Genomic DNA, 57,313 nt, shown 5'->3' with positions numbered 1-57,313 from the left:
TGCTCTATGAGTACGATTCCGTTCAGTACCGCAATACCAAAAAGCGCAATAAAACCTACCCCCGCCGATATGCTGAAGGGCATGCCCCGGAGCCAGAGCAAAAGCACACCTCCCACAGCAGATAGCGGGATGGCAGAGAAGATGAGGAGGGCTTCCTTGACTGAACCAAAGGCAAAATAGAGCATGATGAAAATGAGCAACAATGCAATGGGTACGGCTATCATCAACCTGGCTTTTGCATTTTGGAGATTTTCGAACTGGCCACCATAGGTGATAATGTATCCAGGGGGCAATGTTATGTTTTGATCGATCAGTAACTGCACATCGTCCACAACGGACTGGAGGTCACGGTTTCGAACATTGATGCCGACCACGATCCGCCTCTGGGTATTGTCCCTGGAAATCTTGGCTGCCCCTTTTTGATAGCTGATCTCCGCAAGTTCACTCATCGGGATCTTTCCACCGTTGGGAATGTCGACATAGAGGTTTTTCAGGTTGGAGATATCTTTTCGGTTTTCCGAATCCAACCGAACGGCCATATCAAATTGGCGTTCCCCTTCGAACACACTTCCCACTACTTTGCCTGCAAAACCCATGGCGATCATCTCGTTCAGATCGGCGATATTGAGTCCATACCGTGCAATTTTGGCGCGGTCAAAGGATACGTTCATTTGGGGGAGACCTTCCACTTTTTCCACAATGATGTCCGAGGCCCCTTCCACATTTTGGATAAGGTCCTTGATCTCGTTGGCCTTTTTGTTCAGGATTTCCAGGTCCTGCCCAAAAATTTTGATGGCGATGTCGGCCCGTACCCCTGTGATCAATTCATTGAAACGCATTTCAATGGGCTGGGTGAACTCCAACTCGATTCCTGGAATGACCGCCAAGGCCTCCTTGAACTTGTCGGCGAGTTCATCCTTGGTTTCGGCAGAGACCCATTCACTCTTTGGTTTCAGGGAAATGATCACATCGCTTTCTTCCATGGACATTGGGTCTGTGGGCACTTCTGCGGCCCCGATACGACTCACCACCTGTTTTACCTCAGGAAACTCTTCCAATAGGATCTGTTCCATTTTGGTTGTCGTTTCAATGGTCTTTGTCAAAGTGGTGCCTGTTTTCAAAACGGGTTGGATCACAAAATCCCCTTCGTCCAGTGTGGGAACGAATTCGCCTCCCATCGAGGAAAAGAGCAAAATGGCTCCCACCAACAGTGCAGCTGCAGCGGAAAGGACCAGTTTCTTGCTTTTCATGGCCCATTCGATGATCGGTTCATACCTTCGGTTGATCCAGTTGACCAAACGGGTGGAAATGCTCTTGGGCGATTCCTTGGATGGTTTTAGGAACAATGCGGAGGCCACGGGCACATAAGTGAAACACAACAGAATGGCTCCCAACAGGGCAAAACTGAAAGTCAGGGCCATGGGTTTGAACATTTTGCCCTCCACACCGCTCAAGGATAGAATGGGGATGAACACAATGAGAATGATAAGCTGTCCAAAGACGGCGGAGTTCATCATTTTTGTAGCCCCTTTCAAGGTGATATCATCTTTGGCGGACTGTGTTTCTTCCTTGCCCAAATGGGCCAGATCGGCTTTCTTTTGGGTGATTTGGAAGGCAATGTACTCCACGATGATTACCGCCCCATCTATGATGATGCCAAAATCGATGGCCCCAAGGCTCAATAGGTTGGCATCCACCCCAAAAATGTTCATCAGGGTCAAGGCGAACAGCAAACAGAGAGGGATCACCGATGCCACCACAAGCCCGGACCGCCAATTGCCCAAGAGCAGGACCACAACGAAAATGACGATCAGGCAACCGAGGATCAAGTTTTCCGTTACGGTAAAGGTGGTCCGTCCAATGAGTTCGCTACGGTCCAGAAACGGATTGATATAGACCCCTTCGGGCAAGGATTTGGAAATGGTGGAGACCCGTTCCTTTACGGCCTCGATGACCCGTTTGGAATCGGCATCTTTCAGCATCATGATCTGGCCAAGGACTTTTTCGCCCTCACCGTTGCCCGTGATCGCCCCAAACCGGGGGGCACTTCCAAAACCGACCTTGGCCACATCCTTGATATAAATGGGAATGCCATTTCTGGTGGTCACGACAATGTTTTCGATGTCCTGAAGACTACCGACCAAACCTTCCCCGCGGATAAAATAGGCTTGGTTCACTTTTTCGATATAACCACCGCCGGTAACGCTGTTGTTCATTTCCAAGGCGGTGAAGATTTCTTTTGCGGTAATATTGAAGGCGTTCAGTTTTTGGGTCTGGATGGCGACCTCGTATTGTTTGAGGTGTCCGCCCCAGGTATTGACCTCCACTACCCCGGGAATACCGGAGAGTTGACGTTTTACGATCCAGTCCTGTATGGTCCTGAGTTCTGTTGAGCTGTAAAGATTCTTATAGGCAGGTTCCACATCCAACACATATTGGTAGATTTCGCCCAATCCCGTGGTTATGGGGCCCATCTCTGGGTTTCCGAACCCTTCTGGGATCCGGCTGGTCGCGGACTTTATCTTTTCGGCGATGAGTTGCCTAGGGAGATAGGTCCCCATATTGTCCTCAAAAACAATGGTGACCACGGAAAGACCAAACTTGGAAACCGAACGGATTTCCTTGACCCCCGGAAGGTTTGCCATCTCCAGTTCCACCGGATAGGTGACAAACTTTTCCATGTCCTGGGTGGACAGGCTGTTCGAAGTGGTCAAGACCTGTACCTGGTTGTTCGTAACATCAGGAACGGCCCCGATGGGTATTTGTGACAGCGAATAGAGCCCCACCAAGGCAATGCCCGCCGTAAAGAGAAGAACAATGAACTTGTTCCTTATGCTAAAGGATATAATGTTTGAAAACATAATTCATAGGGAAATGTATAGCGTTATAAATTCAATAAGGCTTACGGAAATAGGTCCAGCAAAGCTGGAATACTATGAATTAGGCTTGTCTTGGAGGCTGAAAAGGCCCATCGCCCCAAATGGGGGAATACGATACTTGATAATGGAAATTACTTACAATGTCGATCGGGACCTCAGAGCTGGATTGGAATATGGGCTCCGGTTCAACCACAAAGGCCATGAGTTGTGAGCACTGGGATTGATGCTGAAAGGGCAATTGCTCGTGCTCTTGCTGTTCCTCTTGGTGTTTTTCGCTGTGGGAAGCCTTCAGCTTGCCATAGTGCTTGGACAGGAACACGATAAAATTATCGCCATATTCATCCGAATGGAACTGGTAGTGCTCAAAAAGCTTGTCCATCTCAACCAAATCGTTGAAATGGATGTTGACGCTCTGTAGAAAGATGAGCAAAGCTGTCCCTATGGTGAATATCTTTTTCATGCCAGTTCCACAAAATTACGAATTCTATAAATCAACCGGATACATGGAAACAATTTAGAATGAATCTGGTTTTGTTGGGGTTTCAATTCTCTTCATCATCATCATCATGATTGATTCCTGGGGGATTGAAAAGCCCCCAACGATCAACAATGTAGTTCCACTGATCGAAGGTGTTGACCCATTCCACAAACAAAATCCTGAACTCTTCGATTTCGTTCCGTAACAACTCGAGATATTCGGTATGTTTGAAGCCCCAAATTTCGAGCCCCGAACAACCGGTCTGTATCTCACGTGCAGCTTTTCTGATGATTGTGGCATTTTCCATGCGGATGTCATAAAGGTCGCCCCCTTCGGCTCCGGCAATTTTAGGGCAGATCAATAGGGCATCGTTCCTGAGTTGTTCTGCATGGTGTCTTAGCAAACTTCGTTCACTTTCTTCGAGGGAGACATATTCCTCCTCGTCATTTACCAACGAAGCGATTTTGTCGGCCACATCAAAAATGTGCCAAGCTTTCTGGTAAATGGGCATTTTTTCGAAATCGCTGTGCGATTTTCCAGATTCGTCCTCTTCTTCAAACATGGTTTTTATTCTTTTAATTCTTGCAAGACCAGGCCATAATCATGCTGCAGGTCTTCGTGGAGCAACGGGATTTTTTTCGCGATGTATTCCAACTGCCGTTGGTAGAGGTTGAGGAGGGTGGTGTTGCGGCGGATGGAGGGCCTGAAATCCTTCAATTTTTCGCAGAAGTACAGCAACAGCTCCACTTCAGTGGCCTTATCGCCCGAATAACGAATATATTTTTTGAGGGTCCTCAGGATTTTCCGGACACTTTTCTTGATGTAGAAAAAGCTGTTGACATTGATCTCCGAGAACATTTCGTCGGTTTCTTGTTTTACAACTTCGATATAGCTTTCCTCACTGTCGGCTTCAAAGAGCAGATAGGTGAGCAGTTCCTTGTTTTCCTTTTTGAAACGGGCCAGTCGCAAACAGAGCTGCATCACCTCATCCTGAGATCGGAACTGGAGTTCTTTTTTCAATTGTGCAATGGTGGCGGCTTTCATAGACTTGGACTTGATCCTTCAAATATACTAGGAATGCATCTTCTTGACCCTTAAAATGAATTGCACTACCTTTAAAGTCGGCAATGCCCTTAAGTTTTACCTTGGTATGGCAACAAAAAAAAGACATTGGTTGTGGAACGTGTTGATTGTTCTCACGCTGGCCCTGTGCATATTCGCCTTTGTGGAACACTACAAAAATTGGTGCAAGATAGAAGAGGGGAACCTAAAGGTTCTTTCCGGCATCTATTACCAAAAAATCCCTTTGATGGAAATAGACAGTGTGGTGTTCGTGGACAAGCTCCCCGAAATGGAGCGTTCCAATGGCTTTTCATGGATGGCCAAGGAAAAAGGGGTGTTCAAGGACTCCATCACCCAGGGCAAGGTCTATGTTTTTGTGGACGACCTGAGGCAGCAAAAGATCAAGGTGGTGCACCACGACTCCCTTAAATTATACTTAAACCTTCAGGATAGCATGGAAACCCAGGGAATATATACTATTTTGCACGACGATTTGATGGAACGCACCAAGCGGCCTCAATGATCGAACTGAAACAGTCCCAAGTTTCCCATGAGAAAAATGCTTTTTTTTACTGTGCTGGCACCCTTATGGGTTTTTTCGCAGAACACCATTTCGGTACATATCAACAATGTGCAGTCCAATGAAGGACAGATCAAGGTGGCCATTTATGATTCCGATGATTCTTTTCTGTCATTTGAGCAGGTATATCGGGGCAGTAATGTGAAGGCCCAAAAAGGACAGGTGATTTTGAGAATGGAGGACATCCCCTCAGGTGAATATGCCTTGGCGGTGTTCCACGATGAAAATGGAAATGGAAAGCTGGACACCAACTGGTTGGGCATTCCAAAGGAAAGGGTGGCATTTTCACATGGGAAGATGAAAACTTTTGGCCCCCCGAAATACAAGGAATGTGCCTTTAAGGTGACCGCTGACCACCAAATCAGCATAGATTTCTAAATAAAAAGTATGGGAACAATTTTGATGGCCCAAGTGATGGGCGCGGTCTATGGCCTTTTGGCGGTGGTTTTTGGCGCTTTTGGGGCCCATGCCCTCAAAAAGAAACTGACCCCTGAACTGCTCCATAGTTTTGAGACAGGGGTCAAGTATCAAATGTACCATGCCATTGTGCTGTTGGTACTGGGTTTCAATCTCAGTTTTGATGGACCATTGGATTCGGCCATCGTCAACTGCTTCATTTTTGGCACTCTCTTGTTTTCTTTCAGCATCTACGCACTGTGCCTGGGTGCTGCCAAAGGGGACAAACCCCGTTGGTTGGGTCCTGTCACTCCCATAGGCGGATTGCTGCTGGTCGTGGGATGGGCCTTGTTGCTCTATTCCTTTGTTTCCAATCTCATTTAGAGCCGCAGGGACATGTTCCCGTTGATCATGTTCAGTTTGCAGGTTACACTGTGATGTTTGCCATATCGCCTGTCATTACTTATGCAAAATTATATGTGAACTTTATGAATGCAATTTTTACTGGTAACCCTACATTACCTTCCCTTATTTTGTATTGATAGTTTGTCAAAATGGCGTCTTAAAATACTTCTTGATAAACTGTCTGAATAGTCTGGACAATTGTAATATTTGCGATGCAATCCATATGACCATTTCTCCAATAAATCATAATCAAAGTCAACCATGTCCTCAATGCGGCTTTCAATGAAAACAAGCTTTAAGGCTTTTTCATCCATAACTCCAAGTCCGGCATCAAACAAATTTTTATCTGGCAACCTTACAAGAACATGATTGCAATCTGAACCATCCGGCTTCATCATAAAAACAATATTGACCGAGTCTTTGAACCTGGAATTCCATTCTTCATAGAAGGCATAGGCAAATTCCCCGCATGGTCCCATGTCGACCCTTGACCATCCATCAAGTGTGCCATAAGTTAAGAGAAGTTCATTTCTAAGCTGATTTAAAACTGCAATGCGATTGTTCTCTATCTGGGTAATGCTGTCTTTGCCCAAGTTCTCAATTTTGGACGAAGCATTAAGTTTGCTCGATTTTGACTGTGAGCATGAAAACAAAAGAATTGCTGAAAAAGAGACCAATAATTTTATCATGATGCATCATTTTTTAGCTTACACACAGTTCTTGTATAGTTTTGGGACAGGGGTCAAATGCTATATGAACAGGCTATTGTACTTTGTTTCCAACCTCATCTAGAGCCTTAGGTACATGTTCCCGTTGATGGTGTTCAGCTTGAGGCGATGGGTGGCCTTGTCGAAACTTCCCTCCACTTTTTGGCCCACATAACGATCGGTGACCTTAAGGTTCAGTTTTTCATCGGCATAAATGTTCCCATGAATTGTTTCGGCGACCAATCTGGAGTCTCTCATCACTAGGTCAATTTCCCCGTTGATGGTCTGTAGGTCCATATCCCCATCATATGTTTTGATGTCGATATTGCCATTGATCAATTCTGCGGTGAAGTTCCCTTGGATGACCTCTGCCTTTAGGTCCCCATTGATGCTGCTCACCTTGAAGCGGGCATTTTTTGGGACATAGAGCACATAGTTGAACTCATAGGTGTCGCCCGTGGTATAGTAGCGCTTCTTTTTATCGGGGTTGTTTTTGTTCCATTCGTCATAAAAGGCCTCGAAAACGGGTTTGGCATCGGATGCAATAGTAATGGAACTGCTGCTCTCATTGATATCGAGCTTGTACAGGTCCAGGAACTTTCCATCCTCTGTGGTAATGTCCGCTTTGAAATAGACGGTGGACTTGTCCCAGGTCTTCACTTCGATGTCGGATGCAAATTTTACGTCAAGGTCAATAAATTGACCGGAGTAGTTGATGTTCTTTTCAATGATTTTTTGGGCAGATAGGGACAGGGTGGCCAATCCCACAAATGCGGCTACAATTAATTTTTTCATGACTTTTCGTTTTTTGATTTTAGTATTTGATTGATGTTTTGTCCTCTTGAGCGCAGCCGAAAGATGGACAACACCTCTCGACTACGCTCGATGTGACAAGGGGGGACTTATTTTTTTCTGAGGTACATGTTTCCATTGGTGGATTTCAGTGTGATGTCCACCCCGCCATTGTTGATGGTTGCGCTTATTTTTCGTCCCAAAACCGACTTGAGGCCATCCTTTTCGTTCAACTTTACGTCAAAATCGGTATAGACGTTGCCATTGATGGTGCTCATGGACAAGTTGGCCGGGGTGTTGCCAGGAAGGCCCACGTCCACGGCGCCGTTGGTGGAATACAGGGAAATGGGGGACCCTTGTTTTACGGTGCCAAATTCCACGGTGAGTTCGCCGTTCAAGGTGTTGGCGGTAACGGGACCGTTCACGTTCAGGATCTTGACGCTGCCATTGAGTTGGGCGTCTGCTTCGATCTCACCCGCAAACCCATCGATTTCGATGTCGCCGTTCCAGGTGCTCTTGGCAGAAATGTTCTGGTTTTTGGGAAGGTAGATCTCGGCCCCTTCGGACTTTCTAAGGTTGGTCACGATAAGGGTGTTCCCGTCTTGGATGACGGAGAAGCCGACGCTGGTGTTGTCCGTTCCCCCTTCGCCCACCAATTTTAGGCCTTTTGCCTTTTCGGGCGTTTCTACTGATGGACCTGATTTGATCAGCAGCTCATTGGAACTGTGTGTCCTTAACGTGATGTCGGATTTGGATTCGATCTTGACCCATTGGACCCCATTCAAGGATTTGGTATAATCGGATTGCGCTTGGGCAATGGTGCCCACCAAAAGGGCGGTTAGCAAAAATGTGAATTTTCTCATGATTTTCGTTTTTTGATGTTTATGTTATACTTGGTAATACAGCTTTGATCTGTTCTTTTATAAAAGGTTGGGTATCTTCCTGTTCCAGCAGTTTTTTCATGGGTTCAGCGGCCTTTCTCTCTTGTATCTGTACCAGAACTTGGATAATGGCCACTTGGATGCTCGGGTTCTTTTCTTTTTCGAGCGCTTCGATAAGCAGGGTTTTTACACTTTCCGAAGAAGTGAACTTGGACAGTGCCTCGAAGGCGGTCAAGCGGACGTTGTCGTTTTCATCATGCAAGAGCCTGTTGCCCAAAGCCTCTATGATGGCTTCATCGGGTTGTTCAAATTCCTCGATATAGTTCACCCCTTGGATGCGCTTGCTGGCCGATTGGTTTTCCATAAGGGAAAGCATGGCGGCCTGTTTCATCTGCAAGGTCTCGTCCCGGAGCAGGGCCATGTCCCCATCGACCTTGCGCTGTTGGAACAGGGATCCCATTTGAAAGGATACGGCCAACAGGGCCACACTGGCCGCAATTTTGAGCAGGTTGCCCCCCCAGTTTGTCTTCGTTTCGGGAGAGGATAGGGGAATCACTTTTGCCAGACTTTCCTTTTCGGTTTCCAGGGCCGTTTCAAACGAAATCCTGAGCCTTTCCGAAGGAACTGGGATGTCTTGGTCGTCAAAGGCGTGGAACAGGGCCTTCATTTCTTCGAGCTCTTGTTGGCATTTGTTGCATTTGCCCAGATGCTGTTCCACTTTTCTCCTGGTTTCCATGTCCAAAGTACCGTCCAGATAGTCTGGGATCAGGTCCGAAATGTGTTTGTTTTCCATGGTCATATGCTTTGTAGGTATATTTTTTTCAATTTTTTCAAGACCCGGCATACTTTGGTCTTTACTGCGCCGGGGGTGCTTCCGATCATTTCCGCCAACTCTTCGTAGCGTATTTCCTTGTATCGGCTCAAGATGACCAGTTCCCGGTCGGCCGGGTCCAGTTGGTTCAGGGCATTCTGCAAGTGGGCATTGTTCTCCATTATTTCGTCTTCTTCCTCTACCGCTTTGTAGGCCAACACCTTGATGTCCTCATGGGGCTTGTGGTCCCTGGTAAAATGTGTTTTCAAGTTGTTTCGGGCGATGGTAAAGAGCCATGACTTGAACGATCCGTTCTTGTACGAGCTCCTGTACTTGATCAATTTGTAAAAGACATCCTGTGTCAGATCTTCGCTCAACATACGATCACCGCACATTTTATATAGAAAATGATAGATATGCTTGTGATATCTGTCGAAAAGGATCTTGAGCAGATCAAGGTTGCCCTCAGCAACTTTTTGCATTATGATCTCATCTGAAAGCGCTTCCAAACAATGTTTTTTAGTTGGTGTTCAACTTATATAGTCTGGAAATTAAAAAAGGTTACACAGAGGGAATGAAAAAAGTCAAAAAAAAATCGCTTTGTGGAAAAAGCGATTGGAATTCGAGGCGGTTGTGGTCAAAACCTTATATGGGATTTTAAATGCTAAACCAAATGAAATTGTCACCTCGAGCGCAGTCGAGAGGTCTATCATGAAATAAGGGTCTTCCCGAAAGCTTTCGGGACGCTCGACCTGACATGGTGTGCCATTTATGGAAATTTGTTATAATCTCAGCTACAACCACAATTGTCCTGACCGCAAGATTTGGAGCCTTTTTTTTTTCCGAAGACCGACTTGGGCAAAAGGAACTTCCAGACCAAATAGCCAACTGCCAGGGCCAAAGTGATGTAGACTAAAATCTGTTGTACTTCCATGACTATGCTAGAATTTGATAAGCGGCCAATGCCACAACATAGGCCAGAACACTCATGAAGCCCAGTTGGATCATGGGCCATTTCCAGGAATTCGTCTCCCGTTTCACAATGGCCAAGGTGCTCATACATTGCATGGCCAAGGCATAGAAGAGCATCAGCGAAACGCCCGTTGCCAAATTGAACAGGGGTTTTCCGGATTCGTCAAGTTCGGCGGCCATCCTGTTCTGGATGGTCTCTTCCTCATCGCTGCCCACGCTGTAAATGGTGGCAAGGGTCCCCACAAACACTTCCCGGGCGGCAAAGGAGGTCAATACGGCAATGCCGATCTTCCAGTCGTAGCCCAAGGGCTTCACAATGGGTTCAAAGGCCTTTCCGGCCTGACCGATATAGGAATGTTCCAATTTGTAGCTGGCAATTTCTTGGGCCTTGGCACTTTCGGTGAGGTCGGCGGTCAAGGTTCGGACCGAATCCCGGACAGCGCTTGGGGCAAGTCCTTCCGACTCCACTTCTTCCAAATAGGAGTCGATGTTGGTCTGGATATAGTTTTTGCTGTAGGTGCTCAGGCCTTCGTTGGCGATTCGTTCACTCACGATTTCCTCGGCATTTTGAAAATCGTCCGAATACCCATTGGACCCCAAGAACCAAAGCACGATGGAAAGGGCCAAAATAATCTTCCCTGCCCCGAACACAAAGCTCTTGGTCTTTTCCAGAACGGTATAGCCCACATTTTTGATCAAGGGCATACGGTAGGTGGGCATTTCCACCATGAAAAGTGACCTACTTTTGATTTTCAAGATCTTGTCCAGTACCATGGCGGAAAACAGGGCCATCCCAAAGCCGAGAAGGTACAGCAGCATCAGCGTCAATGCCTGATAGCTAAGACCCAACACGCTTCCTTCGGGAATCACAAGGGCGATCAATATGAGATACACGGGCAGTCTGGCAGAGCAGGTGGTAAAGGGTGTCACCAAGATGGTGATGAGGCGTTCTTTCCAGTTTTCTATGGTACGGGTGGCCATGATGGCGGGAATGGCACATGCATTGCCCGAAATCAAGGGTACCACACTTTTTCCGCTAAGCCCAAAGGGACGCATCAAGCGATCCATCAGGAAAACGACGCGGCTCATATAGCCCGATTCCTCCAAAAGGGAGATGAAGAGGAACAGAAAGGCAATCTGTGGGATAAAGATGACCACCCCTCCGATACCGGCCAGGATCCCTTCGGCCAACAGATCGGTAAACAATCCGGGAGGCAATGTGTTCTTGATCCACTCGCTTGCCGCGGCAAACTGTTCGTCAATAAAATCCATCGGATAGCTGCTCCACTCAAAAATGGTCTGGAAAATAAGAAGCAGGATGGCAAAGAAAATGAGATAGCCAAACACTTTGTGTGTCAGTATTTTGTCGATGGAGGCCCGCAGTCCCTTTGCGGCCATTTGGTCCACTTTGTAGGTCGATTTCAGCGTATCGTTGATGAACTGATAGCGGAGTACTGTTTCGCGGTGTTGTAGTTTTTTCAGCTCTTCCTTTGATTTGGTGAAAAAGGAAGTGGCATCCTGGATCTGTCGTTTCTCAATGGGCATGAAGTTCACATCCTGCGTGATGACCAACCAAAGCTTGTAGGGGTCCTCGTTGGGGAATGCCTTTTGGAGGTTCTTGAAATAATCCGGGGAAATACGCGATGCATCAAGGTTGGGAGCGGTGGACAGCGATCTGTAATCGGCGATCAACTCTTTGATGCGGTCGATGCCCTCACCTTTGCGGGTACTGACCAAGGCAATCTTGGTGTCCAATTGTTTTTCCATGGCCTCGATGTCCAGCGAAATGCCTTTGCGGGACATCCGGTCCGCCATGTTGATGACAAGGATGGCGGGAATCTTCAGATCTTTGATCTGGGTAAACAGGAACAGGTTCCTTTTGAGGTTTTCCACATCGGTGACCACCACGGCCACATCCGGATAGTCCTTGTCATTTTTGTTGAGCAGCAGTTCCACCACCAAACTTTCGTCCAAGGAGGTGGTGTTGAGGCTATAGGTGCCCGGAAGATCCAGGATATGGGCTTTCACGCCCCTTGGGAGCTTGCATATCCCTTCCTTTTTTTCCACGGTGATACCGGGGTAGTTGCCCACTTTTTGCTTGAGGCCCGTAAGTTGGTTGAAAACAGAGGTCTTTCCGGTATTGGGATTACCGATCAGGGCAACATTGATGTTTTTGCTCATGGGGCTTGGGTTTCTTCAACTATATCAAGCTCAATGAGTTGGGCCAAGGAGCGTCGTATGGCGATGTGGCTTCCATTCAGGTTGATGTATATGGGGTCTTTCAAAGGGGCGATCTGGACGAGTTCCACGCTGTTGCCTGGCAAGCACCCAAGTTCCAAGAGCTTTATGGGCAGCACGTGTTCGGAAAAATCTTTGATGATTCCTTTTTGCCCAAATGCCAAATCGATTACGGTAGCCACAATACTTATTTAGATTGAATTTAATTAAGGACAAAAATAAGTAAAAATGTATAAACAGGAACCAAATCCATGGCAAAGGTTTCGGTGCTATTCTCTGTAACTCTCCTTGAGCACTTTGAGGTCTTCGAGCAGTTTGTGGATCTCCTCCCGATTGGTACCGTCATAAAAACCCCGAATGCGGCGTTCCTTGTCCACAAGGATGAAATTTTCGGTATGGATCATGTCATATGGTCCACCATCCCCATCGGTCTTCACGGCGAGATAGGATTTTCGGGCCAGTTCGTAGATCTGTTTTTTTTCACCCGTCACCAGGTTCCATTTGCTGTCCACTACGCCTTTTTCCAAGGCATATTTTTTCAGTTGGGGAACGGAATCGATCACCGGGGTCACCGAATGCGAGAGCAGCATCACCTCAGGGTCGTCCAGGACCGCGTTTTGGATCTCGGCCATGTTCTTGGTCATGATGGGGCAAATGGTGGGGCAGGTGGTGAAGAAGAAATCCGCCACATAGATCTTGTCCTTGTAATTTGCTTGGGTGATGGTTTCCCCGTTTTGGTTGGTCAGGGAAAAGTCGGCAATGGTGTGGTATTTTTTCTTGTAGTGCAATGTGCTGTCCACCAACGAGGGGTCCACCATGGACGGCTGGTACACCGGGAGCATTTTTTTGGGTTGCAGCGCATTATAGAACAGATAGACGATCACAGCGGAAAGTCCCAACAAAACCAAGCCGAAAAACTTGTATTTGGCAAAGAATGAACCCATGCGACAAAATTACGACCCGAAGGATGATTCTTCAAGCCTTGAGGCTGTTTTTGTTACTAAATCTTTCTTAAATCGGAAACTTATCCAAAACTGCTGTTTTTTTATCACTTCGTAAAAGTTTACTTTTGTGCGTTTTAACAAAAGACAATCGATGACCCCTATACTGATAAAGACCATACAATTCTTTCTAAGTCTTTCCCTGCTCATTGTGCTCCACGAGCTTGGACACTTTATCCCGGCGAAGATCTTCAAGACGCGGGTGGAAAAATTCTACCTCTTTTTTGATGTGAAATTCTCGCTCTTCAAAAAGAAAATAGGGGAGACCGTTTATGGTATTGGGTGGCTGCCCTTGGGAGGCTACGTCAAGATTTCGGGCATGATCGATGAGAGCATGGACACCGAACAGATGAAGGAAGAGCCCAAACCTTGGGAATTCCGTAGCAAACCGGCCTGGCAACGTTTGATCATTATGTTGGGCGGGGTCACGGTGAACTTTGTGTTGGCTGTGGTCATATTCATTGGATTGGTTTTTACGTATGGGGAGGAATACATTGCCAATGATAGTTTAAAGGATGGTATCTGGGTGACCGATAAGACCTTGGGTGATGGCTTGGGCATACAGACCGGGGACAAAATCTTGTCAATCGATGGAAAGAAGGTGGAAACATTATCCGAAATCATTCCGGGATTTGCCCTTGGCAATCACTTTACCATGGAGCGAAATGGGCAAGTGATGGAAAAAGAGGTTCCTGTGAACGTGATCGAAACACTTTCGGGGGAAGAGGACAAGGATAAAATAAGGTCCCTTGTATCGTATAGGATACCTTTCATCATCAACAAAGTGCCAGAAAACTCTCCCAATGCCAATAGCGGGCTAAAGCATGGGGACGCCATTGTCCGGATGAATGGCAAACCAGTTGAATATAAAGATCAGGCCATGCCGATCCTAGAGGCCAACAAGGGAAAAATGGTCCCCGTTACCGTGAACCGAAATGGAACTTCGCTGGACATGCAGCTAAAAGTTTCCGACGATGCCGCTCTCGGCGTGCATTTGGGGTTGTCACCTGAAGAATACAAAGAGCTGGGCTATCTGGAAGTAAGAACACTGAAATATTCCTTTTGGGAATCTATTCCCGCAGGTTGGAACAAGGGTGTCAGAACGCTCTCCGACTACATCAAGGGGATGAAAAAGATCTTTAACCCCGACACGGGTGCATACAAGGAAGTAGGGGGATTTGCAGCGATTGGGGGCATGTTCCCCGATACGTGGAACTGGCCAGCATTTTGGGCCACCACGGCCTTTATTTCCATCATCTTGGCCTTTATGAACATTTTGCCCATACCGGCATTGGACGGTGGGCATGTGATGTTCCTGCTCTATGAAATGGTCACTGGCCGCAAGCCCAGCGACAAGTTTTTGGAGTATGCGCAGATGGTCGGCTTTTTCCTATTGATAGGTCTGTTGCTGTTTGCCAACGGAAATGACCTGTACAAATGGCTTTTTAAGTAGAAAAGCGATTTTTTTGTTTGTGGTGTAATAAAGAATCTGCTATATTTGCACCCGCTTACGATAAAATTCCTCCTTAGCTCAGTTGGTTAGAGCATCTGACTGTTAATCAGAGGGTCCTTGGTTCGAGCCCAAGAGGGGGAGCAGATACAGCAAGGCTTCAGAGAAATTCACACTCTGGAGCCTTTTTTATTTGCACTCGGATTGGATAATTTGAAAATCGTCCTAAAGTTTATCCTATATCTACACCTTCACTCCATTGGCGCATTTGTTTTTAAATATGGCTCTGATCAATTTGTAATATCTTTATAATCAATAATGGTAACAAACAGGCAGATGCAAGTTCAATTTCGCACCAAAGACGAAGCCAATAGGGAACAGGAAAGGGATTTCCTGGCACTCTCCCCAACTGAGCGCGTTTACCGTTTCTTGGATCTCATGCAGCGCATCAACCGATTTCCCACAAAGGCCAAGCAGGATAAGAATACATTTACCCTTCATATCACTAGAAAGTAGATGGAAAACACGATCATTTAAATAGATCACATTTGGGGCTTGCAGCACTTCACTTCGCTTCGTTCACTTTTTTGATTTCGATTTGTCAAGCCCATGGTTGCGGAAAAGCTGGAGAACAAGTTTTTTATAAATTGCACATATTCAGCTAGATGTTCATGGCAGAGCTCAAATCCTTCATCATGGCTATTCCTTCCTTCATTTTGATGGGAGCCTATTTTTTTTGTGCCCAAGCCCAAGGCCAGCTAGGGGATTCCACCTCGGTTCGATCTTATGTGGATAAGTTGTCGTTCGGCATCGACCTGGGTACGGATTTCGATGAGTTTCTGGTGGACAACCCTGATGTGGGTTACTTTCATTTGGTGACCAACAACAATGTAAAACTGACTCTTGGGCTTGACTATGATTTTTTAAGCTTAAGCGTCGGTCTTGCCCCTAAATTTTTACCTGGGAACGATGATGATGAGTTGAAAGGAAAGAGTTCTTTTCAGAACTACCAGGTCAATGTGTTCCCTGGACGCCTTGTGCAAAATGTGTTCTTTAGAAGGATGAAAGGCTTTTATGTGGAGAACACTTCGGATTTTCTGCCGACATGGAGCGAGGGCGACCCTCATCTGCAGTTTCCCGATCTGAAAAGCATCACTTGGGGAGGTAGTACGGGTTTAGTATTGAACAAGGATTTTTCCCTCAGGGCATTGTTGAACCGACAGGAATGGCAATTGGAAAGCAGGGGGAGCCTTGTGCCGATGATACAGTATGAATTCACCAAAATGACCAACAATTTTGAGGACAATACCTACGGGAAGGAAAACATCGTTGACCTAAGGGTAGGTGTGGGCTATTATTACAATTGGGTAGTGGCGTCCAAGTTCAATATGGCCCCATCGCTACGTGTGGGTATAGGCCCCAAGTTTTCCAAATATACCTTGTCAGGCGAGGTGGAAAAGAATGATTATTTGGTAGCGGAATATGGTGCCGGTATCCAGTTGGGGTATAATACAGACCATTTTTACATGGGCATTATCGGGGAATTGGACGGTACATCCTACCGGGATTCCGACTCCAATGCTATTTCCAATAACCTGTGGCGTGCCGTGTTTTATGTGGGCTATCGATTGGAGCCGCCAAAAAAGCTAAATGACTTTTTTGACAGAAATAAACCTGTGATCGGAAAACCCAGATAAGAATGGCTCTCCTTTAAACCAATAACAATACAACCGTCAATAGAAATCCTGCTACGGCAAAATAGAGTCCCTTTTTGTAGATCGGGGCACTGGGCCGGAACATAAAAAAGGCAGAAACCGCAAAGAACAATAAGGCGATCCCAAAGAATATCCCCAGCCAGAACAAGGGATGTCCCGAATGCATTTTGTGCAGCTTGTTCATGTTGTCCAGGATCTTTGGCAAACGTTTTTCGGTATAGGAAGCCTCCCCTGTCTCTAAATTGTATGTCCCTCCATCAAAATATAGGACATTGCCCTCTGTTCTGTCCACTTTGAAGCCGCGTTTCCGCAATGCGGTGCCCAAGGCCTCTTCGTTGAGGTTGGTTTCCAAAGTGGTGATCACCTGCACCTCACTTTTCATATAATCCGTATTTCGGAACGTCAGTACAATGCCGCTGATGGCATATACGGCCATGATTCCTGCCAAAAAGAACCCCAGATAGCGATGGAACTCCCTAAAAGTGTTTTCGGATTTTCTTCCCATAAGTATTAAAATAAATGAAGAAAGGTGGCCATGGGCCAACCTCTCTCCATGATAGTATTGTGTTTTATTATTGTTGCGCCATTTCCAGGTTGATGGTCAGGTCAACCTCGTTGCCCAAGGAAGCGGTTTCGCCTCCGACTCCAAAATCCAATCGGTTGATGGTGCCGGTCAGTTTGAGCCCCGCTTTTAGTTTTTGGCTACGCTGATCGGTGATGATACCGTTCACCTTACCTTCGAGGGTAATCGGTTTGGTGACCCCGTGCATGGTGAGGTCCCCAGTCAATTTGAAGGTTTTGTCCCCTGTTTTTTCATAACCGGTACTCTTGAAGGTGATGGAAGGATATTTTTCGGCGTCAAAAAAGTCCGCGCTCCTCAGGTGATCGTCCCTTCTGCCATTGTCGGTGTCGATGCTAGTGGTCTTGATGTCCACTGTAAATTCGGCATCCCCAAACGTATCGGATGCGGTTGCCGTGATGTCAAAATCGCTGAAATGGCCCTCCACTTCGGAGATCATCAAGTGGGTGATGGCAAAGCCGACCTTGGAATGTGCCCTGTCGGATTTCCACGAGGATTGTGCAGTGGCAAATAGGCCTGTCAAAAGAGCAAGAGCAATGATCGTTTTCTTCATAGTTGTAAAATTAAGTGTTAGTAGTGTCGTCAAAATGTTCCGAAAAATAGTGATATTTAGAGTATGCCCTATTTGGCATCAAAAAACCATATCCAATTTGGGCATTTTTTTGATGGTCAGGAACTATTTTCCACAAACAACAGGGCGGGCCCCGTGACCGACGGATTCCTTGTGAAAAACACCCCCAAATTGTCGTTGGGGGGAATAATAGTGCTGTTCATAAACCTGCTTTTTTTTTAAATGGGTTTAATCCATAGATTTGATTTTGAATTAATTGAAAGGTATTGATTTCCAAAAAGGAACTTCTTTTTCAGATAGTGCTCCATGTTCTTGTCCTGCTGTTTTTTTCTTTTGACAGGGTCGAGGGGGGCATCGTTGTGCACAAGGCCATTTTTCTACTGTTCTATAGTGCGGCCACTATTGTGGTCACCTATTTTCTAATGCCCAAGTATCTTTATAAAAAGAAATATTGGCAATTTTTTTTAGGTTTCATCCTTGTGGTTGTGGTGGTCATTGCCATCGAGGAATTGGTGTTGGAGCCACTCATGTTTCCCGGGACCAAACGTGCCGGGACTTTTCCGGGAATCTACATATCACTGTTGGGTGTGCTTCCGGTCATGTTCATCCTGTCCGGGTGTAAATTTGGCTGGGATGCCCTGCAGAAACAAGACCAGATAGATGAGCTGCAAAGTACGATACAGGAAAGTGAACTGCAGTTTTTGAGGTCACAGATCAATCCCCATTTTTTGTTCAACAACCTGAACAATCTCTATTCCTACGCATTGCAGAATTCACCCAAGACGCCGGAGATCATCTTGGAGATGAGCGGTGTTTTGCGCTACATGCTATACGAATCCAAAGAACAGTTCGTACCTTTAAAAAAGGAACTGGAACAACTGGGCAATTTTATCCGGTTGTACCGATTGCAGATAGAGGATAGGGGTATTGTCCGATTCGAAGTGGGCGAGATGGAAGGGGAGCACCGAATAGCCCCACTGATACTGATTGTTTTTATCGAGAACGCTTTCAAACATAGCCAATCAGGGCAATCTTCCAATATAGAGATCGATATTTCGGTGCAGATGGAGGGATCTGTTTTGGAGTTTCACTGTAAGAACAATTTTGAAACGGTGCCCAGTCTGGATACCATCGCCAAAGGGATAGGCTTGAAAAATGTGCAGAAGCGTTTAGAGCTTTTATACCCCAAGAAACATCAATTGGAGATCAAAGAGAAGGACAACAGTTACCAAGTGTACCTGAGACTGGAACTGGAAAAAATATAGCCGTATGAGATGTATCATTGTTGAGGACCAACCACCAGCGCAACGGATCCTCAAGAAATTCATTGATGAAGTACCTGCCCTGGAACTTGTAGGCGTGTTTTCCGATGGTATCCAGGCCATGGAGTTCTTGAATGCAGAACCTGTCCATCTTATGTTTTTGGATATCCATTTGCCCAAGATCAATGGATTGGACTTTTTGAAGAGCATCCCAGAGCCGCCACAGGTGATATTGACCACCGCATTTTCCGAATATGCACTGGAAGGATATGACCTCAATGTAGTGGACTATTTGTTGAAACCCTTTTCTTTCCAGCGGTTTTTGCAAGCAGTGAACAAAGTAGGGGTGAAACAAGAGAACGGCCCATCTGTAAATGCGAACATGCCCATTAGTGAAATCTATGTCAAGTCCAGTCATGAACACATCAAGGTATTGGTCAAGGACATCTACACCATTTCTTCGGATTCCGATTATACCGAGATCCATCTAAAGAACAAAAAAATCCTTTCCAATGAACCACTGCGGCATTGGTTGGACATTCTGGGGGCCGGCCAGTTTTACCAAGTACACAAATCCCACATCATCAACACCCAAAAGATAGATCGGATATCCGGCAATATGGTATTGTTGACAGACGGGTCAAAAATTCCGTTGGGTCGGGCATACAAGGACCACTTTCTGAAGAGCATCCTACAGCAATAAAAAAGCCCTGACGAAAGTTCAGGGCTTTTTTAAATCTTTTCATTGTTCTTCTACTTGGCGAAGTACACGTAGATGGCAATCACGACCACACAAATGAAGGCACTGGCCAATTTGACGTGCTTCCAAGGTTCTATGGACACTTGTTTGGTGTATTCCAGTTCGAAAGGTTCCTTTCTTGGATATATCTTGCCAATGATCAGCATGATGATGATGTTGGTGATGAACAAAATGGCCATTACGTGCAGGTAATGCGGATAGGCATCCGCTTCCACCATATGTAAGGCCTCGGGATCGGTAATACCATTTGCCTTGGCCTCTGCCAAGGCATTGGCCACCATTCTTGGGCCTACGATGAACTGGCTGATGATGTATAAAATGGAGCCTGAAAGAATCCCGATTTTGGCCGCAATCGCAGGGACCCTTTTGGTCAAATAACCGATTACGATGATGGTAAAGATGGGAATACTGTAGATACCATTGATTTCCTGTAAATAATTGAAAAGACTTCCCGCGTTGGCAATTAGCGGCGCAATGAACATGGCGGCCAGTGCCAAACAGATCCCGAAGATTTTTCCATATTTCACAATGGTCATTTCGGAAGCTTCCTTATTGATGTGCTGTTTATAGATGTCGATGCCGAAAAGCGTCACCGAACTGTTGAGCACACTGTTGAACGAGCTCAGGATGGCCCCAAAAAGTACGGCGGCAAAAAAGCCCATCAAGGGTTTTGGCAATACGGCCCTTACCAGTTCGGGGTAGGCCAGGTCACTGCTGGACAATCCGCCTTCAAAATAGTAGTAGGCAATCATTCCGGGCAAGACCAGAATGATGGGCCCCAAGATTTTCAAGAAGGCAGCCAATAACAGACCTTTTTGTCCCTCGGCCAAGTTTTTGGCACCCAACCCCCTTTGAATGATCTGCTGGTTGGTTCCCCAATAAAACAATTGGACCAGCATCATACCCGTAAAAATGGTCGAGAAAGGGACTTCCTGCCCTGGATTTCCCGTGGAATCGAAACGTTCAGGATTTGCTGCCATCAACGTATCCAAGCCGTTCAAGACACTGCCATCACCAATGGCCATCAATCCAAATACGGGAATGAGCAGACCTCCTATAATGAGTCCAATCGCATTGATACTATCGGAAACGGCCACGGCCTTCAGTCCTCCAAAAACCGCATAAATGGAACCCACGATACCGATGCCCCAAATGCAGATGAGCAATGCCGTGGAATCCGAGACACCAAGCAATTGGGGCACATCGAACATTCCACTGATGGCCACGGACCCTGAATACAAGATCACAGGGAGAAGCACCACAACATAACCCGTCAGGAACAGTCCCGAAGTGATGGTCTTGGTAGTGGTGTCGAACCTTTTGGCCAAGAATTGCGGCACAGTGGTCAAGCCACCCTTCAAATAACGGGGCAACAGGAACATGGCCGTCACCACGATAGCCAATGCGGCCAAGGTTTCCCAGGCCATTACCGACAGTCCATCCTTGTAGGCACTGCCGTTGAGGCCCACAATTTGTTCGGTCGAAAGGTTGGTCAAGAGCAATGAGCCGGCAATGACGCCAGCAGTAAGGCTCCTCCCGCCCAAGAAATAGCCGTCAGATGATGTTTCATCCGTTTTCCGGACGGACCACCAGGAAATGAACGCTACCAGGAGCGTAAAACCCAAAAAAGATATGAGTGCCATGTGTTACATTTTGATTGTTCGGCCCAAGGTAAAGGACCAAATGGATTAGTTTGTTCTGTTAAATAAATTGGTCATTGGTATTTTTCCGATAACCGTCATCCTCTTTTTAGGTGCAATCCGATTCAAAATTCAAAAGGGGGATGACGGTCTCTTGCCCTGCTAATATAATCGGAATTTTCCAAAATATGGTTGACCGTCAGTAATCAGGTGTTGAAGGGTTTCCATTATAGGATTGGATAAACCTTTTAGGGCTATGGGCCATTTTTATAAAAAATGGGGGTGGGGAGCCCATCTGTTTTTTGCTAACCTTTTTTTAATCTTAAGGAGAAGATGGGTTTATACTAATTTGAGTTATTTGAAAAATAAATTTAGTATTTGTAAACTTTTTTCAACTAAAACATGCCCAAAAAACACTCCAGCTTGGTCTTTGTGCTACATGCGTCACTCGCAGCTTTTGGAGCCTATTTCTGCATGTACGCCTTCAGGAAGCCGTTTTCGGTCGCCACTTTTGAGGGTATGGCCTTCATGGGGGTAAACTACAAAATTTTGTTGGTCATAGCACAGGTTTTGGGATATGCCCTCTCCAAGTTCGTAGGAATAAAGATCATATCAGAACTCAAGTCCAACAAAAGACTGCTTTTTTTCATCGCATTGATCCTATTGGCCGAACTGTCGCTCATTTTGTTCGCCCTTGTCCCGGCCCCCTACAACATTGTCTTTATGTTCCTGAACGGCCTTCCCTTGGGGATGATCTGGGGCATTGTGTTCTCCTATATCGAAGGAAGAAAGTTTACCGACATCTTGGGCGTTGTGCTATGTGCCAGTTTTATTGTGTCCAGCGGGGTGGTCAAGTCGGTAGGGCTTTCTGTGATGGATTTTTGGGGTGTGAGCGAGTTTTGGATGCCCTCCGTCACGGGTGCCCTGTTCTTTCTGCCTTTGTTGTTGTGCGCTTATCTGTTGCAAAACGTACCACCGCCTACGGCAGAGGACATTGAATCACGTACAGAGCGTGTGCCCATGACAGGGGCGGATAGGAAACGGTTGGTCAAACAATTCTTCTTTCCCCTGCTGTTGGTGGTGGTGTTTTATACCTTTCTTACCGCTTTCAGGGACTTTAGGGACAACTTTGCCCGAGAACTTTGGGACAGCATCGGATACCAAGGCGACATTTCGGTATTTTCCACATCGGAGATCATCATAGCCATAGTAGTGCTCGTGATCATAGGGTCCATTTTTTACATCAAGGACAATTATCGGGCTTTGTTGACCTACCATTTGCTGCTCCTGTTGGGGGCATTGGTCCTTGGCATCTCCACGCTGATGTTCCAAATGGGGGTTTTGGATTCTTTTCTCTGGATGGTCTGCACGGGTTTTGGGTTATACATCTGTTATGTTCCCTTCAACTGTCTCTTTTTTGACCGATTCATCGCCACGTTTAAAATCAAGGGAAACTCAGGTTTTCTGATCTATATTGCCGATGCCTTCGGATATGTGGGCAGTGTATTGGTGCTCTTGTACAAAAACTTTGGACAGGCCAAGCTGTCCTGGCTGAATTTCTTCGTGTATGGCACGTATGCCGTAGCAGTTATCGGTATAGGGATCACCATCGTACTGTTCCTTCATTTTGGGGCAAGACGGAAATCCGAACAGACGAACAAACAATTGGATTATGGACAATAGATATGATGTTGCGATAGTGGGCGGTGGCATTTTGGGCACTTTTCATGCTTATCACGCACTGGAACTGGGCCTTAAGGTCTGTTTGCTTGAAAAAGATGCCTATCCGCAAGGGGCGACCACCCAAAATTTTGGGCAGGTGGTGCCGTCCGGGATGAACTCCAAATGGCAAAAGTTGGGTAGGGAGAGCCTCCGTATCTATACGGACATCCAATCCCAATTTGACATCAGCATTCGCCAAAACGGAACGGTATATCTGGCATCCAACGAAGAAGAGGAGCAACTTTTGGTGGAGCTCAGGGCCATAAACAACAACAATGACTATGCTTCCCGAATGCTCACCAAAGGTGAATGTCTGGACCGGTACCCGGGACTGCGAAAAGAATATGTGAAAGCAGGGCTCTTTTTTCCCGATGAAGTCACTGTGGAGCCAAGGACCATGATCCATAGACTGCAAGAGTATTTGACCACCCAAAAGGGGTTGACCATGAAAACACATTTCACTGCGGTGTCCTGTGAAAGAAATGGGGATTGGACAAGGGTGAGGAGCACCGGAAATGAGGCCGTGTTGGCTAAAAAAATCATCATCTGCAATGGTAGTGATTTCAAGAACCTTTATCCTGAAGTATTTGCCCAGAGCGATCTGGAAGTGTCCAAATTGCAGATGATGCAGACCAAGCCGCAGAAAAACTATTCCCTAAAAGGTTCTATCTTGACCGGGTGGTCCATCAGAAGGTACGAGGCGTTCCATGAATGTCCGTCATTTGCCCAAGTCAAACAGAATGAGTCGGCGGACAGCCTTCAAAAAAAATGGGGGGTACACATCCTTTTCAAGCAGGCGATGGATGGTTCGGTGATTTTGGGTGATTCGCACCAATACGCCGATGTGGATAAAATAGAAGACCTTGGGTATGACCTGGACATGGACATTGATCATTTTATGCTGGAAGAGGCCAAAAAAATAATGGAACTCCCCACTTACGAGATACACAGAAGATGGTATGGGATGTATTCGCAATGCAAAACAAAAGATATTTTTCAAACGACCATTGACGAGCATATCCACATTGTCACCGGAATTGGCGGAAAGGGCATGACCGGAAGTGCGGGTTTTTCAAAAAAGAACATTGCAACCATTTTTAATAAACAGAGAATCAATTTATGAAGGAAATAAAGCTTGCGGTTTTTGATATGGCCGGCACCACGGTGAACGAGGATAATGTAGTGTACAAAACCGTCAGGAAGGCATTGGCCCGATCAGGAGTGGAGGTCACGCTGAAAACCGTGTTGGAATTTGGTGCCGGAAAGGAAAAGTTCAAGGCCATATCCGATATTTTGGAAGAGACGCAAACCAATGGAGTGGATGCCAAGGCCGTGTTCGAAGATTTCAAAGTGATGTTAAAGGAAGCCTATGCACACCTTGAAGTGACTTCTTACGACGGAGTGGAGGAATTGTTCGGGGTTTTAAAGGCCCATGGTGTGAAGGTCGTGCTCAACACGGGCTACGATAGGAAAACAGCACAGTCCCTTTTGGATAAATTGGAATGGGTCGTTGGGCTTCAGATTGATGGCCTCATCACCGCCGATGATGTGGAGCAGGGAAGGCCTTCTTCGGAAATGATAGACAAGGCCATGGAAATGTTCCGCATAACGGATTCCGCGCAGGTGTTGAAGGCCGGGGATTCCGTGATCGATATTGAAGAGGGCAAGAACGCCAACTGCGGCATCACCGTGGGAGTGCTGACGGGAGCACAGACCCGTGAGCAGTTGGGGACCGCTGGCCCGACCATGATCCTCGATTCCTTGAGCGAACTGGCCAAGGTTTTGTTCCCTTGATCAAATAAAGAAATAGACCACCAACATCTTGGAGGCCACTTTGCCACGATTTACTGGAACATGGGGGATTCTGCCGTCAAAGAAAATGGAATCCCCTTCTTGGAGCAGCACCTCTTGGTCCCCGATCTCATAATAGCATTCCCCGCTCAGCACATATTTGAACTCAAAGGCATCCGTGACCACCTTGTCGCGTTCGGAATTGGGCTTTACCTCCAGCAATACACTTTCAAACCCAACCGAGTTCAATTGCTTGCCAAAAATGTAACTGTAGCTAAACCCTATCGCCTCGTCCTCCTTTTCAATAAGGGTGTGGTCGTCCTTTCGGGAAACCAGGAAATTTTGGCCGTTCACCTTGGGCATCCCATCAAAAAAAACGGTCATTTCTGTCCCTAGCGCACCAACAATTTTCAGGAATACGGGCAAGGATGGAATGGTCCTTCCATTTTCGATGCGGGAAATGAGCCCAGCGGTCACCCCGGCATCGATTGCAACTTCACTGATGGTCTTTTTATTGTCCTTTCGGATTTCCTTGATGCGTTTGCCTATACCGATAAGATAGTCTTCCATATGATGGGGTCAATGCCAATGGCCATTTTGATTTTTCATAAATACTAAAAAAACTCCATAAACCCTATGATAGGGCTTGTGAACATTGAAAAATACTGCTTTTGAGGGAGTTTAAAAAGTGAATATTTGTAAATAATATTTACCTAACATTCAACGGATTCTTTTAACCATTCCATATCCTTTTTTTAATCTGTACAAAGGCATGCCTTAACTCTTGTGTTGGATATTTGTTGATAAATAATTAACCAATTTTTACAAATATTCAACAAATGAAAAAATCAATCGTAGCGTTTTTACTTGCCTTTACCGTAAGTATCATAGGCTATTCGCAAGGCACCTTTTCAGGAAAGGTGGTGGATGAGAACAACGTGCCGCTGCCAGGGGCATCGGTGGTTGTAAAAGGTGGCGGCACAGGTGTGGCCACTGATTTTGATGGGAATTTCCAGATTGAACTTTCACAGGGAGGGGAAATATTGGAGGTATCCTATATAGGATATGTGTCCCAAGATTTTGACACAACGGGAAAGACGACGGCAACCATAGTGCTACAGCCCGATTCACAACAATTGGACGAAGTGGTGGTAACGGCCCTGGGCATCCAAAGGGAGACCAAGAAGTTGGCCTACGCCGTTCAGAAAGTTTCCGGGGAGGAAATATCCGAGGCAAAGGAGACCAACGTAGTGAACTCGCTGGCCGGTAAAATGGCCGGGGTACAGGTCACAGGAGGAAACTCGGGCGTTGGGTCCACTTCGCAGATCATCATCAGAGGTGAAAACTCATTGAACCCTAGTCCCAATGCCAACTCTCCTCTATTTGTAGTGGATGGTATCCCCGTGAACAACAATGTGAACAATACCGGAAGCGAGGGCAACATGGGTGTTGATTATGGTAACGGTGCGATGGACATCAACCCGGACGATGTGGAAACCATGACCGTGCTGAAAGGGCCCAATGCAACCGCACTTTACGGTTCCAGAGGTGCCAATGGCGTCATCCTGATTACTACCAAATCGGGTAAGGGAGCCAAGGGAATCGGGGTTTCATACACCAACAACACCACGTTTGAAGATTTGCTGACCTTGCCCAAATACCAGAACCGCTATGGACAGGGGTCTAGCGGCCAGTTCGCCTTCAATGATGGTGGCCAGAACCGTTCCTTGACGGGTGGGATCAACGACCATGTGGATGAGAGCTGGGGTCCTGCCTTGAACGGACAGTTGATCCCACAGCACGATAGTCCCACCACAAGTGGTCTGCGTGCAGGAGATGTGCATGTAAGGCCAAGGAATGCCGATGGTACTTTTGCCGATGAGATCATCGCCACGCCATTTTCACCGCAGCCAAGCAATATTGACGATTTCTTCAGGACGGGTTTCACCTTGAGCAATAATATTGCGCTGACCGGAGGCAATGAGGATGGGAACTTTAGGGTATCCTTCACCGATCTTCAGAGCGAGAGCGTGATCCCAAACTCCAACTTTAAAAGAAGGGCCTATCAGGTGAACGGATCCTATAACCTAACGGATTGGTTAAAGGTGACCGGTTCCATGAACTATATCAATTCCAATTCACGCAACCGTCCGAATAACTCCTACGGTACCGAGAACGTAATGTACCTCTGGATATGGTTTGGCCGTCACATCAACATGAACAATTTAAGGGATTACTGGCAGCCCGGACTGGAAGGGGTGCAGCAATTCAACTACAACTACAACTATCACGACAACCCGTTCTTCACGGTTTTCGAGAATACCAACGCCTTCAACAAGGACCGTTTGATCACGAACCTGAGGGCGGATATCCAGTTGGCCAAGGGCCTTAGTTTCATGTTTCGCTCCGGATTCGATTATTCCAACGAGTTGGACAAGCGCAAAAGGGCGTATTCCACCCAGCGTTTCCCCAACGGACAGTATCGGGAGGATTTCATCTATGCCTATGAGCAGAACACAGATTTCTTGTTGGCCTACAACACGGAAATCAATCAAGATTTTGATTTCGGTGTTTCGTTTGGTGGGAACCACCGCTCTGCAAAGAACAGGTATCAGCGGATCAGTGCCAACTCACTGTCCATTCCGGGCATCTATAATTTCGGAAATGCTGCCGAACCATTGACGCAGAGCGATTATGACGGCAAGTTTACCGTGAACAGTCTCTATGCCTTTTCGAACGTTTCCTATAAAGATTATGCATTTTTGGATGTAACCGCACGTAACGATTGGTCCTCCACATTGCCCGATGGGAACAACAGCTACTTCTACCCATCAGTGGGATTGAGTTTTATCCTTTCCGATATGTTCACCATGCCCCAAGCCATCAGCTTTGCGAAACTTAGGGGAGGTTGGGCCAGCGTGGGTAACGATACCAACCCATACAATTTGGCTGCCACCTACGGTTTTGGAAATACGTTTAACGGTTTCTCAAGGGTATATTCACCTTCTGAATTGAAGCTGGCCGACCTGAAACCTGAGCGTACCAACTCCTTTGAGGTGGGAGCCGATGTAAGGTTCTTTGGCAGCAGATTGGGCTTGGACGTAGCAGCCTATACATCGGTGACCAACAACCAGATCCTTTCCCTTCCCGTTTCCAATACATCGGGCTACAGTACCCGGGTCATCAATGCCGGGGAAGTGGAGAACAAAGGTTTGGAGATCACCCTGACAGCCACTCCGATCCGGACCGACAGCTTTAGCTGGAACACCAATATCAATTTCACCGCTAACCGCGGAGAGGTGAAGGAACTTACCGATGGACTCGATAGCTATTTGGTGAAATCCAACTACCTGCAAGTGGTGGCGGAAGTAGGTGGCCGTATGGGAGATCTGTACGGAACAGGTTTCGAACAGGTCACTGACAAAAGCAGCCCTTATTACGGGCAATGGATCATAAATGATAAAGGACTGCCAATTACTGATGACAAACTTAGAAACTTAGGTAATTATAACCCTGATTTTATGGTCGGTTTCCAGAACAGCTTTAGTTACAAGAACTTCAAGTTTGGATTCCTGTTCGATTGGAGACAGGGAGGTGTTTACCATTCCAGGACAGTGGCCATTGGAGGAACAACAGGGATGTTGGACTTTACCGTTCCCGATCGTGAAACAGGGATTGTTGCCCAAGGTGTGGTAGTTGATGAAAACGGATCCTACACTCCGAACACAATCAGTGTTGACGCCTCTAACTATTATTCCCATGTGTACAATAGGAGCAATGAGCAAAGCTCTATGTTCGATGCAAGCTATGTAAAATTGAGAGAGGTAAAACTGGGATATAGCTTCCCAAGAAAATTATTGGAAAAGACCCCGTTGAGATCCGCATCGGTCGCATTGGTCGGTCGTAACCTGGCCTTGTGGACGGAGAACGACCACGTAGATCCCGAGACCATTTCCCTATCCGGTGGTACCATCGTACCCGGGGTTGAGGATATGGCCCTGCCAAGCACCAGAAGCTTCGGTCTGAATCTAAACGTAGAATTTTAAAAAAATAAGATCAAGAATGATGAAAACATCAAACTTCATAACATCTATTCTATGTGCAGGAACCTTACTGGTTTCGTGTACGGAAAATTTTGAGGAAATCAACTCCAACCCCAACGCCCCCGAACAAGTAAGCGCCAACCTATTGGTGTCCACGGTCACCTCCGAAATCACACGACAGTTGACCCAAGAGGGCTATAGCGACGGAAACACCATCACCCAGTTGATGGCCAAGAACAACTTCCCCGGTTTCAGCCAGTTTGACTGGGGAGATCAAGGGATGTGGAACCTGTTTTACAGCTATTTGCCCGAGATCAATGATATTTTGGAAATTTCAAGGGCCGAAGACACACAGAATGCCACCTATGAAGGCATTGCCCTGACCATGCGTGCCTTGAGTTTTGCCAACCTGACAGATCTTTATGGCTATGTGCCCTACACGGAGGCCATGTCCGGGGAGAGTTCAGGCATTTTTACCCCAAAATACGACGATCAGGAAACCGTGTATAACGGCGTGCTCCAGGATTTGGCAGATGCCGATGCCGCATTGGCCAAAGGAGAGACCATTGCGGGATCAACAGGGGATGTCATTTATGACGGGGATGCTGCACAATGGAGAAAATTGGCCAACTCACTGCGTCTTCGCTATTTGATGCGAATATCGAAAAGAAGGGATGTTTCCGCAGAGATGCAGGCCATCGTGAACGCTGGCAACTACATCAGCACCAATGATGACAATGCCATATTGGTGTATAGCGGTACGTCCAATACCGACTCTTGGCCCGAAAGTACAGGTCGTATCGGTGGGTTCGATGAAAAGAGCTTGTGTACCACATTGTTGGGCTATTTTGAGGAATTCGATGATCCAAGATTGGATGTATGGTTCGACCGTAACAGTGATGGAAATTGGGTGGGGATACCCATCGGGCTCAATCAGGCCAACGCCCGTGCCTATGATGACCAATACAGCCCAAGCCGTTTGGATGTGGAACTGTTCTACTTTTCAAGAACAACGGCCCAGGCCTACATCATGAAAAATTCAGAAGTACAGTTCATTTTGGCCGAAGCTGCGGAAAGAGGTTTTATCACAGGGAATGCCGAAACCTATTACAATGAAGGCATAAGGGCCAGTCTGTCCTATTGGGGAGTTTCGGATACGGACATCGAGACCTATTTGGCAGGGCCAACGGTACAATACGATGGTTCCTTGGAATTGCTCTTGACCCAAAAGACCATTGCCCTTTGGAATGTGGATTATCAAGGCTGGATGGACTACAGAAGGACCGGACTACCTGCTTTGGAAACCGGCCCGGATGACCTGAACGGAGGGCGCTATCCCGTCCGCTTCCTGTACCCTTCCTCGGAACAGACCCTGAACAAGGCCAATTATGATGCAGCAGTGCAGGCCATGGGCGGTGAAGGTGATAACATCAACACACCTGGTTGGTGGGAAACTGGGAACAGATATTAAAACGATTTGACCATTAAATAACCGACAAATGGTTGCCCTGGAAACGGGGCAGCCATTGTTGTTAAAATAAAATCACATGATAAAGAATGTATTTTTTGCGATCGGTTTGGTAATGGTGTTTTTATTGGCCTGTTCTCGAACTACCGATAATCGACCTGATATACAACACATTGTGATCATTGGTGTGGATGGGATGAGTCCCAATGGCATTCAAAGGGCACATACACCCATGATGGATTCCATGATCCAAAACGGAGCGGCCACCATGCATGCCCGTTCGGTGTTGCCCTCAAGCTCCAGTCCCAATTGGGCCAGTATGATCATGGGGGCCGATACCGAACAGCATGGCATCACCTCGAATGGTTGGGAAAAGTTCGACCACCAGTTGCCCCCCGTAGTGGCAACAAAAAATGGAACCTTTCCCACCATTTTCACCTTGTTCCATGACCAACAGCCCGAAGCCCATGTAGGGGCCATTTACGATTGGGATGGATTTGGGCGTTTGTTTGAAAAAGAAGATGTGGATTTTGACATTGATGGGGACCACGAGGACAATACCACACAACAGGCGGTAAAGTATATCAAAGAACACACCCCAAAATTCACTTTTGTGCATTTGGACCATGTGGATCATGCAGGTCACGCCCTGGGCCATGGCAGCCCTGAATATTACAGATCTGTGGAAAAGGCAGACTCCTTGATTGCCGAGATTGTCAATGCCACGAAACAAGCAGGTATTTTTGAAAAGACCCTATTCATCGTTTCTGCGGATCACGGTGGAATCGGTTTTGGACATGGGGGCGAAAGTCTGGCCGAAATGGAGATTCCCTTCATTCTTTTTGGGGCAGGCATCAAAAAGGGGTACGAAATTGAGGAAACCGTGTACCAATTTGACAATGCACCGACTGTGGCCTATGCCATGGGACTGCAAACACCACAATCTTGGATAGGGAGGCCCGTAAAAGGAGCTTTTATTGGCAATGAAAAGCCCAATTTGATCTATAAACGAAAAGAACTGATTGCCCAACCCAAGATCCTTCCCGATGCAGGCCATTTTGAACCTGCAGGAGGTGTTTTCAAGGCAGATTCGGTTGCCGTGGTGATGCAAAACCCCAACAATTTGGGTGAAATCAGGTACACGATGGGCAACGCCGTTCCGACCCTAGAAAGCAGCAAAACATATCAAGATACCTTCTATTTGAAGCAAACCGAGATTGTCAAAGCCGGGATTTTTCAAGAAGGGCAATTGGTGAGCACCATTGCGGAGGCCAATTTCAGGCTGGTCCCAGAAACCAAAGAAGACCCCGTTGCCTATACCATGTATTATGGCGAAAGGATGGACAAATTACCCGATTTCTCTACCTTGAAACCTGTAAAAGAAGGATTTGTGACAGAATTCTCCCCCAAAGCGATATTGACGGAAGATGTGCAACAAGAGCAGGTGGCCTTGGTGCTGGAAAGTTATTTGGACATCCCCGAAGAAGGGAAATATGGGTTTTTCACCAACAGCGATGACGGTAGCAAACTCTATGTGGATGGAAAATTAGTGGTGGACAACGACGGCGACCATGGTGTTATGGAGCGTGGAGAGGGTGTGGAATTGACCAAAGGCAAACATTTGATCAGGATTGAATATTTTAACGGTGGGGGAGGCTACCATTTGGATGTGAAATACCAAGGTGCCACTATTCCCAAGCAGATCATTCCCGCTAATCATTTGTACAGGGAAAAATAGCATAAATCAACCATATGAAGCACGATAGGCACAACGCAGAATCTGTTGTGGAAGGCGACATCAACCTTACCTCTGCAAGGGGAGAATGGTTAAAGGAAGAAGTGAACGACCAGACCAAGGAACTGTTGGAAAAGGATGCGAAGTACTTTTTGCACCAATCCATGTCCACCCCATGTTTGGATGTTTTAAAAAATTGCGAAGGCTCCTATTTGGAGAGTATTTCGGGGAAGCGTTACCTGGATTTTCATGGCAACAACGTGCATCAAGTAGGGTTTTCCCATCCCAAAATGGTAAGTGCGCTCATGGGACAACTTCAGGAACTCACGTTTTCCACCCGAAGATACACCAATGAAAAAGCCATTCAGTTTGCGGAGAAACTGACTTCCTACACTCCAAAAGGCCTGAACCGTATTTTGCTTACCCCAAATGGCAGCTCGTCTATCAGCATTGCGTTGAAACTGGCCCGTGCAGTGACTGGAAAACACAAGGTGGTTTCTTTTTGGGATTCGTTCCATGGGGCCAATTTGGATGCCATCAGCGTGGGCGGGGAATCCATTTTTCAAGAACACATGGGGCCGTTGATGCCCGGTGTGGAACGCATTCCGCCCCCCATAACCTATCGCGGTATTTTTGAAGGGAACGAGGAGAAAGCCTTGGAATATTTGGAGCATGTATTGTCCAAAGACGATGAGATCGGTGCCTTTTTGGCCGAGACCATTCGCAACACCGATGTGCAGATCCCATCCGCAACCTATTGGCAAGGAGCCCGCGAACTTTGTGACAAGTATGGGGTGCTGTTGATTTTGGATGAAATTCCGATTGCCTTCGGGCGTACCGGAAAAATGTTCGCTTACGAACTTTTCGGTATTGAACCGGACATTCTCTGTTTGGGCAAAGGCCTTGGCGGGGGTATTGTTCCCCAAGCAGCCATTGTCACCCGTGAAGAGTACAATCGGTTCGGACACATTTCCTTGGGGCACTACACCCATGAAAAAAGCCCGTTGGGCTCAGTGGCCGGATTGACCCTTTTGGAAATCATCGAAGAAGAAAATTTATTGCAAAAAGTAAAGGCAGACGAGGAATTCATGAAAAAGGCCCTTTACAAAATGCATCGAAAATACTCCCTAATTGGAGATGTTCGTGGAGTCGGGCTTTTATGGGGCATCGAGTTGGTGACCAATCGGACCACCAAGGAAAAAGCGACCGCCGAAGCCGAGGAAATCATGTACGAATGCCTTAAGAACGGGTTGAGCTTCAAGGTTTCCAAAGGAAACGTACTGCAACTTTCCCCGCCCTTGACCATTTCCAGGGAAGAACTGGAAAAAGCTCTGGAGATATTGAACGAAGCCTTTTTAAAAACAAACGCCATAGCCTGATGAAAAAAATCAACCAACTACTGATCTACCTATTTGTGGGCATTGCCCCAATCATGGCCCAAACGGAGCCAAAGATGTTGATTCAGCCCTATCTGCAGGATGCCGAGCCCCATTCCATCACCATCATGTGGGAGACCACCCAGGGCGAAGAAAGCATCGTGGAATACGGAACTTCGCCAAAATTGGGTAAAAAGGCCCAAGGCAAGGCCGAGGGGGTCAACTTTTCGGATTCTAGGGTCCATACCGTTAAGTTGACAGGTTTGGAACGCTTTACGGAATACTTCTATCGGGTGAGAACGGGAAAGGCCCAATCGGATATTTATCAATTCAAAACACCACCGTTTGCCAGTGATGAGGAATCGTTCAACATTGTCGCCATGAGCGATATGCAATACGATGGCCAAAACCCGAACAAATTTTCAGAAGTGGTCAATCAAGGCGTGCTCCACTATTTGGAAAAGGAATATGGCGGCAAATTGCCCGATAATTTGGCCATGGTGATGATTCCGGGGGATTTGGTGTCCAGCGGAAGCGAATACTACCAGTGGAAGGAACACTTTTTTGACCCGGCCCAAAAATTGTTTGCCGAAGTGCCCGTATATCCCGTATTGGGCAACCACGAACGCAACTCCATTTTTTACTTCAAATATTTCAGCCTGCCCGAAAACGGCACCCCTGCCTTTGCGGAACATTGGTGGTACAAGGATTACGGCAATACCCGTGTGATCGGACTCAACTCCAACGAAGGGTATCGGGATTTGAAAGATCAATACCAGTGGCTGGAAAAGGTCCTGGCCGAAACGGAAACGAACGACAACATCGATTTTGTGTTTGCCCAACTCCACCATCCCCACAAATCGGAGCTTTGGATTCCAGGGGAAGAAGAATCCACGGGAAAAGTGGTCAAAATGCTGGAGGAATTCTCCACAAAGACCGGAAAACCGAGTGTTCACTTTTTTGGCCATACACACGGATATTCCCGTGGACAATCCAAGGACCATAAACATTTATGGATCAATGTGGCCTCCGCAGGTGGAGCCATCGACAACTGGGGCGAATTCGAAGGCAGGGATTACGATGAGTTCACCGTCACCCAAGACGAATATGGTTTCGTGATGGTGGAAGTGGACGGCAACCGAAACGACCCCAAATTTACCATCAAACGGATCAGTCGTGGCAATGAATCCAAGTTTAGGGACAATGAGCTTCGCGATAGCATTACCATTTGGAAATTGGAAAAGAAACCCGAAACCCCCAAAGTGATTTCGCCTGCAATCGGTGCAGAGGTTGAAGGTGAATTTACGATGCTGAAAGCTGGGGAATTTTCAAGTCCGACCAATGGGGCTTTCCACGCTGCCGCCCATTGGCAGGTTTCCGAAACCAAGGGTTTTGAAAAATTGGCCTTGGACAGTTGGAAGCAACATGAAAACTGGTATTATGAAGAAGACCGTCAAAAAAATGACGATCTTACCGATGAAAGGACGAAACGCTTGAAACCCGGAACCACCTATTATTGGAGGGTCCGTTACCGTGACCAAAACCTCAATTGGAGCGATTGGTCCGAAACAGCATCATTTAAAACCAAATAAAAATGAAAAACAAGATTTTACTTTTGATGGCTACCTTGACAGCTTTTCTAAAGATCAATGCACAAGATTCCGATACCAAGGTCATTCTGATCACTTTGGACGGTTACCGTTGGCAGGAACTCTTCACGGGTGCCGATCCGTTATTGATTGGCAACAAGGAGTACGTTCATGAAGTAGATGCGCTAAAGGAGGCTTTTTGGGAAGAAACTCCCCAAGAACGAAGAGAGGTCCTGATGCCTTTTTTCTGGACCCAAGTGTCCAAAATGGGCCAGTTGCATGGCAACAGGAACTTGGGCAGCAAAGTGGACCTGACCAACAAGATGTGGTTTTCCTATCCGGGCTACAACGAAATCCTGACCGGGGCTGCCGATGACAAGAACATCCGCAGCAATGATAAGGTGCCCAATCCCAATACCACCATTTTGGAACGCTACAATAACACCCCGAAGGGCAAGGATAAAGTGGCCGCCTTTGGCAGTTGGGATGTGTTTCCGTCCATCATCAACGAGGAGCGTTCCGGTGTTCCTGTGAATGCCGGTTTTGAAACGGCCACCGAAAATCTCACCGAAAGGGAAAAATTCCTGAACCAACTTCAGGTTCAAATTCCAAGTCCTTGGGGCAGCGTTCGTTTGGATGCCTTCACCCATCACTATGCCTTGGAGCACATGAAAAAAGCGCATCCGAAGCTGGTATTTGTCTCTTATGGGGAAACGGATGACTTCGCCCACGATGGCGATTATCAAGCGTATCTGAAATCGGCCCACAACACAGATGCTTTGATCAAGGAGCTATGGGACTTTACCCAACAGGATGATTTTTATAAAGGGCAAACGGTTTTTATCATCACTACCGACCACGGCAGGGGAACCGAGCCTTTGGATACCTGGAGAAGCCATGGGAGTGATATCAAAGGGGCCAATGAGGTCTGGGTGGTCACTTTTGGAAAGGGGGTCAAAGCCTTGGGCGAGGTAAAACAAGAAGAACAGTTGCATTCCAACCAGATTGCACCCACCATATTGAACTTATTGGACGTTCCTGTTCCCAAAGAAATGGAAGGGTCGCCCCTAAAGCTATAGTTTAAGTAGGTTTTATTTCAGTTAATTAGTATGTTCAAGGCCCATACCTTAAGGTATGGGCCTTACAATTGATGGGAATGCGAAAACAGCCGATCTTTTTTTCAAAATGGTTACCTTAGGAGGGCGATTTCTACACCATGAAAGAAGAACTTTTAGAAACTTTTCGGGGACATTTTGAACAACCACTGTTGGAGGAGATTTTGGAAGTAGGAAAACTAGTGGAAGTGCCAGCGGGCGAGACCATCATGGATATTGGCCAGTACATCAGGAGCATACCCCTATTGTTGTCCGGGGCCATAAAGGTCCTTAGGGAAGATGAGGAAGGGGACGAACTGCTTTTGTACTATCTGGAACAAGGGGAGACCTGTTCGGTCACCATGGCCTGCTGTATGGGACAGACCAAGAGCGAGATCAGGGCCATTGCCGAGATCGATACCAGCATTGTGATGGTTCCTGTGCAGAAAATGGAAGAATGGATGGGCAAGTACAAAGGATGGCGCAACTACGTTTTCGAAAGCTACCACAACCGTCTGAACGAGTTGTTGCAGACCGTGGACAGCATTGCCTTCAAGAACTTGGACCAACGTTTGGTGGACTACCTCAAAAAAAAGGTGGAGGTGACCAACGACAACAAGATACACAGCACCCATCAGGAGATTGCCTATGACCTGCACACCTCAAGGGTCGTGGTTTCCAGATTGTTGAAAAAGCTCGAAAAAATGAAAAAACTGGTGCTGCACAGAAGCTACATCCAGGTCATAGATCTCTAACTTTGTTCCTTAAGTTACCAAGGGTTGTCCCGAGACAACCTATTTTTGTATAAAATCCACCGCATGATCAAACGGTTCTTCCCATTTTTATCTTGGATGGCCACCTATAACAAGGCATTGCTACGCGGGGACATCGCTGCGGGCATTACCGTGGGGATCATGTTGGTGCCCCAGGGGATGGCCTATGCCATGATAGCGGGAATGCCTCCTATTTATGGACTCTATGCGGCTTTGGTGCCACAATTGGTATACGGTTTGATGGGAACTTCCCGACAGTTGGCCGTGGGCCCTGTGGCCATGGATTCCTTATTGGTCGCAACGGGCGTCGGTGCCTTGCGGTTGCTCAATGAGGAAGATTATATTGCAGCGGTACTTTTTTTGACGCTGCTCATCGGGGGGTTGCAACTCTTGATGGGAATCTTCAGGATGGGGTTCTTTGTCAACTTTTTGTCCAAACCGGTCATCAGTGGGTTTACATCGGCCGCAGCCATTTTGATCAGCTTGGGACAATTGAACCATATCTTGGGCACCAACTTTGCGCAGTCCAGTAGGGTACATGAACTTGTTCCCAATATCATCGGAAGCCTGGGATACATTCACTGGCTTACCTTTGGGTTGGGTGTGGGGTCCATCGTATTGATATTTCTGTTGAACAAGTTCAATAAAAAACTGCCGGTTCCCTTGTTGATGGTAGTCCTTGGCATCTTGGCCGTGGTAATTTTCGGATTGGAAACCAAGGGGATCCACATTGTTGGCAATATTCCAAAAGGTCTTCCCGGTTTTCAGGCCCCTGAGTTCCAATGGGACAAACTAGGACAGCTTATGCCCATTGCCATTACCGTGGCACTTTTCGGCTTCATGGAATCCGTTTCCATCGCCAAGACGGTCGAAGAAAAACATCCGGAGTACGAACTGGATGCCGATCAAGAACTTCGGGCATTGGGCCTTTCCAATGTTTTGGGTTCGTTTTTCCAGTCTTTTTCGGTATCGGGAAGTTTCTCAAGGACCGCCGTGAACGATCAGGCCGGTGCCAAAACGGGAATGTCCCTGATTTTTAGCACCCTGATCATTGCAGGGGTGCTGCTCTTCCTGACCCCTTTGTTCTATAACCTACCCGCGGTGATCTTGGGTGCCATAATCATCGTTTCCGTGATGGGCCTCATCGATATCCAATACCCTTTGGCCCTCTGGAAAAACAGAAAGGACGAGTTCCTGCTACTGGCCGCCACCTTCTTGATGACGCTCTTCATCGGGTTGATGGAGGGAATCCTGTTCGGGGTATTGCTGTCCCTGATGCTGGTGGTGTATCGAATATCCAAACCGCACATGGCGGTCTTGGGAAGGATCAAGGGCACCAACTATTTCAAGAATATTGACCGTTTCTCGGGAGATGTGGAAGTGGATGCCGACAAACTGGTCATACGGTTCGATGCCCAATTGTATTTTGGGAACAAGGATTACTTCAAAAAGCAACTCTATCGGCAAATGGCCAAAAAGGGTCCTGTCCTGAAATACATTGTCCTGAATGCGGAACCCATCAACTATATAGACAGCAGTGCAGCGGCCATGTTGGAACGCCTGATATTGGACTTTAGGCAAAGGGGTATCCATTTCATGATTGCAGCGGCCATAGGCCCCACAAGGGATATATTGTACAGCAGTGGAATCGTTGATATCCTCGGCGAGGAAAACCTGTTTGTCCAGACCTTTGATGCCGTGGACTCCTGTTCCGAAAAGAAGGAGAGGAGTGTCATGCAGAAAAAGATAACATTACAGTCCAAGACAAAGAGTTTGTAACTTTGGTGACTGCGCAGTATGCTGCATAATAGTAATTTTGATGAAAAATCAGAGGAGATGAAAATAGAACAGATATATACCGGATGTTTGGCGCAAGGAGCCTATTATATTGAAAGTGAAGGAGAAGCTGCCATCATAGACCCGCTTCGGGAAGTGGAACCCTATCTCAAAAGGGCCAAGGACGAAGGTGCCGTCATCAAGTACATTTTTGAGACCCATTTCCATGCCGATTTTGTGAGCGGACACGTCACCCTTTCCAAGGAAACGGGCGCACCGATCATTTATGGCCCGACGGCCCAACCTGCTTTTGAGGCCATTATTGCCAAGGATGGACAGGAGTTCCCTTTGGGAAAATTGACCATCAAGGTGCTGCACACTCCAGGGCACACCATGGAAAGCACCACTTTTTTGCTGAAGGACGAATCAGGAAAAGACCATGCCATTTTTAGTGGGGACACTTTGTTCCTTGGCGATGTTGGTCGTCCAGATCTGGCCCAGAAAGCGGCACATATGACCCAGGAAGAGTTGGCCGGGACCCTGTTCGACAGCCTACGCAGCAAGATCATGCCCTTGGCCGATGATGTGATCGTTTATCCGGCCCACGGAGCCGGTTCCGCCTGCGGAAAGAACATGATGAAGGAAACGGTGGATACCTTGGGCAACCAGAAAAAGATGAACTATGCCCTTCGGGCGGATATGACCCGGGAAGAATTCATCAAGGAAGTGACGGATGGCCTTTTGCCGCCCCCACAATACTTCCCCCTGAACGTGAAAATGAACAAGGAGGGCTACGAAGATATCGACACCGTTCTGGAAAGAGGTACGCAGGCCCTGACACCAGAGGCCTTTGAAACTGCCGCCAACGAAACAGGAGCCGTTGTTCTTGATGTGCGCCATCAGGATGATTTTGCCAAAGGCCATGTGCCCCGCTCCATATTCGTCGGTCTGGATGGAAGCTTCGCCCCTTGGGTAGGCGCATTGATCGCCGATGTGAAGCAACCCATACTCCTCGTGACCCCGGAAGGCAGGGAAGAAGAGACCGTTACCCGACTGTCAAGGGTCGGTTTTGACCATACCTTGGGCTATCTGAAAGGAGGCATTGCAGCTTGGAAAGAAGCGGGCAAGGAAATCGATACGGTGGACAGTGTAAGTGCCGAGCAATTGAAAACCCTCATGGAAAAAGGGGTGCCCGTGTACGATGTGAGAAAGGAATCCGAGTTCATTGCGGAGCATGTGGAAGAGGCCCATCTGACCCCGTTGGACTTCATCAACGACCATTTGGCGGAATTTCCAGAGAAGGACACCTTTTATGTGCATTGCGCAGGGGGCTATAGGAGCATGATTGCTTCTTCCATCCTCAAGAGTAGGGGCATCCATAACCTGGTCGATGTGGCAGGAGGTTTTGCCGACATCAAAAAGGTCGGTATTCCCGTAACGGACTATGTGTGTCCCACTACGCTAAAATAAGGCCCGGACAACTCCTTAAAAAATTCTAGAAAAGTTGGTTTTGTGTAACCATCGTTACTGACTCCCATAGGTTGGGTTGGGTATTTTTGACCCTCAAAACAACGATACGATGTCAATATTCAGCTTTTTGTTCAAAGGACAAACCCTTCCCGATGAAATTCAGATCATGGATAGGGAATCATACAAAGAAGCCATTTCCAAGGGCAAGGTCCAATTGGTGGATGTGAGGACCAAGGGAGAGTTCATGTCGGGCCACATCAAAGGCGCCAAAAACATTGATTTTTTTCAAGGGTCAGCATTTGAGAACGCCTTTTCCACATTTAAAAAAGATGCTCCCGTGTACATTTATTGTCAATCGGGGAATAGGAGCCAAAGGGCTGCCAAGAGACTTGTGGATCTTGGATTTACAAAAGTCTACGACCTTAGGGGCGGATACAGGGCCTGGGGCTATTAAAAGACAAAACGTACACATTATGAAAACTACTTTCCAAGTACAAAACCTTAAATGTGGTGGTTGTGCCAATACCATTTCCAGCAAACTTTCGGAATTGGAAGGGATACAGAGCGTGATTGTGGAAAAGGAAAACTCTTCGGTCAGCTTTGAACACCAATATCCTGATGATATTTCTTTGGTTAAAAAGGCCCTTCGGAAAATGGGCTACCCAACTGTTGATGATGAAAACGGGATACTTCTGAAGGCAAAATCTTATATGAGTTGTGCCAGTGGAAAATTAGCCTGAAAACTGCAAGAAAAGCTCTAAGGCTTACCTCTTTTTTTGAAGCCATAGATCAATTGGCTCCAAAACCCTTTCGGTAGTTGATCATCGCCCGGAAAACCAAGTTCAATTTTTCCACCGCTCTCTGGAATGTAATTTGTTTTGAAAAGATAGTCCCAAATACTCAGGCTGATGCCAAAATTCACACCATATGAACCTTCGGGGATGGTGTAGGCATGGTGGTACAGGTGCATCACGGGATTGTTCAGGATATATTTCAAGGGACCATAGGTCAGTTTGATGTTGGAGTGGTTGAAATGTCCGATGGCAATAGCGGCAAAGTGCACAATATAGGCCTGCTCAGGTTCAAACCCTCCCAAAACCATCACACCCAATGTCTTTAATGGTTTGTAGAGGATGTTTTCCATCCAGTGGTACCTCAAATGTGCCGCAAAACCCATTTCCTTGACACTGTGGTGTACTTTATGGAACTCCCAGAGCACGGGATATTTGTGCAGCAATATATGGGTGAACCATTGCACAAAATCCAATAGGATAAAAAACACCAAGAGCTGTACCCATTGCGGCCAATGGCCCATTTCCATGATCGCCAACGTTTTGGAAGAAATGCCCACATCCAAAAAAAGGACCCCAAGCATCTTGTACACCCCATTGATGACGATGGCGAATAGGAAAAAATTGAAGAACATATAAAAGGCATCCAGCCAAAAGTCCTTTCGGAAAACGGATTGGTCCTTACGCCAAGGGAACAGGATTTCCAAGCCCCAGACCAGTAGGGAAATCAAGATCAGGCCCCAAAAATAGTTGGTATACCAAGGCACATCTAACCAAATGGATTTCCAGGTCCAGTTGATGGTACCCCAAAAGCCGTTCATAAAGGCATCTACATAAGCTTCCATAAATCACTTTAGTTCATACCAATCAATATCTTCCAAGTTTTGTCTTCTTCCCTGCTCTTTTGGGGCATAGTTTTTTGACAAATAGGACAAAATCAGTGTTTCGTTCGCCCCCAAGTCCCATAGGTTTTGGGTTTCCTGCATCCATTTAATAGTGGCTTTCCAACCCTCCAGGTCCATTCTGTTCTGGGTCACCAATTTGGCGGAATGGCAGCCGGTACAGTTCTGGATGGTCACCTCCATCCCTTCATCCACCACAAAACCAGTGGCCACATGGACACCGTTTTCAATTTGGTCGAAATCGGTAACGGTTTCTTTCATCGGGATTTCTTCATAGGTAGGGGGTGGGGTATAATTTGCCCAATAAAAAAGTCCTGCGAAAAGCACGACGATCAATCCCAAAAATGCCCAAAGTGCTTTGGACAGTGCACCGACCTGTTTTCGAAAGTCCTCCATCACCTTAAACGATTTTGACCGCTATGCGATGACAGGCATTGTTGAGGTAGCCTTTGGGGTTCCAGCCGGGCAAAACCATAGGTTGTCCCTTTCCATGGGAGTCCGTGGCCTTGGCCCAAATTTCGTAATATCCCTTTTGTGGGAAGGAAATTGTGGTCTTAAAATGTTGCCAGGCCAATCGGTTTGCTGGTTTTTCGAGCGAGCAGGTATGCCAAGTGCTTCCAAAATCAATGGAATATTCCATTTTTGAGACCTCAAGTTCGCCGGCCCATGCATGTCCGTTGATGGTCAAGGATTTTCCATTTTTGATCAATGCACCGCTTTTGGGGGATGTGATCAACGATTTTACGGGCATGGATTCGATGATGCACATGTCGGCATCGTCCACTTCACTGCCTGGTGCCACGTTCTCGCAGGGTACCCGGTACGAACTGCCGCCCATTTTTTCACCATCGTGTTCCTTGTTCCGGACGCTGATGCGGGTGAGCCATTTGCCCGATGTGGAAGCGGGCCAACCACCACAGACCAATCGCAATGGATGACCGTGCGCCAGAGGGATGTCCTCACCGTTCATGGCAAAGGCGAGCAGGGTTTCATCCTGTAATGCCTTGGCAATGGGGACGCCCCGGGAGATGGGTTCTTTTTTGGGGTCTCCGCTCAAATGCGTGTCCGCAGCATGGTAGCCAATGTAAACGGCATCGGATGTGATCCCGACATCTTCCAACACATCACGCAAACGAACCCCGGTCCATTCGGCACACGAAATTGCCCCAACGGTCCATTGGTTTCCCTTGGCCGGTGGATTGAATTCGCTTCGGCCATTTCCGCCACATTCCAAGGCCAATTGATAGGTATGGTGCCCAAACTTGGATTTTAATTCGGAAAGTGAGTAGGTTTTTTTGTTTTTAACGGATTCTCCATCGATGGTGAGGGTCCATTTGGACACATCAATGCCTTCTGGGATGTTTCCGTTGTTTCGAATGAACATGTATTGGTTCGGCGTCACCCTATCGTTCAATAGATGGGCCTTCGCCTCCATGTTCCAGGGACGATCGTTCAAAACGACCATTTCCTTGTCCTTATGGAACATTTTAAAAGGGTCAGGGTCCTGAAGGCCCAAAGGGCTGTATCCTTCCGGCATGAGACCTCCATATACAATCTCAACACCCAAGATACTGGCCATGCCGGCCAATGACATTCCCAAAGTGAATTCCCTTCTGTTCATAAAGTATGAGAATTAAATGTACCGTAAAAATAAGGAAAGCTATGTAACCAATGTTACCAATTGCTTTTGGATGAATCCCTACATTTGGAGTAATGTTGTGATAATCAAAAAGTGGGGAGAAAATCTGTCCCAATTTTGGTACCTTGTAGGGAAGAACCATAAACTGAAGATCATGAAAAAAAACATGGGCGGTGCGGACCGCACGATTCGGATTATCCTGGCACTTGCAGTAGTGGCACTGTACTACTTCAATATGATCACGGGAACGTTGGCATATGTGCTGCTGGCCTTGGCGGCAATATTTGTCCTGACAAGCTTTGTGAGCTTTTGCCCTTTGTACACCCTTTTGGGGATCAATACGTGCAAGGTCAAAAACTAGTTTTTTGGTTGGTTGATAAAAGGCCGCTCTCTTCGGGGCGGTCTTGTTTTTTGCCCAAGTATCATTGGTCTTTCCGAAGGACATGAGTTCATCAAAAGGTTCCAAATATGAGAATTGTCATGATTTGGAAATCAGATTACCTTTACTTTTAGCCCTGTAAAACCATACTTATGAAAACTTTTCTATCCTTTTCCTTGGTCTCATGGGACAATGGCATCGTGATGATCGCCGTTTTTGGAGCTGTCTCCGTTGCTTTGGTCCTTGCCGTTCTTCTCATGATGAACAGCGGCAAAAAATAGGATATTATTCATTCTACTATTTACATTTCCTTTTCCTCTTGATGGTTCACCGACCATAGGGGAGCACGATGCTATTTTAGGCGTGGCCCACTTTTGTCCCATTTGATTTTTAAGGTAACCAATGTTACTGTGGAGGTGGTTTTGCGCCTTTAATTTTGTCTCAAATTCTATGATTTATGAGGCAATTTTTAGTTTTGATAGCATTCATTTTACTTAAGGGAACCTTACGGGCACAAGACCATGTAAAGGTTTCCCTGGAGGATGTCCTGGCCAGGGTGCAGGAATCCAATGCAAGTATCAAGGTATCCGAACAGGAAGCCAAGATGGCCAAATACGATTACCAGTTTTCAAGTTCCATCTTTTCGCCGCAGATATCGGTCTCCCATACAGGGATAACGACCACGAACCCTTTGATGGCCTTTGGTTCCAAATTGAACCAAGAGATATTGACCCAAGCGGATTTTAACCCAGCTTTGTTGAACGATCCCGATCAAATAGAAAACTTCGCCACCAAGATTTCCGTGGAGCAGCCTTTGATCAATTTGGATGGATTCTACCAACGCAAGGCAGCTAAAACCACTATGGAAGCCAAGGACCTGCAGGCCATGCGTACCCGAGATTATCTGGATTTTGAGGCACAAAAGGCATTTGGACAGTTACAGTTGGCCCACAGGGCGGTACAGGTATTGGAAAAAGCGTATGAAGCAGCCCATGCGAACCTGAACACAGCCCAGAACAGTTTCAATCAAGGATTGCTGCAAAAAGCAGACCTGTTGGAGGTGCAGGTAAGGGTCACCGAGGTGGAGAACCAACTGAACTCGGCCAAAAGCAATGTAAGCAATGCATCTGATTATTTGGCTTTTTTGATGAACGAACAAGGCAACGTGGTATATGAACCTAACGAAGAATTGATGCCCAATGATTTAGGCGAGACTACCGAGGCAACATTGGAAAACCGTGCTGACGTACGGGCCATGGATTTGGTCTCCGAAGCGTACAGGGCAAACATGAGGGCAGAGAACATGACCTTTTTGCCAAGGTTGAATGCCTTTGCCAGCTACGAAATGTATGATGACCAAGTTTTTAGGGCAGATGCCAAGGGATATATCATTGGGGCCAGTTTAAGCTGGGATGTTTTTAAAGGAGCCCAACGCTTTGCAAAAGTGGGCAAGAGCAAAACAAATTATGAGAAAGCGAAGCAGGAATACGAACAGTACGTTGCCAAAAGTTCTATGGAGCTACAACGCACCAGAAGGATGGTCGAAGATGCGCAAAACAGGCTCCAGACCTCAAAATTGGCTATGGACCAATCCGAGGAATCCTTGAGAATACGTACAAACCGATTTAAGGAAGGCTTGGAAAGAACAAACGATCTATTGATGGCAGAGGCCATGTACGCCGAAAAACAATTGGCCTATTACCAAACCATTTTCGAATACAATCAAGCACAATCCCTACTAACATTTTTAACCAAAGAATAATTGCAACATGAAAAACACTACGATATATAGAAATGCTTTAATCGCCCTGACCTTGGGAATCACCTTGGCAAGCTGTGGAAGTGACAAGGAGCAAAAGAAGGACAGTGGACCTGCCGTTCCTGTGACCGTTGCTGAAGTGGAAACGGGGGATAGCAACACCATTTTGGCAGGAAGCGGACAGATAACCGCTTTGAACAATGCCACACTAAGCACTAGAATGATGGGCTATGTGGAATCGTTGCCCGTGAAAATTGGCCAAAAAGTAAACAAGGGAGATTTGTTGATTTCCATCAACAATGTGGACCTACGTGCCCAAAAAGCACAAGTGGAAGCCTCTATTGCCGAAGCAACGGTGGCCTTCAACAATGCCAAGAAGGATTACGCAAGGTTCCAGAACCTTTTCAGGGAAAGCAGTGCTTCCCAAAAGGAACTGGATGATATGACCGCCCGTTACGAAATGGCCAAGGCCCGATTGGAATCGGCCAACCAAATGAAGAACGAAGTCAACTCCCAATTTGCCTATGCCAACATTCGAGCCCCGTTCAGTGGGGTGGTGACCAATACCTACATTGACGAAGGTGATATGGCCAACCCAGGCGTTCCCTTGGTTTCCGTGGAATCTCCCGGCGGATTTGAAGTAGTGGCCAAAGTGGCCGAGAACAATATCACTGGGATTCAAGTGGGGGCCAAAGCCTTGGTCCAGGTCAAAGCTTTGGATACCATCGTTACCGGAAAAGTAACCGAATTGAGCGCTTCTGCCCAAAACACAGGTGGGCAGTATTTGATGAAAGTACAACTGGATAAAACGGATGCCAAGATATTGTCAGGTATGTATGCAACCGTGAGGCTGGAGACGGACAATGCCAACAATGAAAAAACCATGGTTACGGTTCCGTCCAAAGCCTTGATCCAAAAAGGGCAGTTGAGCGGAATCTATACCTTGGGTCAAGACAATGTGGCCCTATTGCGTTGGCTGCGATTGGGAGAGACCTATGGAGATGAGGTGGAAATATTGTCCGGCCTTTCCAAAGGGGAAACTTACATCGTTTCTGCCGAAGGCAAGCTGTATAATGGAGCTAAAGTAACCATTCAATAACCTAAAAAAGGAACAATGAAAGACGGACTTGCAGGAAAAATAGCGAGAGGGTTCATCAGCTCTAAATTAACGGTACTCTTGATGGTCGTGTTCATGGTCATTGGGGTGTACAGTTCCTTCCTGATCCCAAGGGAAGAGGAGCCACAGATCGATGTGCCCATGGCGGACATATTTGTGGGATATCCCGGAGCCAGCCCAACCGAGGTGGAATCCAGGATCACCAAACCGCTCGAAAAGATCATATCCAACATCAAAGGGGTGGAGTACGCGTACACCACCTCCATGCAGGAGCAGGGAATGGCCATTGTGCAATTTTATGTGGGTGAGGATATTGAACGTTCCTTGGTACGCTTGTACGACGAGATCAACAAGCACATGGACCAAATGCCTGCTGGAGTGACCATGCCCTTGGTGAAGACCCGTGCCATTGACGATGTGCCCATGTTGGCATTGACCCTTTGGAGCGATGAGTATAACGATTTCCAACTGCGTGAAATCTCTGGGGAATTGATCAACGAGATCGAGAAAGTAAACGGCGTTTCCATCACCAAAAAGATCGGGGGCCGTAGCCGCCAACTTCGCATTGTGATAGACAAGGATAAAATGGCTGAATCAGGGATTGACCTTTTAGCGGTTGCCCAAATGATCAAGGCCAATAACCAACAGATGGATTCCGGCAACTTTTTATCCAATGACACCGAGTTCCATATTGCCACAGGAAGGTTCTTGGAGACCAAAGAGGATTTGGAAAACTTGATCGTGGGCACCAAACAAGGTCAACCTATCTACTTGAAGCAAGTCGCCACCGTTTTGGATGGACCGGAATTGCCCAAAAACTATGTTTCCCTTGGATTTGGAGCTGCCAGTGAGAAATCATCGGAATACAAATCCGAATATCCAGCAGTTACCCTTTCCATTGCCAAGCGAAAAGGTGCCGATGCCATGAAGATTTCCGATGTGGTATTGGAGAAAGTGGAACATTTGAAAAAGAATTTGATTCCTGATGATGTTCATGTGGAAGTGACCCGTAACTATGGGGAGACGGCTTCGCAAAAAGTATCCGAACTGTTGATGCACTTGATCGGTGCCATCATTGCGGTGACTTTTGTGGTGATGTTGGCCATGGGATGGAGAGGCGGATTGGTGGTGTTCCTTTCCGTGCCAATAACCTTCGCCTTGACGTTGCTGAGCTACTACATGCTGGACTATACCTTGAACCGTATCACCTTGTTTGCCTTGGTGTTTGTAACGGGTATTGTGGTGGATGATTCCATCATTATTGCAGAGAACATGCACCGCCACTTTAAGATGAAACGATTGCCGTTCAAGGATGCGGCATTATACGCCATCAATGAAGTGGGTAACCCGACCATTTTGGCCACCTTCACGGTAATTGCATCCGTGTTGCCAATGGCGTTTGTATCTGGTTTGATGGGGCCTTACATGTCCCCAATGCCTATCGGTGCGTCCATTGCCATGTTGTTGTCCTTGTTCGTGGCGTTGACCATCACCCCGTATTTGGGTTATATCTTCCTAAGGGAAAAGGACAAGAAAAAAGAAAAGGAAAAAGAACCCGTTGAAATTCAGGATACCTTTATCTACAAAGCTTACGAGCGATTTGAAAAACCCTTGATCGAAAGCCGCAAGAAAAGATGGTTGTTTATCGGAATCACGGTGGTATTGTTGTTTGGTTCCGTAGCCATGTTCTTTACCAAATCAGTGGCCGTAAAAATGCTTCCTTTTGATAACAAGAACGAGTTTCAGGTGGTCATCGACCTTCCTGAAGGTTCCACTCTGGAACGTACTTCGGCCGTGGCCAAGGAAATAGGAGCTTATTTGTCAACCCGTTCAGAAGTGATGAACTATCAGAGTTATGTAGGCACTTCGGCACCGATCACCTTTAACGGACTGGTAAGGCACTATGATCTGCGCGGAGGCAGCAACATGGCCGATATTCAGGTGAACCTTATCGACAAACACGATCGTAGCGAGCAGAGTCACGATATTGCCAAATTGCTCAGACCAAAAATCCAAGAATTGGGCAAAAAGTACAACGCTAACATCAAGATTGTTGAGGTGCCACCAGGCCCTCCCGTGTTGTCCACCATTGTGGCAGAAGTATATGGCCCGGATTATAAAGAACAGATTGTGGTTGCGGATAAGGTAAAAGGCATTTTGAACAACTCTACCGATGTGGTGGATGTGGATTGGATGGTCGAGGACGACCAAGTGGAATATGATTTTGTTGTGGATAAGGAAAAGGCAATGCTCTACGGGGTCACTCCCCAACAGATCGTTCAGGTAATGGGCATGGCTTTCCGGGAAATGCCGGTGTCCCACGTGTATGATGAAAATTCCGTTGATCAAATTGGGATTGTGCTTTCCATCAGTGAAAAGGATAAATCCACTTTGGATGAAATCAAGCAATTGAAAGTGGCCTCCCAACAGGGCAATATGATTTCTGTTGGGGATTTGGTGAACATTAACGAGGGCACCAAGGCAAAAAGCATCTACCGAAAAAATCAAAAACGAGTGGTATATGTGATGTCCGATATGGCGGGTGAACTGGAAAGCCCTGTATATGCCATTTTAGGCATGACGGACAAATTGAACCAGTTGCAATTGCCTAAGGGCTACACCATGAACGAACTCTATATGGAACAGCCCCAGTTTGAGGACGACTATACCGTGAAATGGGACGGGGAATGGCAGATTACCTTGGAGGTGTTCCGTGATTTGGGCATTGCCTTTTTGGGGGTCATCGTGATCATTTATATGTTGATCGTGGGGTGGTTCCAAAACTTCAGGGCACCCATGGTGATGATGGTGGCCATACCACTCTCTCTGATCGGGATTGTTTTGGGCCACTGGATGTTGGGTGCTTTTTTCACAGCCACTTCTTTTATCGGTATGATTGCCTTGGCAGGGATCATGGTGAGGAATTCGGTGTTGCTGATTGACTTCATCAACCTAAGGTTGAATGAGGGCATTCCGTTGAAACAAGCGGTGATCGAGGCCGGAGCGGTCCGTACCACACCTATTTTGTTGACAGCAGGAACTGTTGTGATTGGAGCTTTTGTGATCTTGTTCGACCCTATTTTTCAGGGATTGGCCATTTCACTTATGGGCGGAACCATAGTGTCGACCATATTGACCCTATTGGTAGTGCCATTGGTGTATTATATGATTGAACGTAAAAATTATGATTGATATGAAAATGATCATTGTGACCACGGTCGAAGAGTTCGAGAAAGAAGTGTTCAAACTCTTCAAAAAGGCCGGGATAGAAAATTTTAGCGGTTCGGACATAGATGGGTACAAAAACACCCCTCCGATGTTCTATACCAACAGCTGGTTTCCAAGTGAGAAGGGAGGGGCGGCATCCAACCTATTTTTTTCCTTCACCGAAGAAGGGAAAGTCACCGAATTTTTCAATTTGTTGAAAGAGTTCAATGCAAAGACTGGGACCACCAACCCCATCAGGGCCGTTGAAGTTCCCATTGAAAGAACCGTTTAAAAATGTCAAAAATGAGAAATAGAATCGTAAGGGGTGTGGCAGGCACCTTTATCTTGATAAGTTTGGCGTTGGCCATATATGTGAACATCAATTGGTTGTGGTTTACAGCCTTTGTGGGTGCCAATTTGTTGCAATCTTCCTTGACCAAATGGTGCCTGTTGGAAGACATCCTGAAAAAATTCGGGGTTTCCGACTCCGATAAAAACTGTTGTTAACTCCCACATCGTTTGATATGTAAGGCATTTTCGTGACCTTTACCAAAAACTTCACGAAAATGCTATATCAACCTTGGCCCTGGTACATAGCTGGGCCACTCATTGCCTTGGTCATGTCGGTTTTGATCCTGATGGGCAAACGCTTTGGCATGTCGTCCAATCTGGAGACTTTTTGTACCATTGGCGGTGCTGGAAAGTTCACCGACTATTTTAAAGTCGATATCAAATCCAAACGTTGGAACCTTTTGGTCGTATTGGGCTCTGTGATTGGTGGATTTTTGGGAGCCAATGTGCTTTCGCCCAATCCTGGGGTCCAGATTTCGGAGAAGACTGTGACCAAACTGAACGAACTTGGTTTTGAAAGTGCAGGGACTGCCTATTTGCCAACTGAATTGTTCAGTTTGGAAGCTTTGACCAAACCTTCGGTTTTGATCCTACTTTTGGTGGCCGGTTTTTTGGTCGGCTTCGGTACAAGATATGCAGGAGGCTGTACTTCGGGCCATGCCATTTCAGGGTTGAGCAATTTGCAACGACCTTCGTTGATTGCCGTAATCGGGTTTTTTATCGGTGGGCTGATCATGGTCCATCTGTTGTTCCCCTTAATCTTTGGATCATGAAAAGTGTATTGTACATCATCGTAGGTACCTTTTTAGGGGTAATCCTATACAAGTCGGAAGCCGCCTCTTGGTTCCGCATTTATGAAATGTTCCAGTTCGATTCGTTCCACATGTACGGCATTATTGGCTCCGCATTGGCTGTCGGGATTGTTTTGGTCCAATGGATCAAAAGATCTCAAGTGAGGTCGTTCTTTGGGGAACCCATTCGAATAGAGGAGAAAGAAAGGTCTTTTGCCCGTTACATTATCGGCGGCACGCTATTTGGATTGGGCTGGGCCTTGGGCGGTGCTTGTCCTGGGCCCATCTATATTTTGGTTGGGGCAGGATATTGGCCTATTCTCATCGTTCTTTTTGGTGCGGTATTGGGAGCCTTTGTGTACGGGTTTTTGAGGGATAAATTGCCACATTAAGGTTTTCTCAACGGGATTTTGGGCAAAACAACGATTTTGGATGGCTCGGGGCGGGCAAGAGTTTAGCTTTGTTGGCAACCCAAATCGACATTTTAACCGGAATGAAGCTTACCGCCTGTATCATAGACGATGATCTGGTGTCGCAATTTGCGACACGCTACTGCATTCAACAATCCAATGGGGATTTTGATATCATTACTTGCTCCAGTGGGGAAGAAGGGCTAAAATCCTGTTTTGAGCTATTGGGGAACAGCAATAAACTACCGGACATTATTTTTTTGGACCTTGTGATGGATGGAATGAGCGGTTGGGATTTCCTGCACAATCTCCAAAACCTGTTCACAGGTCATGAGTTGCCCAGTGTGTATGTGCTCTCTGCCTTTGTAAATTCCAGTGACCGCACCATTGCCAAGGACCACAAGCTCATATCGGGCTATATCGACAAACCATTGTCCCGATCCTTTTTGGACAAGATCTTGAAGGAAGAGGGGAAAAAGCGCAATGCCTTTTAGTGGGAGTACCTTTTTGGGCTGTTTTTTTCAAATTTCTGGTTGAAGGAGTCATTGTTTGATGGAAAGTTTTCCAAAAAAACATATTTTTGCACTCCATTATGGAAACGGCCTCGTAGTTCAATGGATAGAATAGAAGTTTCCTAAACTTTAGATGCAAGTTCGATTCTTGCCGAGGCTACTTTTCTACAATCCATCGAAAGCAATAAAATACTGTTTTCGGAATCGGTGACCAGTATCCTAAGTTTCATATAGTAAAAGGAATTTCTGTTCTGATTTTCATTGGCTTATTGGTCATGGGGTGCACAAATTCTACCTCTCGTGAATGCAAAAAAAGTCGTTCTGACGGGGTGCCATATAAATTGTCCCCAACAATTGGCGCATGTAGCCCCAATTGATGCGCACAGTGCACCCGCAATTGATGCGAACGTCCCGTTATTGGATTTAATTTGATCAAAGTTTGGTTGGCTGTCTTTTGTATTACTTCATATAGTGTCAATGCCGGTCTGCCATGCTCATAATGTACCATTTGCATCGGTCTATTGTGAATGTCCAAAACAAGGGGGAGCTCAATTTTTCCCGATGTTTCCTCAATGGGTTTTTCCAGTATCGCAAAATAGGTTTTGTGAATGGTCCGATCCAAGAATTGTTGTTGGAGCAGCTTGTGCGCTTTTTTGGAAAGGGCGACGATCATTATCCCCGAGGTATCTTGATCCAGCCGATGTACGATCATTGGGCCATTGGCATTGGGATATTTTTCCAGGATACGGGCCTTGACCGAATCCTTTATGTGCCTTCCCGGAACGGACAACATGCCGGCAGGTTTGTTAACGACCACCAAATGTTCGTCCTCAAAGAGAACTTCCAGTTTCTTCCCTGCCCCAAAATTTTCCAACAAGGGGTTTGGTTTTACAGAAACTCCTTTGAGCATATGCGCCAAAATAGGTCGGCATTTCCCTTTACAGGCTGGGTAAAACTTGCCATGTTCCCGTATCTCCGAATTGGGAGGAGGCCCCCACCAAAACTCAGCTAGAGCCATAGGCTTCATTCCCTGTTGAAAGGCATATTGAAACAGTTTTGGAGCAGCACATTCCCCTGCCCCGGCAGGTGGTTCATTTACTCCAAAATCGGTAAAGACCGTTTTAACATTTTTGCCTTCTCCCTCCCCGTTCAAAAAAATAAAGGATTTAAAAATGGCTTCCTGCAGCTCAATGGACTTGGTTTTACGCTGGGTTTTCAGCATTTCAATCCGTTCATGGAACTTCCCGTATACGTTTATTGCCTTTTCTAGTCGCAAGTTCTCTGAACGGGTAAAACGTCTCAGGTCCATTCCTTCATTGGCACCTTGATTTGACAAGTCTTCCAAGAGTTTCTGGCGTTCTTTTTCAGGAAGGTGAATGGACTCTTTTCTAAGTCTGTCACGTTCAAATTTGCTCTTTTTTGCTGCTTTCTTGGCGGCCAATATATTTTCTTTGGTCTCTTCTGCGATCTTTTTTAATTGCTGCTCGGCACTGATGAACGCATCACTTTCTTCCAACGCTATAACTTCTTTGTTAATGGCGTTGATAGCGGCCATTTCTGGAAAATCCTCCCCTTTTGGTAACTTATGGACAGGAGGTACAAAGGGCAGGATTTCCAGTTCCGGTTGTAGCTCCCCCGAATAGGCACTAAGATATCCAAGTCCACCGCCTTTGGGTTGTACCACAAGCACGCCGAACATACGTCCGGTTGGTTGATCCACTAATTCCGGTAGATTTTGTTTCAATCTATTTTGAAGGTCTAGCGCCGCTTTTTTGGCAATGGCAATCGGCGTATAAAAATGGGGATATTCAAATGAATCAGGTAGCAGGTCCTGCTCGTTCGTTGTCAAATAAACCATTTTGGATTCTTTAAAAGGTGAACCAGTTGCCAATACCCGTTAATTTTCTAGTTGATTACTTGTCCTGTACAGACTTGATCCTTCTTGCAAATTTACTGCTCTTATGTTAATTGGCTATTGTAGGGTTTAGAAGAAAGGGTTGCGTTAGCGGTACTTCATTTCCACTATAAACCAGTTAGGTGAATCAAACTGATTTCGGATATGCATAGAAATGGCAAGATCCAGCCCCAATAACATTTTCTGATGTGAATTGAATATTTTCACTACACCGAACCCTACTCAAAACGTGATTGCTATGAAACTTTTGTATAGAATCGTACTATTCCTTCTTGATCCTATTCCACTTTTCTGATGTCAAAAAAGTTGTTTGCTATTCTATAGATCATTGGTAATGGAACTATCCAATGACTAAATTTCGGGGTTTTCAATACTTTCTCTATGGGTTTGACCAAATTTCGAATGATTTGCTCCCCATCAGGATCAACCAAGGCCACTAGGATATACCTTCGGTTGGATTCTTTGCGCCAGACAAGGAAGGAATCTGAATGGTAGGTTTTCCAAGATCTAGATTTGCGAAAGAGACGTGCCTTTGGTGCGATGACGTCCAAGATGTTCACAAATTTGTGATGGAGTTCCAGGGTTTCCATAATGCTCAACATCTGCTTGGATCTCTTTTCATTGACCAGTCTGCCATTGGCGAGCAAGTAATAAAAGCGGCACACCGGGGTCACAGAAGCGGCATTGTCCGATTTGCTGATCATCAGCCGCATGTCCTTTTTTACCTTTGGCGTCTACACAGGTTCCCCTCTTTCCAGGGCATCCATGGCGGATAGCAGAATCGCGACTTTAGGAGACTGGCGGCATACATCATGTAGTTTCCATTGATTCGGGCAAACCTGACATTTTCAGGATAGCTCAGATCTACAATACCAATGGCATTTTCTTTTGGGAAATCAATTGGGACCATACTTCGTTGCCCATGATTTACTCTTCCAAGGTTACCTGAAGGGAATTGTCCACCAATTTTGTGAGGGCTTAATGTTTTCATCCCCAAGTTTCAACGGCAGGGTTTGCTGTCTTGATATTGACGCACATAGGGTGAAAAGGAAAATGGTAAGCAGGATGTTCCTTTGTTAAATTATGCCTAATTAAAAACTTGTCAAAAGTATATGATCCAATAACGCACAACATGTTAAAATTATTTTTTAGATGAAATGATAGGCATTGGCGCGGTTTGCCAAATGACACCGATGTGAAATATGTTAAAAATAGGTTTATTGGCAATGATTCAGAGATTGCAATAATGTCATTTCCTTTTTTTTGCCCCATAGCTTTTTAAAGTGCAAACGAGTTAAGATACTATTGATAGTTGTATTATGATTAAATTGGGACGTATTTGAAAAGCATTAAAACAACAATGACTGACGGATTGATGATAACAAAGCAAAATTTCAAATTTTTATTACTGGCGACTTTTTTGCAGGCTTTCACCAATTGTAAAGATAAAGGCCACGAGAATACCCAAAGTGTTGGGACGGAAAGGGAGGCTGCGCCAGTGAGGCAAAAGGCGGACCCACCACCGACCCAAGCGCCAGAGGGCATGGTATGGATACCGAGTGGGGAGTTTGTACAGGGGGCCGTACCTCAGGACAAAATGGCGATGATGCATGAAAAACCGGCCCACAAAATAGCTTTGGATGGTTTTTTTATGGATATCCATGAAGTGACCAATGGTCAATTTACAAGATTCGTTGAAGAGACAGGATATGTGACGGTTGCAGAGCGGGAAATCGATTGGGAAGAAATGAAAAAGCAATTGCCACAAGGCACACCAAAACCACATGACTCCATTTTGCAACCCGGTTCGTTAGTGTTCAAAAAGACCAAGTCGAGTGTCCCGAACCTGTATGATTATTCGCAATGGTGGGAATGGAAGATCGGGGCCAGCTGGAAACACCCTAATGGCCCGGGAACCGACATCGAAGGAAAGGAGAATGAACCTGTCGTGCACATCGCATTTGAGGATGCCGAGGCCTATTGTAAATGGGCAGGAAGGAGATTGCCGACCGAGGCCGAATGGGAATATGCGGCCCGGGCAGATCAAAGCAATGAACTGTTTTTTTGGGGCAGTGATCTGGACCAATTGAGCTCCCATGCCAATACATGGGAAGGAGAGTTTCCCGTGAACAATACCAAGACGGATGGTTTTGAACGTAGGGCCCCGGTGATGAGCTACCCCAAAAATGGTTTTGGGCTGTACGATATGGCAGGCAATGTATGGGAGTGGACCAGCGATTGGTATAACACGGATTACTACAAGGAATTGGCGCTGAAACAAGCTGTTACAAAAAATCCAAAAGGGGCATCAAGGGCATTCAATGCTTCAAATCCATACGTGCAAGAAAAAGTGATCAAAGGAGGTTCGTTCCTTTGCAGTGCATCGTATTGTGCAAGCTATCGAATCAGTGCCCGAATGGCCACCAGTCCCGATTCTGGGATGGAACATTTGGGTTTCAGGACGGTATATGTTCCTGGCTCGAATTGAAAAATGAGATATCCGATAAAGATTGGCCCAAATGAGCATTGACTTTAAATAGTGGACTTTTTCATGATTTGATCTTAAAAATTAATATCAAAAGTTCACAAGCGTCCACATTTGGAAATCATAAAAAAAGCCTCGGTAAAACCTTGGGGTCAGAGGAAAATTTCGATTCTTTTAGAGGCTCGGCTTCCAACATACACCAATTTTCTTCTAGACCCATTTCCTTGCCAAAAGGGAGCCGCCAATATAAGTTATCCGAGAGAAACCCTAAATTTGTGGTATTGCAAATGATGGGCCATGGACAAAAAAAGCAGGATCATAGATGCAGGCCTTCGTCTCATTGAGGAAAGGGGCCTCCATAGGACGCCAATGGCCATGATTGCCGAAAGGGCAGATGTGGGGATGGGTACCGTATACAAATACTTCAAGGACAAGGAAGACATCATCAACGCCATCTACGTTAGGATAAAGCAAGAAGAGGCTGCCATTGTTTTTGTGAACCAGGCCGCCCACAAGGATGTGAAACTGGCTTTTTTTGACTATTATTCCCGAATGATCGACTACTTTGTGAACAATCCGGTCCGGTTTAATTTTATCAGTCAGTATGCCTTTTCCCCAATCATCAATGAAACTACGCAAAAGGAAGCCATGTCCAATTTTTATCCGTTTGATGAAATGTACCAAATGGGGCTAGACCAAGACCTTTTTAAAGAAGTGGATGCGCAGCATCTCACCTATTTTGTGTTCAGTGCCATTGCTGGATGGTTAAAATCAGCATTTGAGCTGAACATTGAGCTGACCAAAAACTATAGGGAGGTACTTGTGCAAATGGCATGGGACGCCGCAATAAAAAACCGTTGATTTTTTTTAACAGATACTGAATGAATATTCAGTCACAACCTGATAGATTTGGCTCATTAACTATAAAACATACATGATGAGTAAAATCGATCTAAAGAACAAAGTTGTACTGATCGCAGGTGGAGGAAAGAATCTCGGAGGCTTGCTGAGCAGGGATTTTGCCCTGATGGGGGCCAA

At 46.4% G+C, this 57,313-nt stretch carries 57 protein-coding genes and 2 tRNA genes (2 of these 59 running past the window's edge); 37 read left to right on the top strand and 22 right to left on the bottom strand.

Going from position 1 to position 57,313, the window contains the following annotated elements; all coding sequences use genetic code 11:
* The 4 genes from FOT42_RS05910 to FOT42_RS05895 form a co-directional block, all read right to left on the bottom strand.
* Positions 1–2,861, bottom strand: partial view of a CusA/CzcA family heavy metal efflux RND transporter gene (locus tag FOT42_RS05910; protein ID WP_151889653.1) — the 5' portion only. 1,486 nt of this gene lie to the left of the window's left edge; the window shows 2,861 of its 4,347 coding nt (coding positions 1–2,861); it begins with the start codon at positions 2,859–2,861; the stop codon falls past the left edge of the window.
* Between the two features lie 79 nt (positions 2,862–2,940).
* On the bottom strand, positions 2,941–3,339 hold the full coding sequence (locus FOT42_RS05905) for a hypothetical protein (protein WP_151889652.1): 399 nt from the start codon (positions 3,337–3,339) through the stop codon (positions 2,941–2,943).
* Between the two features lie 82 nt (positions 3,340–3,421).
* Positions 3,422–3,919, bottom strand: a complete 498-nt coding sequence (locus FOT42_RS05900) for a hypothetical protein (RefSeq protein ID WP_151889651.1) — start codon at positions 3,917–3,919, stop codon at positions 3,422–3,424.
* Positions 3,920–3,924: 5 nt separating this feature from the next.
* Positions 3,925–4,401: a hypothetical protein gene (locus tag FOT42_RS05895; RefSeq protein WP_151889650.1), complete on the bottom strand. Its 477-nt coding sequence runs from the start codon at positions 4,399–4,401 to the stop codon at positions 3,925–3,927.
* Between the two features lie 106 nt (positions 4,402–4,507).
* Between FOT42_RS05895 and FOT42_RS05890 the strand changes: the two genes are divergently transcribed.
* The 3 genes from FOT42_RS05890 to FOT42_RS05880 are packed head-to-tail and all read left to right on the top strand — an operon-like array spanning position 4,508 to position 5,779.
* Positions 4,508–4,942: a hypothetical protein gene (locus tag FOT42_RS05890; protein WP_151889649.1), complete on the top strand. Its 435-nt coding sequence runs from the start codon at positions 4,508–4,510 to the stop codon at positions 4,940–4,942.
* A gap of 27 nt (positions 4,943–4,969) precedes the next feature.
* The gene (locus FOT42_RS05885) at positions 4,970–5,377 is read left to right on the top strand and encodes a DUF2141 domain-containing protein (protein ID WP_151889648.1); all 408 of its coding nucleotides are present in this window, start codon (positions 4,970–4,972) and stop codon (positions 5,375–5,377) included.
* 9 nt (positions 5,378–5,386) lie between these two features.
* Positions 5,387–5,779 carry a DUF423 domain-containing protein gene (locus tag FOT42_RS05880; protein ID WP_151889647.1) on the top strand — a complete coding sequence of 131 codons (393 nt, stop codon included), beginning with the start codon at positions 5,387–5,389 and terminating at the stop codon, positions 5,777–5,779.
* Between the two features lie 134 nt (positions 5,780–5,913).
* On the opposite strand, the gene FOT42_RS05875 is transcribed toward FOT42_RS05880, so the two are convergent.
* The 8 genes from FOT42_RS05875 to FOT42_RS05840 form a co-directional block, all read right to left on the bottom strand.
* A complete protein-coding gene (locus FOT42_RS05875) occupies positions 5,914–6,489 on the bottom strand; it encodes a hypothetical protein (protein ID WP_192938333.1) in 576 nt (191 codons plus the stop codon).
* Between the two features lie 99 nt (positions 6,490–6,588).
* A complete protein-coding gene (locus tag FOT42_RS05870; RefSeq protein WP_151889645.1) occupies positions 6,589–7,302 on the bottom strand; it encodes a DUF4097 family beta strand repeat-containing protein in 714 nt (237 codons plus the stop codon).
* A gap of 107 nt (positions 7,303–7,409) precedes the next feature.
* Positions 7,410–8,162 (bottom strand): DUF4097 family beta strand repeat-containing protein, encoded by a 753-nt coding sequence (locus FOT42_RS05865; protein WP_151889644.1) that lies wholly within the window; start codon positions 8,160–8,162, stop codon positions 7,410–7,412.
* Between the two features lie 19 nt (positions 8,163–8,181).
* The gene (locus FOT42_RS05860; protein WP_192938332.1) at positions 8,182–8,973 is read right to left on the bottom strand and encodes a zf-HC2 domain-containing protein; all 792 of its coding nucleotides are present in this window, start codon (positions 8,971–8,973) and stop codon (positions 8,182–8,184) included.
* A 2-nt stretch (positions 8,974–8,975) separates the two neighbouring features.
* Complete coding sequence (locus FOT42_RS05855; protein WP_151889642.1) at positions 8,976–9,500, bottom strand: RNA polymerase sigma factor; 525 nt, start codon at positions 9,498–9,500, stop codon at positions 8,976–8,978.
* A 427-nt stretch (positions 9,501–9,927) separates the two neighbouring features.
* Positions 9,928–12,144, bottom strand: coding sequence for a ferrous iron transport protein B (gene feoB, locus FOT42_RS05850; RefSeq protein WP_151889641.1), 2,217 nt, complete (start codon positions 12,142–12,144; stop codon positions 9,928–9,930).
* A complete protein-coding gene (locus tag FOT42_RS05845) occupies positions 12,141–12,386 on the bottom strand; it encodes a FeoA family protein (protein ID WP_151889640.1) in 246 nt (81 codons plus the stop codon). Before FOT42_RS05845 ends, feoB begins: the two co-directional genes overlap by 4 nt.
* Positions 12,387–12,470: 84 nt before the next feature.
* On the bottom strand, positions 12,471–13,145 hold the full coding sequence (locus tag FOT42_RS05840) for an SCO family protein (protein WP_151889639.1): 675 nt from the start codon (positions 13,143–13,145) through the stop codon (positions 12,471–12,473).
* A gap of 151 nt (positions 13,146–13,296) precedes the next feature.
* Between FOT42_RS05840 and rseP the strand changes: the two genes are divergently transcribed.
* The 4 genes from rseP to FOT42_RS05820 all read left to right on the top strand — a co-directional run bounded on the left by rseP (position 13,297) and on the right by FOT42_RS05820 (position 16,349).
* A complete protein-coding gene (gene rseP / locus FOT42_RS05835; RefSeq protein ID WP_151889638.1) occupies positions 13,297–14,655 on the top strand; it encodes an RIP metalloprotease RseP in 1,359 nt (452 codons plus the stop codon).
* A gap of 67 nt (positions 14,656–14,722) precedes the next feature.
* Positions 14,723–14,796 (top strand) — tRNA-Asn (locus FOT42_RS05830).
* A gap of 192 nt (positions 14,797–14,988) precedes the next feature.
* Positions 14,989–15,168 carry a hypothetical protein gene (locus FOT42_RS05825; protein WP_151889637.1) on the top strand — a complete coding sequence of 60 codons (180 nt, stop codon included), beginning with the start codon at positions 14,989–14,991 and terminating at the stop codon, positions 15,166–15,168.
* 155 nt (positions 15,169–15,323) lie between these two features.
* Positions 15,324–16,349, top strand: coding sequence for a DUF4421 family protein (locus FOT42_RS05820; protein ID WP_226789811.1), 1,026 nt, complete (start codon positions 15,324–15,326; stop codon positions 16,347–16,349).
* Between the two features lie 13 nt (positions 16,350–16,362).
* On the opposite strand, the gene FOT42_RS05815 is transcribed toward FOT42_RS05820, so the two are convergent.
* Positions 16,363–16,872, bottom strand: coding sequence for a PepSY domain-containing protein (locus tag FOT42_RS05815; RefSeq protein WP_151889635.1), 510 nt, complete (start codon positions 16,870–16,872; stop codon positions 16,363–16,365).
* A gap of 67 nt (positions 16,873–16,939) precedes the next feature.
* Positions 16,940–17,500, bottom strand: coding sequence for a YceI family protein (locus tag FOT42_RS05810; protein WP_151889634.1), 561 nt, complete (start codon positions 17,498–17,500; stop codon positions 16,940–16,942).
* A 284-nt stretch (positions 17,501–17,784) separates the two neighbouring features.
* Between FOT42_RS05810 and FOT42_RS05805 the strand changes: the two genes are divergently transcribed.
* Together FOT42_RS05805 and FOT42_RS05800 are read left to right on the top strand one after the other, a co-directional pair.
* Complete coding sequence (locus FOT42_RS05805) at positions 17,785–18,783, top strand: sensor histidine kinase (protein ID WP_151889633.1); 999 nt, start codon at positions 17,785–17,787, stop codon at positions 18,781–18,783.
* A 4-nt stretch (positions 18,784–18,787) separates the two neighbouring features.
* Positions 18,788–19,483, top strand: a complete 696-nt coding sequence (locus FOT42_RS05800) for a LytR/AlgR family response regulator transcription factor (protein ID WP_151889632.1) — start codon at positions 18,788–18,790, stop codon at positions 19,481–19,483.
* A gap of 50 nt (positions 19,484–19,533) precedes the next feature.
* Here FOT42_RS05800 and FOT42_RS05795 read toward each other — a convergent pair whose 3' ends face one another.
* On the bottom strand, positions 19,534–21,183 hold the full coding sequence (locus FOT42_RS05795) for a solute:sodium symporter family transporter (RefSeq protein ID WP_151889631.1): 1,650 nt from the start codon (positions 21,181–21,183) through the stop codon (positions 19,534–19,536).
* Positions 21,184–21,582: 399 nt separating this feature from the next.
* Here FOT42_RS05795 and FOT42_RS05790 point away from each other — a divergent pair, with 399 nt between their 5' ends.
* The 3 genes from FOT42_RS05790 to FOT42_RS05780 are packed head-to-tail and all read left to right on the top strand — an operon-like array spanning position 21,583 to position 24,696.
* A complete protein-coding gene (locus tag FOT42_RS05790) occupies positions 21,583–22,863 on the top strand; it encodes a DUF5690 family protein (protein ID WP_151889630.1) in 1,281 nt (426 codons plus the stop codon).
* The gene (locus FOT42_RS05785; protein WP_151889629.1) at positions 22,853–24,025 is read left to right on the top strand and encodes a TIGR03364 family FAD-dependent oxidoreductase; all 1,173 of its coding nucleotides are present in this window, start codon (positions 22,853–22,855) and stop codon (positions 24,023–24,025) included. The genes FOT42_RS05790 and FOT42_RS05785 overlap by 11 nt, the downstream gene beginning before the upstream one ends.
* A complete protein-coding gene (locus FOT42_RS05780; RefSeq protein ID WP_151889628.1) occupies positions 24,022–24,696 on the top strand; it encodes a phosphonatase-like hydrolase in 675 nt (224 codons plus the stop codon). Before FOT42_RS05785 ends, FOT42_RS05780 begins: the two co-directional genes overlap by 4 nt.
* On the opposite strand, the gene FOT42_RS05775 is transcribed toward FOT42_RS05780, so the two are convergent.
* Entirely contained in the window at positions 24,697–25,263 is a 567-nt protein-coding gene (locus FOT42_RS05775; RefSeq protein WP_151889627.1) for a helix-turn-helix domain-containing protein, read from the bottom strand.
* A gap of 269 nt (positions 25,264–25,532) precedes the next feature.
* Here FOT42_RS05775 and FOT42_RS05770 point away from each other — a divergent pair, with 269 nt between their 5' ends.
* The 11 genes from FOT42_RS05770 (at position 25,533) to FOT42_RS05720 (ending at position 40,757) form a co-directional block, all read left to right on the top strand.
* On the top strand, positions 25,533–28,739 hold the full coding sequence (locus FOT42_RS05770; RefSeq protein WP_151889626.1) for a SusC/RagA family TonB-linked outer membrane protein: 3,207 nt from the start codon (positions 25,533–25,535) through the stop codon (positions 28,737–28,739).
* 19 nt (positions 28,740–28,758) lie between these two features.
* Complete coding sequence (locus FOT42_RS05765) at positions 28,759–30,207, top strand: SusD/RagB family nutrient-binding outer membrane lipoprotein (RefSeq protein WP_192938330.1); 1,449 nt, start codon at positions 28,759–28,761, stop codon at positions 30,205–30,207.
* A gap of 76 nt (positions 30,208–30,283) precedes the next feature.
* A complete protein-coding gene (locus FOT42_RS05760; RefSeq protein WP_151889624.1) occupies positions 30,284–31,942 on the top strand; it encodes an alkaline phosphatase family protein in 1,659 nt (552 codons plus the stop codon).
* Between the two features lie 14 nt (positions 31,943–31,956).
* The gene (pbfA, locus tag FOT42_RS05755) at positions 31,957–33,318 is read left to right on the top strand and encodes a (R)-1-hydroxy-2-aminoethylphosphonate ammonia-lyase (protein ID WP_151889623.1); all 1,362 of its coding nucleotides are present in this window, start codon (positions 31,957–31,959) and stop codon (positions 33,316–33,318) included.
* Positions 33,318–34,907 carry a fibronectin type III domain-containing protein gene (locus tag FOT42_RS05750; protein ID WP_151889622.1) on the top strand — a complete coding sequence of 530 codons (1,590 nt, stop codon included), beginning with the start codon at positions 33,318–33,320 and terminating at the stop codon, positions 34,905–34,907. Before pbfA ends, FOT42_RS05750 begins: the two co-directional genes overlap by 1 nt.
* 2 nt (positions 34,908–34,909) lie before the next feature.
* Positions 34,910–35,983 carry an alkaline phosphatase family protein gene (locus tag FOT42_RS05745; protein WP_151889621.1) on the top strand — a complete coding sequence of 358 codons (1,074 nt, stop codon included), beginning with the start codon at positions 34,910–34,912 and terminating at the stop codon, positions 35,981–35,983.
* 137 nt (positions 35,984–36,120) lie between these two features.
* A complete protein-coding gene (locus FOT42_RS05740) occupies positions 36,121–36,753 on the top strand; it encodes a Crp/Fnr family transcriptional regulator (RefSeq protein ID WP_151889620.1) in 633 nt (210 codons plus the stop codon).
* Between the two features lie 63 nt (positions 36,754–36,816).
* Entirely contained in the window at positions 36,817–38,550 is a 1,734-nt protein-coding gene (locus FOT42_RS05735; RefSeq protein WP_151889619.1) for a SulP family inorganic anion transporter, read from the top strand.
* Between the two features lie 57 nt (positions 38,551–38,607).
* Complete coding sequence (locus FOT42_RS05730; RefSeq protein WP_151889618.1) at positions 38,608–40,017, top strand: MBL fold metallo-hydrolase; 1,410 nt, start codon at positions 38,608–38,610, stop codon at positions 40,015–40,017.
* A 109-nt stretch (positions 40,018–40,126) separates the two neighbouring features.
* A complete protein-coding gene (locus FOT42_RS05725; RefSeq protein ID WP_151889617.1) occupies positions 40,127–40,471 on the top strand; it encodes a rhodanese-like domain-containing protein in 345 nt (114 codons plus the stop codon).
* A 19-nt stretch (positions 40,472–40,490) separates the two neighbouring features.
* Positions 40,491–40,757 carry a heavy-metal-associated domain-containing protein gene (locus FOT42_RS05720; protein ID WP_151889616.1) on the top strand — a complete coding sequence of 89 codons (267 nt, stop codon included), beginning with the start codon at positions 40,491–40,493 and terminating at the stop codon, positions 40,755–40,757.
* Between the two features lie 17 nt (positions 40,758–40,774).
* Here FOT42_RS05720 and FOT42_RS05715 read toward each other — a convergent pair whose 3' ends face one another.
* Genes FOT42_RS05715 through FOT42_RS05705 form a run of 3 tightly spaced genes read right to left on the bottom strand, consistent with a single transcriptional unit; the run spans position 40,775 to position 43,331 of the window.
* The gene (locus FOT42_RS05715) at positions 40,775–41,653 is read right to left on the bottom strand and encodes a sterol desaturase family protein (protein WP_151889615.1); all 879 of its coding nucleotides are present in this window, start codon (positions 41,651–41,653) and stop codon (positions 40,775–40,777) included.
* A gap of 3 nt (positions 41,654–41,656) precedes the next feature.
* A complete protein-coding gene (locus tag FOT42_RS05710) occupies positions 41,657–42,106 on the bottom strand; it encodes a monoheme cytochrome C (protein WP_151889614.1) in 450 nt (149 codons plus the stop codon).
* 4 nt (positions 42,107–42,110) lie between these two features.
* Entirely contained in the window at positions 42,111–43,331 is a 1,221-nt protein-coding gene (locus FOT42_RS05705; RefSeq protein ID WP_151889613.1) for a sulfite oxidase, read from the bottom strand.
* A gap of 172 nt (positions 43,332–43,503) precedes the next feature.
* Here FOT42_RS05705 and FOT42_RS05700 point away from each other — a divergent pair, with 172 nt between their 5' ends.
* The 11 genes from FOT42_RS05700 to FOT42_RS05655 all read left to right on the top strand — a co-directional run bounded on the left by FOT42_RS05700 (position 43,504) and on the right by FOT42_RS05655 (position 52,035).
* Positions 43,504–43,710: a YgaP family membrane protein gene (locus FOT42_RS05700; RefSeq protein ID WP_151889612.1), complete on the top strand. Its 207-nt coding sequence runs from the start codon at positions 43,504–43,506 to the stop codon at positions 43,708–43,710.
* Positions 43,711–43,880: 170 nt separating this feature from the next.
* Positions 43,881–44,009 (top strand): hypothetical protein, encoded by a 129-nt coding sequence (locus tag FOT42_RS18390; RefSeq protein ID WP_262884004.1) that lies wholly within the window; start codon positions 43,881–43,883, stop codon positions 44,007–44,009.
* A gap of 176 nt (positions 44,010–44,185) precedes the next feature.
* Positions 44,186–45,490, top strand: coding sequence for a TolC family protein (locus FOT42_RS05695; RefSeq protein ID WP_151889611.1), 1,305 nt, complete (start codon positions 44,186–44,188; stop codon positions 45,488–45,490).
* A 7-nt stretch (positions 45,491–45,497) separates the two neighbouring features.
* Positions 45,498–46,586 carry an efflux RND transporter periplasmic adaptor subunit gene (locus FOT42_RS05690; RefSeq protein ID WP_151889610.1) on the top strand — a complete coding sequence of 363 codons (1,089 nt, stop codon included), beginning with the start codon at positions 45,498–45,500 and terminating at the stop codon, positions 46,584–46,586.
* A gap of 15 nt (positions 46,587–46,601) precedes the next feature.
* Positions 46,602–49,796: an efflux RND transporter permease subunit gene (locus FOT42_RS05685; protein WP_151889609.1), complete on the top strand. Its 3,195-nt coding sequence runs from the start codon at positions 46,602–46,604 to the stop codon at positions 49,794–49,796.
* Position 49,797: 1 nt separating this feature from the next.
* Complete coding sequence (locus tag FOT42_RS05680; RefSeq protein ID WP_151889608.1) at positions 49,798–50,103, top strand: hypothetical protein; 306 nt, start codon at positions 49,798–49,800, stop codon at positions 50,101–50,103.
* Between the two features lie 11 nt (positions 50,104–50,114).
* Positions 50,115–50,318 (top strand): YgaP family membrane protein, encoded by a 204-nt coding sequence (locus FOT42_RS05675; RefSeq protein ID WP_119620086.1) that lies wholly within the window; start codon positions 50,115–50,117, stop codon positions 50,316–50,318.
* Positions 50,319–50,377: 59 nt separating this feature from the next.
* Entirely contained in the window at positions 50,378–50,935 is a 558-nt protein-coding gene (locus FOT42_RS05670; RefSeq protein ID WP_151889607.1) for a YeeE/YedE family protein, read from the top strand.
* Positions 50,932–51,345 carry a YeeE/YedE family protein gene (locus FOT42_RS05665; protein WP_151889606.1) on the top strand — a complete coding sequence of 138 codons (414 nt, stop codon included), beginning with the start codon at positions 50,932–50,934 and terminating at the stop codon, positions 51,343–51,345. The genes FOT42_RS05670 and FOT42_RS05665 overlap by 4 nt, the downstream gene beginning before the upstream one ends.
* Positions 51,346–51,446: 101 nt before the next feature.
* Entirely contained in the window at positions 51,447–51,857 is a 411-nt protein-coding gene (locus FOT42_RS05660; protein ID WP_151889605.1) for a response regulator, read from the top strand.
* Positions 51,858–51,963: 106 nt separating this feature from the next.
* Positions 51,964–52,035 (top strand) — tRNA-Arg (locus FOT42_RS05655).
* A 66-nt stretch (positions 52,036–52,101) separates the two neighbouring features.
* Here the strand turns inward: FOT42_RS05655 and FOT42_RS05650 are convergent.
* From FOT42_RS05650 to FOT42_RS18030, 3 genes are all read right to left on the bottom strand, one after another.
* Positions 52,102–53,733: an RluA family pseudouridine synthase gene (locus FOT42_RS05650; protein WP_151889604.1), complete on the bottom strand. Its 1,632-nt coding sequence runs from the start codon at positions 53,731–53,733 to the stop codon at positions 52,102–52,104.
* A gap of 335 nt (positions 53,734–54,068) precedes the next feature.
* A complete protein-coding gene (locus FOT42_RS18035; RefSeq protein ID WP_226789810.1) occupies positions 54,069–54,494 on the bottom strand; it encodes a serine hydrolase in 426 nt (141 codons plus the stop codon).
* 17 nt (positions 54,495–54,511) lie between these two features.
* Complete coding sequence (locus tag FOT42_RS18030; RefSeq protein WP_192938328.1) at positions 54,512–54,700, bottom strand: hypothetical protein; 189 nt, start codon at positions 54,698–54,700, stop codon at positions 54,512–54,514.
* 450 nt (positions 54,701–55,150) lie between these two features.
* On the opposite strand from FOT42_RS18030, the gene FOT42_RS05640 reads away from it, so the two are divergent.
* The 3 genes from FOT42_RS05640 to FOT42_RS05630 form a co-directional block, all read left to right on the top strand.
* Positions 55,151–56,278: a formylglycine-generating enzyme family protein gene (locus tag FOT42_RS05640; RefSeq protein ID WP_151889603.1), complete on the top strand. Its 1,128-nt coding sequence runs from the start codon at positions 55,151–55,153 to the stop codon at positions 56,276–56,278.
* Between the two features lie 294 nt (positions 56,279–56,572).
* Positions 56,573–57,136: a TetR/AcrR family transcriptional regulator gene (locus FOT42_RS05635; RefSeq protein WP_151889602.1), complete on the top strand. Its 564-nt coding sequence runs from the start codon at positions 56,573–56,575 to the stop codon at positions 57,134–57,136.
* A 76-nt stretch (positions 57,137–57,212) separates the two neighbouring features.
* Positions 57,213–57,313 carry the 5' portion of an SDR family oxidoreductase gene (locus FOT42_RS05630; RefSeq protein ID WP_151889601.1) on the top strand. It continues 655 nt past the right edge of the window, so only the first 101 of its 756 coding nucleotides appear in the window; the start codon lies at positions 57,213–57,215; its stop codon lies beyond the right edge, outside the window.

The sequence above is a fragment of the Flagellimonas hadalis genome (assembly GCF_007785775.2).
Classification (GTDB): domain Bacteria; phylum Bacteroidota; class Bacteroidia; order Flavobacteriales; family Flavobacteriaceae; genus Flagellimonas; species Flagellimonas hadalis.
Note: the sequence above shows the minus strand (reverse complement) of the source record. Positions and strands in the feature narration are given on the sequence as shown.

Excerpts from the sequence above, each read along its gene's own strand:
- FOT42_RS05905 (WP_151889652.1), bottom strand. The coding sequence starts at position 3,339 with ATGAAAAAGATATTCACCATAGGGACAGCTTTGCTCATCTTTCTACAG.
- FOT42_RS05900 (WP_151889651.1), bottom strand. The coding sequence starts at position 3,919 with ATGTTTGAAGAAGAGGACGAATCTGGAAAATCGCACAGCGATTTCGAA.
- FOT42_RS05895 (WP_151889650.1), bottom strand. The coding sequence starts at position 4,401 with ATGAAAGCCGCCACCATTGCACAATTGAAAAAAGAACTCCAGTTCCGA.
- FOT42_RS05890 (WP_151889649.1), top strand. The coding sequence starts at position 4,508 with ATGGCAACAAAAAAAAGACATTGGTTGTGGAACGTGTTGATTGTTCTC.
- FOT42_RS05885 (WP_151889648.1), top strand. The coding sequence starts at position 4,970 with ATGAGAAAAATGCTTTTTTTTACTGTGCTGGCACCCTTATGGGTTTTT.
- FOT42_RS05880 (WP_151889647.1), top strand. The coding sequence starts at position 5,387 with ATGGGAACAATTTTGATGGCCCAAGTGATGGGCGCGGTCTATGGCCTT.
- FOT42_RS05875 (WP_192938333.1), bottom strand. The coding sequence starts at position 6,489 with ATGATAAAATTATTGGTCTCTTTTTCAGCAATTCTTTTGTTTTCATGC.
- FOT42_RS05870 (WP_151889645.1), bottom strand. The coding sequence starts at position 7,302 with ATGAAAAAATTAATTGTAGCCGCATTTGTGGGATTGGCCACCCTGTCC.
- FOT42_RS05865 (WP_151889644.1), bottom strand. The coding sequence starts at position 8,162 with ATGAGAAAATTCACATTTTTGCTAACCGCCCTTTTGGTGGGCACCATT.
- FOT42_RS05860 (WP_192938332.1), bottom strand. The coding sequence starts at position 8,973 with ATGGAAAACAAACACATTTCGGACCTGATCCCAGACTATCTGGACGGT.
- feoB (WP_151889641.1), bottom strand. The coding sequence starts at position 12,144 with ATGAGCAAAAACATCAATGTTGCCCTGATCGGTAATCCCAATACCGGA.
- FOT42_RS05840 (WP_151889639.1), bottom strand. The coding sequence starts at position 13,145 with ATGGGTTCATTCTTTGCCAAATACAAGTTTTTCGGCTTGGTTTTGTTG.
- rseP (WP_151889638.1), top strand. The coding sequence starts at position 13,297 with ATGACCCCTATACTGATAAAGACCATACAATTCTTTCTAAGTCTTTCC.
- FOT42_RS05825 (WP_151889637.1), top strand. The coding sequence starts at position 14,989 with ATGCAAGTTCAATTTCGCACCAAAGACGAAGCCAATAGGGAACAGGAA.
- FOT42_RS05820 (WP_226789811.1), top strand. The coding sequence starts at position 15,324 with ATGGCAGAGCTCAAATCCTTCATCATGGCTATTCCTTCCTTCATTTTG.
- FOT42_RS05815 (WP_151889635.1), bottom strand. The coding sequence starts at position 16,872 with ATGGGAAGAAAATCCGAAAACACTTTTAGGGAGTTCCATCGCTATCTG.
- FOT42_RS05810 (WP_151889634.1), bottom strand. The coding sequence starts at position 17,500 with ATGAAGAAAACGATCATTGCTCTTGCTCTTTTGACAGGCCTATTTGCC.
- FOT42_RS05800 (WP_151889632.1), top strand. The coding sequence starts at position 18,788 with ATGAGATGTATCATTGTTGAGGACCAACCACCAGCGCAACGGATCCTC.
- FOT42_RS05795 (WP_151889631.1), bottom strand. The coding sequence starts at position 21,183 with ATGGCACTCATATCTTTTTTGGGTTTTACGCTCCTGGTAGCGTTCATT.
- FOT42_RS05790 (WP_151889630.1), top strand. The coding sequence starts at position 21,583 with ATGCCCAAAAAACACTCCAGCTTGGTCTTTGTGCTACATGCGTCACTC.
- FOT42_RS05785 (WP_151889629.1), top strand. The coding sequence starts at position 22,853 with ATGGACAATAGATATGATGTTGCGATAGTGGGCGGTGGCATTTTGGGC.
- FOT42_RS05780 (WP_151889628.1), top strand. The coding sequence starts at position 24,022 with ATGAAGGAAATAAAGCTTGCGGTTTTTGATATGGCCGGCACCACGGTG.
- FOT42_RS05775 (WP_151889627.1), bottom strand. The coding sequence starts at position 25,263 with ATGGAAGACTATCTTATCGGTATAGGCAAACGCATCAAGGAAATCCGA.
- FOT42_RS05770 (WP_151889626.1), top strand. The coding sequence starts at position 25,533 with ATGAAAAAATCAATCGTAGCGTTTTTACTTGCCTTTACCGTAAGTATC.
- FOT42_RS05765 (WP_192938330.1), top strand. The coding sequence starts at position 28,759 with ATGAAAACATCAAACTTCATAACATCTATTCTATGTGCAGGAACCTTA.
- FOT42_RS05760 (WP_151889624.1), top strand. The coding sequence starts at position 30,284 with ATGATAAAGAATGTATTTTTTGCGATCGGTTTGGTAATGGTGTTTTTA.
- pbfA (WP_151889623.1), top strand. The coding sequence starts at position 31,957 with ATGAAGCACGATAGGCACAACGCAGAATCTGTTGTGGAAGGCGACATC.
- FOT42_RS05750 (WP_151889622.1), top strand. The coding sequence starts at position 33,318 with ATGAAAAAAATCAACCAACTACTGATCTACCTATTTGTGGGCATTGCC.
- FOT42_RS05745 (WP_151889621.1), top strand. The coding sequence starts at position 34,910 with ATGAAAAACAAGATTTTACTTTTGATGGCTACCTTGACAGCTTTTCTA.
- FOT42_RS05740 (WP_151889620.1), top strand. The coding sequence starts at position 36,121 with ATGAAAGAAGAACTTTTAGAAACTTTTCGGGGACATTTTGAACAACCA.
- FOT42_RS05735 (WP_151889619.1), top strand. The coding sequence starts at position 36,817 with ATGATCAAACGGTTCTTCCCATTTTTATCTTGGATGGCCACCTATAAC.
- FOT42_RS05730 (WP_151889618.1), top strand. The coding sequence starts at position 38,608 with ATGAAAATAGAACAGATATATACCGGATGTTTGGCGCAAGGAGCCTAT.
- FOT42_RS05725 (WP_151889617.1), top strand. The coding sequence starts at position 40,127 with ATGTCAATATTCAGCTTTTTGTTCAAAGGACAAACCCTTCCCGATGAA.
- FOT42_RS05720 (WP_151889616.1), top strand. The coding sequence starts at position 40,491 with ATGAAAACTACTTTCCAAGTACAAAACCTTAAATGTGGTGGTTGTGCC.
- FOT42_RS05715 (WP_151889615.1), bottom strand. The coding sequence starts at position 41,653 with ATGGAAGCTTATGTAGATGCCTTTATGAACGGCTTTTGGGGTACCATC.
- FOT42_RS05710 (WP_151889614.1), bottom strand. The coding sequence starts at position 42,106 with ATGGAGGACTTTCGAAAACAGGTCGGTGCACTGTCCAAAGCACTTTGG.
- FOT42_RS05705 (WP_151889613.1), bottom strand. The coding sequence starts at position 43,331 with ATGAACAGAAGGGAATTCACTTTGGGAATGTCATTGGCCGGCATGGCC.
- FOT42_RS05700 (WP_151889612.1), top strand. The coding sequence starts at position 43,504 with ATGAAAAAAAACATGGGCGGTGCGGACCGCACGATTCGGATTATCCTG.
- FOT42_RS18390 (WP_262884004.1), top strand. The coding sequence starts at position 43,881 with ATGAAAACTTTTCTATCCTTTTCCTTGGTCTCATGGGACAATGGCATC.
- FOT42_RS05695 (WP_151889611.1), top strand. The coding sequence starts at position 44,186 with ATGAGGCAATTTTTAGTTTTGATAGCATTCATTTTACTTAAGGGAACC.
- FOT42_RS05690 (WP_151889610.1), top strand. The coding sequence starts at position 45,498 with ATGAAAAACACTACGATATATAGAAATGCTTTAATCGCCCTGACCTTG.
- FOT42_RS05685 (WP_151889609.1), top strand. The coding sequence starts at position 46,602 with ATGAAAGACGGACTTGCAGGAAAAATAGCGAGAGGGTTCATCAGCTCT.
- FOT42_RS05680 (WP_151889608.1), top strand. The coding sequence starts at position 49,798 with ATGAAAATGATCATTGTGACCACGGTCGAAGAGTTCGAGAAAGAAGTG.
- FOT42_RS05675 (WP_119620086.1), top strand. The coding sequence starts at position 50,115 with ATGAGAAATAGAATCGTAAGGGGTGTGGCAGGCACCTTTATCTTGATA.
- FOT42_RS05670 (WP_151889607.1), top strand. The coding sequence starts at position 50,378 with ATGCTATATCAACCTTGGCCCTGGTACATAGCTGGGCCACTCATTGCC.
- FOT42_RS05665 (WP_151889606.1), top strand. The coding sequence starts at position 50,932 with ATGAAAAGTGTATTGTACATCATCGTAGGTACCTTTTTAGGGGTAATC.
- FOT42_RS05660 (WP_151889605.1), top strand. The coding sequence starts at position 51,447 with ATGAAGCTTACCGCCTGTATCATAGACGATGATCTGGTGTCGCAATTT.
- FOT42_RS05650 (WP_151889604.1), bottom strand. The coding sequence starts at position 53,733 with ATGGTTTATTTGACAACGAACGAGCAGGACCTGCTACCTGATTCATTT.
- FOT42_RS18035 (WP_226789810.1), bottom strand. The coding sequence starts at position 54,494 with ATGATCAGCAAATCGGACAATGCCGCTTCTGTGACCCCGGTGTGCCGC.
- FOT42_RS18030 (WP_192938328.1), bottom strand. The coding sequence starts at position 54,700 with ATGGTCCCAATTGATTTCCCAAAAGAAAATGCCATTGGTATTGTAGAT.
- FOT42_RS05640 (WP_151889603.1), top strand. The coding sequence starts at position 55,151 with ATGACTGACGGATTGATGATAACAAAGCAAAATTTCAAATTTTTATTA.
- FOT42_RS05635 (WP_151889602.1), top strand. The coding sequence starts at position 56,573 with ATGGACAAAAAAAGCAGGATCATAGATGCAGGCCTTCGTCTCATTGAG.